The 56,550-nt window shown below is 71.6% G+C and carries 50 protein-coding genes and 1 pseudogene (2 of these 51 running past the window's edge); 26 read left to right on the top strand and 25 right to left on the bottom strand.

Annotated elements, in window-relative coordinates; genetic code table 11:
- Both trxA and K7C20_RS11790 read left to right on the top strand, forming a co-directional pair.
- Window positions 1-253 carry the 3' portion of a thioredoxin gene (gene trxA, locus K7C20_RS11795; RefSeq protein WP_030081319.1) on the top strand. 155 nt of this gene lie to the left of the window's left edge, so only the last 253 of its 408 coding nucleotides appear in the window; its start codon lies beyond the left edge, outside the window; it ends in the stop codon at window positions 251-253.
- Window positions 250-846: a histidine phosphatase family protein gene (locus K7C20_RS11790; protein WP_053210501.1), complete on the top strand. Its 597-nt coding sequence runs from the start codon at window positions 250-252 to the stop codon at window positions 844-846. The genes trxA and K7C20_RS11790 overlap by 4 nt, the downstream gene beginning before the upstream one ends.
- Window positions 847-915: 69 nt before the next feature.
- On the opposite strand, the gene K7C20_RS11785 is transcribed toward K7C20_RS11790, so the two are convergent.
- The 3 genes from K7C20_RS11785 to K7C20_RS11775 all read right to left on the bottom strand — a co-directional run bounded on the left by K7C20_RS11785 (window position 916) and on the right by K7C20_RS11775 (window position 3,750).
- Window positions 916-1,947, bottom strand: a complete 1,032-nt coding sequence (locus K7C20_RS11785; protein WP_053210502.1) for a rod shape-determining protein — start codon at window positions 1,945-1,947, stop codon at window positions 916-918.
- Window positions 1,948-2,086: 139 nt separating this feature from the next.
- Entirely contained in the window at window positions 2,087-2,746 is a 660-nt protein-coding gene (locus K7C20_RS11780) for a hypothetical protein (RefSeq protein WP_048829434.1), read from the bottom strand.
- A 59-nt stretch (window positions 2,747-2,805) separates the two neighbouring features.
- On the bottom strand, window positions 2,806-3,750 hold the full coding sequence (locus tag K7C20_RS11775; RefSeq protein ID WP_030081335.1) for a TetR/AcrR family transcriptional regulator C-terminal domain-containing protein: 945 nt from the start codon (window positions 3,748-3,750) through the stop codon (window positions 2,806-2,808).
- A gap of 170 nt (window positions 3,751-3,920) precedes the next feature.
- Here K7C20_RS11775 and K7C20_RS11770 point away from each other — a divergent pair, with 170 nt between their 5' ends.
- A complete protein-coding gene (locus K7C20_RS11770) occupies window positions 3,921-5,561 on the top strand; it encodes an MFS transporter (protein ID WP_078953637.1) in 1,641 nt (546 codons plus the stop codon).
- 120 nt (window positions 5,562-5,681) lie between these two features.
- Here the strand turns inward: K7C20_RS11770 and K7C20_RS11765 are convergent, their stop codons facing one another.
- Window positions 5,682-6,113: a MarR family winged helix-turn-helix transcriptional regulator gene (locus K7C20_RS11765; RefSeq protein ID WP_030081341.1), complete on the bottom strand. Its 432-nt coding sequence runs from the start codon at window positions 6,111-6,113 to the stop codon at window positions 5,682-5,684.
- 87 nt (window positions 6,114-6,200) lie between these two features.
- On the opposite strand from K7C20_RS11765, the gene K7C20_RS11760 reads away from it, so the two are divergent.
- The 6 genes and pseudogenes from K7C20_RS11760 to K7C20_RS11730 all read left to right on the top strand — a co-directional run bounded on the left by K7C20_RS11760 (window position 6,201) and on the right by K7C20_RS11730 (window position 14,115).
- Window positions 6,201-7,220, top strand: a complete 1,020-nt coding sequence (locus K7C20_RS11760; RefSeq protein WP_030081343.1) for an NADP-dependent oxidoreductase — start codon at window positions 6,201-6,203, stop codon at window positions 7,218-7,220.
- A 291-nt stretch (window positions 7,221-7,511) separates the two neighbouring features.
- Window positions 7,512-7,940, top strand: a complete 429-nt coding sequence (locus K7C20_RS11755) for an organic hydroperoxide resistance protein (RefSeq protein ID WP_030081345.1) — start codon at window positions 7,512-7,514, stop codon at window positions 7,938-7,940.
- A 443-nt stretch (window positions 7,941-8,383) separates the two neighbouring features.
- Complete coding sequence (locus K7C20_RS11750) at window positions 8,384-9,385, top strand: LacI family DNA-binding transcriptional regulator (protein ID WP_053210503.1); 1,002 nt, start codon at window positions 8,384-8,386, stop codon at window positions 9,383-9,385.
- Between the two features lie 177 nt (window positions 9,386-9,562).
- On the top strand, window positions 9,563-11,152 hold the full coding sequence (locus K7C20_RS11745; RefSeq protein ID WP_030081351.1) for a sugar ABC transporter ATP-binding protein: 1,590 nt from the start codon (window positions 9,563-9,565) through the stop codon (window positions 11,150-11,152).
- Window positions 11,142-13,129, top strand: a pseudogene (locus K7C20_RS39260) (ABC transporter permease/substrate-binding protein). Before K7C20_RS11745 ends, K7C20_RS39260 begins: the two are co-directional and overlap by 11 nt.
- Window positions 13,130-13,188: 59 nt before the next feature.
- Entirely contained in the window at window positions 13,189-14,115 is a 927-nt protein-coding gene (locus tag K7C20_RS11730; protein WP_030081358.1) for a ribokinase, read from the top strand.
- 71 nt (window positions 14,116-14,186) lie between these two features.
- Here K7C20_RS11730 and K7C20_RS39255 read toward each other — a convergent pair whose 3' ends face one another.
- Together K7C20_RS39255 and K7C20_RS11720 are read right to left on the bottom strand one after the other, a co-directional pair.
- A complete protein-coding gene (locus K7C20_RS39255) occupies window positions 14,187-15,629 on the bottom strand; it encodes a nitrilase-related carbon-nitrogen hydrolase (RefSeq protein WP_078953638.1) in 1,443 nt (480 codons plus the stop codon).
- Window positions 15,630-15,855: 226 nt separating this feature from the next.
- Window positions 15,856-17,148 (bottom strand): C15 family peptidase, encoded by a 1,293-nt coding sequence (locus K7C20_RS11720; protein WP_053208918.1) that lies wholly within the window; start codon window positions 17,146-17,148, stop codon window positions 15,856-15,858.
- A 163-nt stretch (window positions 17,149-17,311) separates the two neighbouring features.
- On the opposite strand from K7C20_RS11720, the gene K7C20_RS11715 reads away from it, so the two are divergent.
- Window positions 17,312-18,229, top strand: a complete 918-nt coding sequence (locus K7C20_RS11715; protein ID WP_030081362.1) for an LppU/SCO3897 family protein — start codon at window positions 17,312-17,314, stop codon at window positions 18,227-18,229.
- A 103-nt stretch (window positions 18,230-18,332) separates the two neighbouring features.
- On the opposite strand, the gene K7C20_RS11710 is transcribed toward K7C20_RS11715, so the two are convergent.
- Window positions 18,333-19,004, bottom strand: a complete 672-nt coding sequence (locus K7C20_RS11710) for a TetR/AcrR family transcriptional regulator (RefSeq protein ID WP_030081363.1) — start codon at window positions 19,002-19,004, stop codon at window positions 18,333-18,335.
- A gap of 141 nt (window positions 19,005-19,145) precedes the next feature.
- On the opposite strand from K7C20_RS11710, the gene K7C20_RS11705 reads away from it, so the two are divergent.
- On the top strand, window positions 19,146-21,746 hold the full coding sequence (locus K7C20_RS11705) for a beta-glucosidase family protein (protein WP_078953039.1): 2,601 nt from the start codon (window positions 19,146-19,148) through the stop codon (window positions 21,744-21,746).
- A 131-nt stretch (window positions 21,747-21,877) separates the two neighbouring features.
- Here K7C20_RS11705 and K7C20_RS11700 read toward each other — a convergent pair whose 3' ends face one another.
- The 3 genes from K7C20_RS11700 to K7C20_RS11690 form a co-directional block, all read right to left on the bottom strand.
- Complete coding sequence (locus tag K7C20_RS11700) at window positions 21,878-22,576, bottom strand: DUF4097 family beta strand repeat-containing protein (RefSeq protein WP_030081371.1); 699 nt, start codon at window positions 22,574-22,576, stop codon at window positions 21,878-21,880.
- Between the two features lie 121 nt (window positions 22,577-22,697).
- Window positions 22,698-23,741: an aldose epimerase family protein gene (locus K7C20_RS11695; RefSeq protein ID WP_053208878.1), complete on the bottom strand. Its 1,044-nt coding sequence runs from the start codon at window positions 23,739-23,741 to the stop codon at window positions 22,698-22,700.
- A 57-nt stretch (window positions 23,742-23,798) separates the two neighbouring features.
- Window positions 23,799-24,689 (bottom strand): SGNH/GDSL hydrolase family protein, encoded by an 891-nt coding sequence (locus K7C20_RS11690; RefSeq protein WP_030081374.1) that lies wholly within the window; start codon window positions 24,687-24,689, stop codon window positions 23,799-23,801.
- A gap of 322 nt (window positions 24,690-25,011) precedes the next feature.
- On the opposite strand from K7C20_RS11690, the gene K7C20_RS11685 reads away from it, so the two are divergent.
- Window positions 25,012-25,506 (top strand): DUF3145 domain-containing protein, encoded by a 495-nt coding sequence (locus K7C20_RS11685; RefSeq protein WP_030081375.1) that lies wholly within the window; start codon window positions 25,012-25,014, stop codon window positions 25,504-25,506.
- A 66-nt stretch (window positions 25,507-25,572) separates the two neighbouring features.
- The gene (locus K7C20_RS11680) at window positions 25,573-26,463 is read left to right on the top strand and encodes an NAD(P)-dependent oxidoreductase (protein ID WP_030081376.1); all 891 of its coding nucleotides are present in this window, start codon (window positions 25,573-25,575) and stop codon (window positions 26,461-26,463) included.
- Window positions 26,464-26,520: 57 nt separating this feature from the next.
- On the opposite strand, the gene K7C20_RS11675 is transcribed toward K7C20_RS11680, so the two are convergent.
- The 5 genes from K7C20_RS11675 to K7C20_RS11655 form a co-directional block, all read right to left on the bottom strand.
- Window positions 26,521-27,786: a beta-ketoacyl-[acyl-carrier-protein] synthase family protein gene (locus tag K7C20_RS11675; protein ID WP_030081377.1), complete on the bottom strand. Its 1,266-nt coding sequence runs from the start codon at window positions 27,784-27,786 to the stop codon at window positions 26,521-26,523.
- A 77-nt stretch (window positions 27,787-27,863) separates the two neighbouring features.
- Window positions 27,864-28,112 (bottom strand): acyl carrier protein, encoded by a 249-nt coding sequence (locus tag K7C20_RS11670; RefSeq protein WP_018088056.1) that lies wholly within the window; start codon window positions 28,110-28,112, stop codon window positions 27,864-27,866.
- Between the two features lie 105 nt (window positions 28,113-28,217).
- Window positions 28,218-29,264 carry a ketoacyl-ACP synthase III gene (locus K7C20_RS11665; protein ID WP_030081379.1) on the bottom strand — a complete coding sequence of 349 codons (1,047 nt, stop codon included), beginning with the start codon at window positions 29,262-29,264 and terminating at the stop codon, window positions 28,218-28,220.
- 13 nt (window positions 29,265-29,277) lie between these two features.
- On the bottom strand, window positions 29,278-30,219 hold the full coding sequence (locus K7C20_RS11660) for an ACP S-malonyltransferase (RefSeq protein WP_053208879.1): 942 nt from the start codon (window positions 30,217-30,219) through the stop codon (window positions 29,278-29,280).
- A gap of 89 nt (window positions 30,220-30,308) precedes the next feature.
- A complete protein-coding gene (locus K7C20_RS11655) occupies window positions 30,309-31,493 on the bottom strand; it encodes a PucR family transcriptional regulator (RefSeq protein WP_030081381.1) in 1,185 nt (394 codons plus the stop codon).
- A gap of 57 nt (window positions 31,494-31,550) precedes the next feature.
- On the opposite strand from K7C20_RS11655, the gene K7C20_RS11650 reads away from it, so the two are divergent.
- Complete coding sequence (locus tag K7C20_RS11650) at window positions 31,551-32,222, top strand: pirin family protein (RefSeq protein ID WP_030081383.1); 672 nt, start codon at window positions 31,551-31,553, stop codon at window positions 32,220-32,222.
- Between the two features lie 75 nt (window positions 32,223-32,297).
- On the opposite strand, the gene K7C20_RS11645 is transcribed toward K7C20_RS11650, so the two are convergent.
- Window positions 32,298-33,119 carry a serine hydrolase domain-containing protein gene (locus tag K7C20_RS11645; protein WP_030081390.1) on the bottom strand — a complete coding sequence of 274 codons (822 nt, stop codon included), beginning with the start codon at window positions 33,117-33,119 and terminating at the stop codon, window positions 32,298-32,300.
- Window positions 33,120-33,301: 182 nt separating this feature from the next.
- Here K7C20_RS11645 and K7C20_RS11640 point away from each other — a divergent pair, with 182 nt between their 5' ends.
- Together K7C20_RS11640 and K7C20_RS11635 are read left to right on the top strand one after the other, a co-directional pair.
- Window positions 33,302-33,787: a MerR family transcriptional regulator gene (locus tag K7C20_RS11640; RefSeq protein WP_030081392.1), complete on the top strand. Its 486-nt coding sequence runs from the start codon at window positions 33,302-33,304 to the stop codon at window positions 33,785-33,787.
- Between the two features lie 7 nt (window positions 33,788-33,794).
- Window positions 33,795-34,820, top strand: coding sequence for an aldo/keto reductase (locus tag K7C20_RS11635; protein ID WP_030081395.1), 1,026 nt, complete (start codon window positions 33,795-33,797; stop codon window positions 34,818-34,820).
- A gap of 134 nt (window positions 34,821-34,954) precedes the next feature.
- Here the strand turns inward: K7C20_RS11635 and K7C20_RS11630 are convergent, their stop codons facing one another.
- The 7 genes from K7C20_RS11630 to K7C20_RS11600 all read right to left on the bottom strand — a co-directional run bounded on the left by K7C20_RS11630 (window position 34,955) and on the right by K7C20_RS11600 (window position 43,129).
- Window positions 34,955-36,193, bottom strand: a complete 1,239-nt coding sequence (locus tag K7C20_RS11630; protein WP_053208880.1) for an acyltransferase family protein — start codon at window positions 36,191-36,193, stop codon at window positions 34,955-34,957.
- Window positions 36,194-36,309: 116 nt separating this feature from the next.
- Window positions 36,310-37,476 carry an alpha/beta hydrolase gene (locus tag K7C20_RS11625; RefSeq protein WP_053208881.1) on the bottom strand — a complete coding sequence of 389 codons (1,167 nt, stop codon included), beginning with the start codon at window positions 37,474-37,476 and terminating at the stop codon, window positions 36,310-36,312.
- A gap of 205 nt (window positions 37,477-37,681) precedes the next feature.
- Window positions 37,682-38,362 (bottom strand): response regulator, encoded by a 681-nt coding sequence (locus tag K7C20_RS11620; RefSeq protein ID WP_053208882.1) that lies wholly within the window; start codon window positions 38,360-38,362, stop codon window positions 37,682-37,684.
- Window positions 38,359-39,726 carry a sensor histidine kinase gene (locus tag K7C20_RS11615; protein ID WP_245171015.1) on the bottom strand — a complete coding sequence of 456 codons (1,368 nt, stop codon included), beginning with the start codon at window positions 39,724-39,726 and terminating at the stop codon, window positions 38,359-38,361. Before K7C20_RS11615 ends, K7C20_RS11620 begins: the two co-directional genes overlap by 4 nt.
- Window positions 39,727-39,918: 192 nt before the next feature.
- Window positions 39,919-40,797: a DUF4429 domain-containing protein gene (locus tag K7C20_RS11610; protein WP_030081412.1), complete on the bottom strand. Its 879-nt coding sequence runs from the start codon at window positions 40,795-40,797 to the stop codon at window positions 39,919-39,921.
- Window positions 40,798-41,004: 207 nt separating this feature from the next.
- Entirely contained in the window at window positions 41,005-42,219 is a 1,215-nt protein-coding gene (locus tag K7C20_RS11605; protein ID WP_053208884.1) for an alpha/beta hydrolase, read from the bottom strand.
- A 244-nt stretch (window positions 42,220-42,463) separates the two neighbouring features.
- Window positions 42,464-43,129 (bottom strand): TetR/AcrR family transcriptional regulator, encoded by a 666-nt coding sequence (locus K7C20_RS11600; RefSeq protein ID WP_030081416.1) that lies wholly within the window; start codon window positions 43,127-43,129, stop codon window positions 42,464-42,466.
- Window positions 43,130-43,244: 115 nt separating this feature from the next.
- Between K7C20_RS11600 and K7C20_RS11595 the strand changes: the two genes are divergently transcribed.
- On the top strand, window positions 43,245-44,846 hold the full coding sequence (locus tag K7C20_RS11595) for an MFS transporter (protein WP_030081418.1): 1,602 nt from the start codon (window positions 43,245-43,247) through the stop codon (window positions 44,844-44,846).
- Window positions 44,847-45,454: 608 nt separating this feature from the next.
- Window positions 45,455-45,874 (top strand): peptidase inhibitor family I36 protein, encoded by a 420-nt coding sequence (locus tag K7C20_RS11590; RefSeq protein ID WP_053208885.1) that lies wholly within the window; start codon window positions 45,455-45,457, stop codon window positions 45,872-45,874.
- A 128-nt stretch (window positions 45,875-46,002) separates the two neighbouring features.
- Here K7C20_RS11590 and aceE read toward each other — a convergent pair whose 3' ends face one another.
- Window positions 46,003-48,735, bottom strand: coding sequence for a pyruvate dehydrogenase (acetyl-transferring), homodimeric type (gene aceE, locus K7C20_RS11585; RefSeq protein WP_053208886.1), 2,733 nt, complete (start codon window positions 48,733-48,735; stop codon window positions 46,003-46,005).
- A 516-nt stretch (window positions 48,736-49,251) separates the two neighbouring features.
- On the opposite strand from aceE, the gene K7C20_RS11580 reads away from it, so the two are divergent.
- The 6 genes from K7C20_RS11580 (at window position 49,252) to K7C20_RS11555 (ending at window position 53,824) form a co-directional block, all read left to right on the top strand.
- Window positions 49,252-49,683: a DUF3052 domain-containing protein gene (locus K7C20_RS11580; RefSeq protein WP_030081424.1), complete on the top strand. Its 432-nt coding sequence runs from the start codon at window positions 49,252-49,254 to the stop codon at window positions 49,681-49,683.
- 149 nt (window positions 49,684-49,832) lie between these two features.
- On the top strand, window positions 49,833-50,291 hold the full coding sequence (locus K7C20_RS11575) for a peroxiredoxin (protein WP_030081426.1): 459 nt from the start codon (window positions 49,833-49,835) through the stop codon (window positions 50,289-50,291).
- Between the two features lie 171 nt (window positions 50,292-50,462).
- The gene (locus K7C20_RS11570; protein ID WP_030081428.1) at window positions 50,463-51,038 is read left to right on the top strand and encodes a TerD family protein; all 576 of its coding nucleotides are present in this window, start codon (window positions 50,463-50,465) and stop codon (window positions 51,036-51,038) included.
- Between the two features lie 186 nt (window positions 51,039-51,224).
- Window positions 51,225-51,800, top strand: a complete 576-nt coding sequence (locus K7C20_RS11565; RefSeq protein ID WP_030081429.1) for a TerD family protein — start codon at window positions 51,225-51,227, stop codon at window positions 51,798-51,800.
- Window positions 51,801-51,853: 53 nt separating this feature from the next.
- The gene (locus K7C20_RS11560) at window positions 51,854-52,981 is read left to right on the top strand and encodes a DUF475 domain-containing protein (RefSeq protein WP_030081431.1); all 1,128 of its coding nucleotides are present in this window, start codon (window positions 51,854-51,856) and stop codon (window positions 52,979-52,981) included.
- 99 nt (window positions 52,982-53,080) lie between these two features.
- On the top strand, window positions 53,081-53,824 hold the full coding sequence (locus K7C20_RS11555) for a TerD family protein (RefSeq protein WP_030081433.1): 744 nt from the start codon (window positions 53,081-53,083) through the stop codon (window positions 53,822-53,824).
- A gap of 111 nt (window positions 53,825-53,935) precedes the next feature.
- Here the strand turns inward: K7C20_RS11555 and K7C20_RS11550 are convergent, their stop codons facing one another.
- The gene (locus K7C20_RS11550) at window positions 53,936-55,069 is read right to left on the bottom strand and encodes a TerD family protein (RefSeq protein ID WP_053208887.1); all 1,134 of its coding nucleotides are present in this window, start codon (window positions 55,067-55,069) and stop codon (window positions 53,936-53,938) included.
- A gap of 218 nt (window positions 55,070-55,287) precedes the next feature.
- On the opposite strand from K7C20_RS11550, the gene K7C20_RS11545 reads away from it, so the two are divergent.
- A complete protein-coding gene (locus tag K7C20_RS11545) occupies window positions 55,288-56,460 on the top strand; it encodes an HpcH/HpaI aldolase/citrate lyase family protein (RefSeq protein ID WP_030081439.1) in 1,173 nt (390 codons plus the stop codon).
- A 15-nt stretch (window positions 56,461-56,475) separates the two neighbouring features.
- Window positions 56,476-56,550 carry the start of a phosphoribosyltransferase gene (locus K7C20_RS11540; protein ID WP_053208888.1) on the top strand. 2,601 nt of this gene lie beyond the right edge of the window, so only the first 75 of its 2,676 coding nucleotides appear in the window; its start codon is at window positions 56,476-56,478; its stop codon lies off the right edge, out of view.

Raw genomic sequence — 56,550 nt, 5'->3', positions numbered from 1 at the left:
CGCCAAGGTCGACACGGAGGCGCAGCCCGAGCTGGCGCAGGCCCTGCAGATCCAGTCCATCCCGACCGTGATGATCGTCCGCGAGAACATCGCGGTCTTCGCGCAGCCGGGCGCGCTCCCCGAGGAGGCCCTGGAGGACGTCATCGGCCAGGCCCGCGCGCTGGACATGGACGAGGTCCGCGCCTCGGTCACCGAGGCCGCGCAGGGCGAGCAGGCGCAGGCCGAGCAGGGGCAGCAGGCGCAGGGCTCGTGAGCGACCTCCTTCTGGTCCGGCACGGCGAGACCGAGTGGAGTCGGGACGGCAGGCACACCAGCTGGACCGACCTGCCGCTGACCGCCAAGGGTGAGGAGCAGGCCCGCGCACTGCGGCCGCTGCTGTCGGACCGGAAGATCGGGCAGGTGTACGCCAGCCCGATGGAGCGGGCACTTCGCACCGCCGAGCTGGCGGGCCTCGCCCGCCCGCAGATCGACCCCGACCTGCGCGAATGGGACTACGGCGGCTATGAGGGCATCGCCACCGCCGACATCCACCGCGGCAGGCCCGGCTGGTATCTGTTCTCCGACGGCGTCACCGAGGGGCCCGAGGGGCATCCCGGGGAGTCACCCGAGCAGGTCGGGGCACGCGCCGACCGGGTGCTGGCACGAATCGCGTCACAGCTCGCCGTCGACGAGGGCGATGTGGCGCTGGTGGCGCATGCGCACTTCCTGCGGGTGCTGGCCGCCCGGCGGCTCGGACTGCCCGCCTCGGCCGGCGGGCTGTTCACGTTCGAGACCGGCGCGGTCGGCGTCCTGGGGACCGAGCACGACCGCCCCGCGGTGGTCGCCTGGAACGCCCGGAGCCTGTAGCGCCCGAGCCCGTCACGCGCAGAGCCCGTGGCGTGCTCGGCCCGCTGCGGTACGAGGCGGCCGGGGCCGTTACGGAGCCATCGGATCGAGGTGCAGGGGCTGCACCTTGCCCTCGATCATGGCGCCGAGTCCCATGACGGCACAGGTGTCGGGGCGGTCCGCGGTGTGCACCGGCATGGTCGTGGCCTGATGGATCATCGGCTCCAGTCCGGGGATCAGCGCGCTGCCGCCCGCGAGCACGATGCCGCGCTCCCCGAGGTCGGCCACCAGGTCCGGCGGGCAGCGCCGCAGCACGGCCCCGATGGCGTCGAGGATCGAGGTCAGCGGGGTGGTGATGGCGTCCCGTACCCGCTCGGTGTCGACGTGGACGGAGCGCGCCATCCCGCTGACCACGTCCCGGCCGTGTACCTCGGTGGAGCCGGGGGAGAGGCCGTCGCCGCCGGAGAGAACCAACTGGAGCGGCCGTACCGCCTGGCCCGCCAGCATCAGCTCGTGATGCAGCCGCAGATGCTGGACCACCGCGTGGTCGATGGCGTTGCCGCCCACCGGCACGGTCTCCGCGGCCACGATCGAGCCGAGGGAGAGCACCGCGACCTGCGTGGTTCCCGCGCCGCACACCACGATCATGGTGGCCTCGGGCTGCTCCACCGGCAGCCCGGATCCCACCGCGGCGGCCACCAGGGTGTCGACCAGCTCCACCCGCCGTGCCCCCAGCCCCGTGAGCGTCTCCACGGCCGCCCGCTGCGCCAGCGGCTCGCTGCCGTACGGGAGACAGACCGCGGCCCGCATCGTCGGCCGGCGCCGCCAGGTCTTGCGCAGCCTTTCGCCGACCAGGGTGCGCAGCAGCCGCTGGGCCATGTCGATGTCGACGATCGTGCCGCCGGAGACCGGCCGCACCACGCGGATGTAGTCGGGGGTGCGGCCGTCCATCACCTCGGCCTGGGCGCCGACGGCCAGCAGCGCCCCGGTGCGGGTGTTGATGGCGGCGACGGTCGGTTCATCGACGACCAGCCCCTGGTTCTTCACGTACACCCTGGTCCGGGCCGCTCCGATGTCGACGGCGGCCGAGCACCGCCGCAATTGGGCGAGGCTGATGGTCATGGGTGATTCCTCCCCGTTGGCCGGTATGGACGGAGCGCTCGTGCGGCCTGTTCGCAGGGACCGCTCGTGCGCCATCCTCCGGTCGTGCACGGCGGGCCGCCTGCTGGGAAGGTCCGCTCGGGGGACGGGGAGGGGGCCGTTAGGGCAAAGGGGTGAGGCCGTCGTGATCTGCCGGTGCGGCGGGGGCCGGGCCGGTCAGCCGCTGGTACAGCCCCCAGGTGAATTCGGGGACGATCTGCTGGGGGGTGCCGTCGGGGCCGGGGGCGGTGCAGGACAGCCGCCAGCGGGTGGGGGCGCTGCCCTCCATCGGACGGGCCGGGGCGAAGGCGCGGGCGACCTCGTCGACCGTACAGGACCAGGGCCGCAGATCCTCGGTCGTCCGCAGGTCAGGGGCGGTGGCACCGGGTGCCCGGACGAGCCAGGCGTTCCAGACGGCGCCCCGGGTGCCGGTCAGGACCTCGAACCGCAGATCGGGCCAGAGCGGAACGGGCCAGGCCAGGGCCTCGCAGGTGAGGTCGCCGATCCGCCGGGCGGTGACGGACTCGGGGGTGCCGAGCAGCGCACGATACGGCTGGACGCCGCCGCGCGCCCGCGGGACGTGCATCCGTGCCTGCCAGCGGCGGTTGGCCTCGCGCAGGTCGGCGCGGGAGACCCGCAGGGTGCGCAGGGCGTCCTCGACCAGGCCGGGGTGGTGGTCGGCCATCCGGCGCAGCAGGACGAGCTGGAAGGCGACCGGTCCCGGCAGTCCGGAGGGGGTGCCGGAGCCTGCGGGCGGGTCGTGGTCAGCGGTGCCGTTCATGAGGGACATGGTCGTGGATGGCGCGGGTTCCGGGGGCGGGAGGGCCGCCGTCGGGGAGCTCAGCCGGCGCCTGCCGCCCGGCTCTCGACGAGCGTCTCCATGCCGTCCAGCAGGCGGGCCAGCCCGAACTCGAAGAGCGACTCCAGGTTGACCACGTCGTCCTCGATCCCCGAGACCCCCGCGTACATGGGATAGGAACCCGAGTCGAGGATGCCGTCGAACACCGGCTCCATCGTCGCCATCCACTGGTTCTGGTCCATGCCGGTCTCCTGCTCGGCCTCCAGATCGTCCTCGAACCCGGCGGCGGTGGACAGCACGAAACCCAGCAGCGTCAGCGCCATATGGATCAGCGTGACCGGGTCCATGCCCCGGACCCGCGCCATGGTCCACTCGATCAGCGCCATCGCCCGCGGCATCGGCTGCGGCCGGGTGAGCGACAGGTACTGCGCCAGCCACGGATGACGCCGGTAGAGCTCCCATTGCAGCCGCGCGCCCGCCTCCATCCGTTCGCGCCAGCCGTCCGGCGCCGGTTCGGGCAGCTCGATGTCGCGGAACGCGGCGTCCGCCATCAGCAGCACCAGCTCGTCCTTGCCCGCCACATGACGGTAGAGCGCCATCGAGGACACCCCGAACTCGGCGGCGACCCGGCGCATCGACAGCGCCCGCAGCCCCTCGGCATCGGCGACCTTGACCCCGGCCCGTACGACGCTCTCGCGGCTCAGCCCGCTGTCCGTCTCGCGCGGCCGCCGCTCCCGCGCCGCCCCGCTGCGGGCGGCCTGCTGCGGCTCGGCCACGACCGTGCCCACTCCCGGTACGGCCCGTACGAGGCCCTCCTGACGCAGCGTCGTCAGCACCTTGGTGGCGGTCGCCATCGCCACCCCCCACTCCTGGGTGATCCGCCGGGTCGAGGGCACCCGGTCGCCCGGCGTCAGCTCGCCGGCGTCGATACGGCGTCGGATCGTGTCGACGATCCGGCGGTAGGGCGGCGGGGCCGGCTGCTCCACGGGGGGACCTCCGTACTAGTGCACCAGGGGGTTTCAGCGGGCTGTGAGGGTAACAGGGCGTACTTCACCAGGGCATCGCACTAGGTAAGTGCACTAGTGTGACGCACCTCCAATTCCCTTGCCAGTTCTACTGTTTGCACCGTAAGCCCGCTCTGCTTACCGTGTCACTCATGTCGTTTACTGCGTACACATCCCCACCGCTGGCCGGACGCCGGGAGTGGGCCGCCCTGGGCGTCCTCCTGTTGCCGTGCCTGCTCGTCTCGATGGACGTCTCGGTGCTGTACTTCGCGGTGCCGTTCCTGACCGCGGAGCTGGAGCCCAGCAGCGTCCAGCAACTGTGGATCCTGGACGTCTACGGCTTCGTCCTGGCCGGCCTGCTGATCACCATGGGAGCGCTCGGCGACCGCATCGGCCGCCGCAAGCTGCTGCTGTCCGGCGCCCTCCTCTTCGGACTCGCCTCCGGGGCCGCCGCCTACGCGCAGAGCGCCGAAATGCTCATCGCCGCACGGGCGTTGCTCGGCATCGGCGGCGCGACCCTGATGCCGTCCACGCTCGCGCTGATCCGCAACCTCTTCCACGACGCCAAGCAGCGCGGCAAGGCGGTCGCGATCTGGTCAACGGCGGTGACCGGCGGCATCGCCATCGGTCCGGTGCTCAGCGGGGGGCTGCTGGAGCACTTCTGGTGGGGTTCGGTGTTCCTGGTCAACGCTCCGGCGATGGTGCTGCTGCTGGTCTGCGGGCCGCTGCTGCTGCCGGAGTTCAAGAACCCGGCGGCCGGACGCTTCGATCTGCCGGGCTCGCTGCTGTCCCTGCTCGCGATGCTGCCGGTGGTCTACGGGGTCAAGGAGATCGCCCGCGACGGCCTGGCGGCGTGGCCCGTCCTCGCCCTCGTGGGCGGCCTGCTGGCCGCCGCGGCCTTTGTGTACCGCCAGCGCACCGCCCGCCACCCGATGCTCGACCTGGAGCTGTTCCGGCACCGCGGGTTCAGCGTCTCGGTGCTGATGAACCTGCTGGCGATGTTCGCGATCGTCGGCTGTGCGGTGTTCTTCACCCAGTACCTCCAGTCCGTACGGGGCATGAGCCCCATGGAGGCGGCGCTGTGGAACCTGCTGCCGACCCTCGCGGTGGGCGGGATGGCGCCGGCGGCCACCGCGCTCGCCCAGCGGATGGACCGGGCGTATGTCATCGCCATGGGGTGCGTCACCGCGGCAGGCGGTTTCGTGTGGCTCTCCCGGCTGGAACCGGGCTCGGCCCTGTGGTTCGTCCTGGTGGGCTCGGCGGTCTACGCCTCGGGCCTGGTCATGGTGATGTCGCTCGGCAACGAACTGGCCATCGGTCTCGCGCCGCCCGAGCGGGCGGGCTCCGCCTCGGCCGTGCTGGAGTCCGGCACTGAACTGGGCGGCGCACTGGGCATGGCGATCCTGGGCAGCATCGGGAGCGCGATCTACCGCACGGACATCGGGGACGCCCTGCCCTTTGGCCTTCCGGCGGGCGCGGCCGCTGCGGCACGGGAGACGCTGGCGGGCGCCGCCGCCGTGGCCGGTGACCTCCCGGGCCGGGCGGGCGAGGCGCTGCTGACCGCGGCCCGCGCCGCGTTCACCGCGGGGATGCAGACGGCGGTGCTGGTCGCCGCGGGCGTCATGGCCTGTGCCGCGGTGGCGGCGCTGACGCTGCTGCGGGGGCTGCGGACCACGGGAGTCGAGGGGGAGGGGGACGCCACCGGGGCGGCCGGTGCGCAGCGGGGTGCCGCGCTACCGGCGGGGGCGGAGGCGGATGCCGGGGCGGAGGCGGCCGGTACGCCGACGGCCTAGGGGCGTGCCGCCCAACTGTGATTTCGGCTTCGAGGACGGCCTTGCGCTGGCTTGCGTGAACGCGAAGCCGGGCCCCTCGTGCCGGGCGCGCGGCGCGGCTCCTGGCGGCCGCCGCCCGGTTCACTCGGGTGCGACGCCCAGCATCCGTTGCAGCAGCTCCTTCAGCAGCGTCCGCTCGGCGACCGTCAGCCGGCCGAGGGGTTCGCGCGCGAAGTGGAGTGACGTACGCAGCGCCTCGGCCGTGCGCGCGCCCTCGTCGGTCGGGGCGGCGAGCTTGACGCGGCGGTCGGCCGGATCGGGGCGGCGCTCGACCAGGCCGCGGGTCTCCAGGCGGTCCACGATGCCGGTGATGTTCGACGGCTCGCACTTCAGGCGCTCGGCGACCTTGCGCATGGGCAGCGGCTCGGCGGAGAGCAGGCTGAGCACCCTGGCCTGGGCGCCGGTGAGGGAGTGCTCGGCCGCGGCGTGTTCGTACTCCTCGTAGTAGCGGGCGACGACAGTGCCGATGAGCTCGACGACCTCGACGGTCAAGGAGTCTGCGCGGGGGGTCATGCACACGAGGATACCCATTTACTTGACAACGTGAAATATCGAGGGGCATGGTTGTTTCAGCACCTGAAGCTTTAGGAGGATCGCGTTATGTCCGCACTGCCCACGACCGGCCGCGAATGGCACCTCGTCGCCCGCCCTCACGGCTGGCCCACCCCGGAGGACTTCGCGCTGCGCGAGGCCGCGGTGCCCGAGGTCGGAGAGGGTCAGATCCTCGTCCGTACGCAGCACTTCTCCGTCGACCCGTACATGCGCGGCCGGATGAACGACGTGAAGTCCTACGTCCCGCCCTTCCAGCTCGACCAGCCGATGGACGGCGGCGCGGTCGGCGAGGTCATCGCCTCGCGCGACGACTCCATCGCCGTCGGCGACCACGTCCTGCACGGCCTCGGCTGGCGTGAGTACGCGGTGCTGGACGCCAAGCGTGCCGCCAAGGTGGACCCGTCGCTGGCTCCGCTCACCGCCTACCTCGGTGTGCTGGGTATGCCGGGCCTGACCGCCTATGCGGGTCTGCTGGAGGTGGCGTCCTTCCAGGAGGGCGACGCCGTCTTCGTGTCCGGCGCGGCCGGCGCGGTGGGCAGCGAGGTCGGCCAGATCGCCAAGCTCAAGGGCGCCTCCCGGGTCATCGGCTCGGCCGGCTCGGACGACAAGGTCAAGCTGCTCGTCGAGGAGTACGGCTTCGACGCCGCCTTCAACTACAAGAACGGCGATGTCGCCAAGCAGCTGAAGGAGGCCGCGCCGGAGGGCATCGACGTCTACTTCGACAACGTCGGCGGCGACCACCTCGAAGCGGCCATCAGCTCCCTCAACGTCCATGGCCGCGCCGCCATCTGCGGCATGATCTCGATGTACAACGCGACGGAGCCGAGCCCCGCCCCGCGCAACCTCGCGATGGTGATCGGCAAGCGGCTGCGCCTCCAGGGCCTGCTGGTCAGCGACCACGCCGCACTCCAGCCGCAGTTCGTCGAGGAGGTCTCCGCCTGGATCCGCTCCGGCGAGCTGAAGTACAGCGAGACCAAGGTGGCCGGTATCGAGAACGGCGTCGAGGCGTTCCTGGGCCTGCTGCGCGGTGAGAACACCGGAAAGATGATCGTGAGCCTCACGGACTGACGGTGGCTCTGACTTGCCTGACGGTGACCTCTTGGCGGCGTTGGCGGCCTGGCGGTGGCTCTCCCTGTCCGACGCGGGCCTTGGCGGCCTGGCGATGAACCTGGCGGCCCGACGGTGGTCCTGGTGATCTGACGGTGGTCCTCGCGCGGCGCCGGGCCGTGCGGTCTGGCGCCGGCCCCTTCGGGGAGGGTGTGTGCCTCCCCGGCGGGCCTTGCGCCGGACCGTTAGGCTCGGCGGCAAGCCGTCGCGATCCGTGGGCGCGAGTCGCGGCGAACCACAGGAGGATTTCGTATGTCCATCCAGACCGTCGACGTCGTCTACACGGCCGTCGCCACCGCTGAGAACGGCCGTGACGGCCGCGTCGCCAGCGATGACGGCAAGCTCGACGTGATCGTCAACCCGCCCAAGGAGCAGGGCGGCAGCGGCGCCGGCACCAACCCCGAGCAGCTCTTCGCGGCCGGTTACAGCGCCTGCTTCCAGGGCGCGCTCAGCGTCGTCGCCCGCCGGGAGAACGCCGATGTCTCCGGCTCCCGGGTGACCGCCCGGGTCGGCATCGGCAAGACCCCGGACGGTGGCTTCGGCCTCACGGTCGAGATCACCGCCGCGATCCCCAACGTCGACGCGGCGACCGCCGAGGACCTCGTGGAGAAGGCGCACCAGGTGTGCCCGTACTCCCACGCGACCCGCGGCAACATCGAGGTCAAGCTGACCGTCGCCTGACGCACGGCCGCACCCGCACGCACACAGGGGCCGCATCCCGCGACGGGGTGCGGCCCTTGTGTGCGTCTGCGGGGCGGGGTGTGGTCCTGCGTCCCGTGGTGGGGGCGGTCCTTGGCGCGTCTGCGGTGGGGCGCGGTCTCCGCCGCTGTGGCGGGGGGCGATCGCTGGCGGGTCTGCAGCGGGGTTTGGCCCTTGCGTCTGTGGCGGGGTGCGGCCCCTACGTCCGTGGCGGCGCGCCGGGGCCGATCCGTGCCCGGCCCGGGTGCGCCCCCATGCACCCCGCCCCGTGTGACGCAGGCCACCTTCGCCGCATCTTGACGCACCCGCCGTGTAATCGATTTCGTAGCCCCCACGAACTGCTCAAGAAATCGATTACATGTTGATCATGCGCACCCGCTCTCCCGCACGGTGAGCGCGCGCACGGACAGAATGGCAACGGCGCCATGGCGAACATCAAAGATGTGGCAGAGCGGGCGGGGGTCTCCGTCGCCACGGTCTCCCGCGTCCTCAACGGCCACAGCCCGGTCGCGGAGACCCGCGAGCGGGTGCTCGCCGCCGTGCAGGAGCTGGGCTACCGCCCCAACAACGTCGCCCGCGCGCTGCGCACCGCCCGGACCGGCGCCCTCGGCCTGATCATCAGCGACCTCACCAACCCCTTCTTCACCGAGCTGGCCGACGCCGTCGAGGACGAGGCCCGCAGCCTCGGCTACAGCCTGGTCATCGGCAATGCCGGTGAGCGCCCCGCACAGCAGGACGACTACATCCGCACCCTGCTCGACCGCCGGATCGACGGTCTGCTGGTCAGCTCGGCCGGCACCGGCTCGGCGATGCTCCGCGAGGTCGTCGCCTCCGGCACCCCGCTGGTGCTGCTGGACCGCACCGTGCCCGGTATCGACGCCCCCTGCGTACGCGCCGATGGCCGCACCGCGCTCACCGAGCTCGCCGCGCACCTCGCCGCCCTCGGCCGCCGCCGGCCCGCGATCATCGTCGCCCCGGCCGGCACCCCGACCGGCGACGAGCGCCTCGCCCTCTTCCGTACGGCGCTGGCCGGATACGGCCTCACCCTGCCCGACGAGCGGGTCGGCGCCACCCCCGACCTCCAGCACACCGGGGGCCGGCGGGTGATGAGCGACTTCCTCGACCTCGCCGAGCCGCCGGACGCGGTGCTGGCCACCGACAACCTGATGGCGCTGGGCGCGATGGACGAACTCCGCGCCCGCGGGCTGCGGGTTCCCGACGATGTGGCGCTGGTGGTCTATGACGACGTGCCGTGGTTCACCCACACCGACCCGCCGCTGACCGCCATCGCCCAGCCCACCCGCGAACTGGGCCGGGCCGCCGTACACACCCTGCTGGAGCGGATCGAGGGCCGGCCCGCCCCCTCGGTGCTGCTGCCGGCCCGGCTGGTCACCCGCCGCTCCTGCGGCGAGCTGCCCACCCCCTGAGCAGGCCCGCCCGGCGCCCGGACCGGCACTCCGGTCCGGCTCCCCCGGCCGGGCGGGCCACCCGAGTCGGCCTTCACAGGCCACCCGAGTCGGCCTTCACAGGCCACCCGAGTCGGCCTTCACAGGCCACCCGAGTCAGTCACCACACAAGCCATCCGAGGAAGAGAGGGGCAGCGCATGACCGGCGTCAACGACGACGTACCGGGCGGCCGCGAACTGCTGCGCGTCGAGGGGGTGACGAAGGCGTTCCCGGGCGTCCGCGCGCTGGACGGCGTGGACCTGACCCTGCGCACCGGTGAGGTGCACGTCCTGCTCGGCGAGAACGGCGCGGGCAAGAGCACCCTCATCAAGATGCTCTCCGGCGCCCACCGCCCCGACGAGGGCCGCATCCTCGTGGACGGCGAGGAGGTCACCATCCGCTCGGCGCAGGACGCCGAACGGCACGGCATCGCCACCATCTACCAGGAGTTCAACCTCGTCCCCGGGCTGACCGTCGCCGAGAACATCTTCCTGGGCCGCCAGCCGCGCACCGCGCTCGGCCTCGTCGACCGGAAGACGATGCGGGCACGGGCCGCCGAACTGCTGCGGCGCGTACGCCTCGACGTCTCCCCGAACACCCCGGTCGCCGAACTGGGCATCGCCCGCCTCCAGATGGTCGAGATCGCCAAGGCGCTCAGCCTGGAAGCGCGCGTCCTGATCATGGACGAGCCGACCGCGGTCCTGACCTCCGAGGAGGTCGAGACCCTCTTCGGGATCGTCCGCGAGCTGCGGGACACCGGCGTCGGCATCATCTTCATCACCCACCACCTGGACGAGATCGGCGCGCTCGGCGACCGGGTCACCGTCCTGCGCGACGGCCGGTCCGTCGAGGAGGTGCCGGCCTCGACGGACGAGGACGAGCTGATCCGCCTCATGGTGGGCCGGGACATCGCCGAGCAGTACCCGAGGCAGCGCCCCGAGACGCCGGGCGCGCCCCTGCTGCGCGTCCGCGGCCTGACCCGCAACGGCTCGGTGGCCGGGCCGGTCTTCGAGGGCATCGACTTCGAGGTCCGGGCCGGTGAAGTCGTGGGTCTCGCCGGGCTGGTCGGCGCGGGCCGCACCGAGGTGGTCCGGGCGATCTTCGGCGTGGACCGCTATGACGCCGGTACGGTCGAGATCGACGGCAAGGAGCTGGCCCGCGGCGATGTCCGTGCCGCCATGCGTGCCGGGCTCGGCCTCGTACCGGAGGACCGCAAGGGCCAGGGCCTGGTCCTGGACGCCTCCCTCCAGGACAACCTCACCCTCGCCCGGCTCGACCGCGACACCCGCGGCGGGCTGGTGGACCGGGGCGCGCAGCGGCGCGAAGCGGCCACCGTCGCCGAGCAGTTGAAGGTCCGGATGAGCGGCCTGGGGCAGAGCGCCCGCACCCTCTCCGGCGGCAACCAGCAGAAGATCGTCATCGGCAAGTGGCTGCTGGCGGACACCAGGCTGCTGATCCTCGACGAGCCGACGCGCGGGATCGACGTCGGCGCCAAGGTCGAGATCTACCAGCTCATCAACGACCTGACGGCGTCCGGCCGCGCGGTGCTGATGATCTCCAGCGATCTGCCCGAGGTGCTCGGTATGAGCGACCGGGTGCTGGTGATGTCGCAGGGCCGGCTGGCCGGTGAGCTGTCGGCCGAACAGGCAACCCAGGACGCCGTGATGGAGCTGGCGCTCCAGTCCCCGCACGGCACGAGCACGAAGTACAACGACAAGAGCGCAATGGAGGGCTCCGATGTCCACTGAGGTGAAGACAGGAGCCGCCGCCGAGGCGGTGGGACGGGCACCGGACCGGGACGGCGCGGGAGCGTGGTTCTCCCGGGCGGTCCTCAGAAACGGCCCGCTCGGCGGACTGATCGCCCTGGTCGTGGTGATGGCGGTGCTGTCCAGGGACTTCCTCAACGGCCAGAACCTCCTCAACGTCGGCGTCCAGGCGTCGGTCACCGCGATCCTCGCCTTCGGCGTCACCTTCGTGATCGTCTCGGCCGGTATCGATCTGTCGGTCGGCTCGGTCGCCGCGCTCTCCGCCACCGTCGTCGCCTGGGCGGCCACCGGGGAGGGCCTGCCCGTCTGGATGGCGGTGCTGCTCGGCCTGGCCACCGGCGCGGCGGCCGGTCTGGTCTCCGGCGCCCTGGTCTCCTACGGCAAGCTGCCCGCCTTCATCGCCACGCTGGCGATGCTCTCGATCGGCCGCGGTCTGGCCCTGGTCATCTCCGGAGGCTCCCCGATCCCCTTCCCCACCTCGGTCGGCGCGCTCGGTGACACCCTCGGCGGCTGGCTGCCGGTGCCCGTCCTCGTCATGATCGCGATGGGGCTGATCGCCGCGCTGATCCTGGCCCGTACGTACTCCGGCCGGGCGATGTTCGCGATCGGCGGCAACGAGGAGGCGGCCCGGCTCTCCGGCATCAACGTCAAGCGCCGCAAGCTCGCCATCTATGCGCTGTCCGGGGTGTTCGCCGCGGTCGCCGGCATCGTGCTCGCCGCCCGGCTCACCTCCGCCCAGCCGCAGGCCGCCACCGGCTACGAACTGGACGCCATCGCCGCCGTCGTCATCGGCGGGGCCAGCCTCTCCGGCGGCTCCGGCAAGGCCTCCGGCACCCTCATCGGCGCGCTGATCCTCGCCGTCCTGCGCAACGGCCTCAACCTGCTGAGCGTCTCGGCGTTCTGGCAGCAGGTGGCCACCGGACTGGTCATCGCGCTGGCGGTGCTCCTGGACACGCTGCGCCGCCGGAGCGCGCGATGAAGGCCCGTAGGAACGCCCCGAGGAACGCCCCGAGGAACGCCCGGGGGAACGCTCGGGGGAACTCCCGGATCAAGGCGTCGCTGGCGGCCGGGCTGGCCGCGACCGTCGCCCTGGGGCTGGCCGGCTGCGACCGCGGCGGCAACACCGACCTGGGGCTCGCGCTGTCCACGATGAACAACCCGTTCTTCGTCGGCATCAAGAAGGGCGCCCAGGCCGAGGCGGACGCCCGCGGTCTGCACATCAACATCACCGACGCCCAGAACGACCCCACCCAGCAGATCAACCAGATGGAGACGTTCACCAGCCAGAACGTCAAGGCGGCCATCATCAACCCGGTCGACTCCGACGCCGCCGTACCGGCCGTCGGCGTCGCCAACCGGGCGAAGGTGCCGGTCATCTCCATCGACCGCGGTGTCAACGGCGGCAAGGTCGGCTCGACCATCGCCTCCGACAATGTCGCGGGCGGCCGGCTCGCCGCGAAGACGCTGGCCGAATCGCTCGGCGGCAAGGGCAAGGTGGCCTTCCTGGAGGGCCAGGCCGGCACCTCCGCCGCCCGCGAGCGCGGCAAGGGCTTCGAGGAAGGCATCAAGAAGTACCCCGGCATCGAGGTCGTCGCCCGGCAGCCCGCGGACTTCGACCGCACCAAGGGCATGGACGTGATGACCAACATGCTCCAGGCGCACCGCGGCATCGGCGGGGTGTTCGCGGCCAACGACGAGATGGCGCTGGGCGCGTCCAAGGCGCTGGGCGGCCGCTCCGGCAAGGACGTGAAGGTCGTGGCGTTCGACGGCACCCCGGACGGCGTCAAGGCGGTCCGCAACGGCACGCTGACCGCCACCGTCGCCCAGCAGCCGGAACTCCTCGGCAAGCAGGCGGTGGACTGGGCGCTGAAGGCCTCCCGTGGTGAGAAGCTGCCGCAGTCGGTCAGGGTGCCGGTGGTACTGGTGACGGCGAAGAATGCCGCGAAGTTCGACGGCTGAGCGTGCGGCCCCGGCGGGCCGCACGGCAACGACAGGTGAGAGAAGTGGGAGAGCGGTGCATGTATGACGTCCTGGTGGTCGGCTCGGCCAACGCGGATCTGACGGTACGGGTCGAGCGGCGCCCCGGCGCGGGCGAGACCGTGACCGGCACGGACCTGGTCGAATCGGCCGGCGGCAAGGGGGCCAACCAGGCGGCCGCCGCGGCCCGGATCGGCGGCCGCACCGCACTGCTGGCGCGGGTCGGCGGCGACGCATACGGCGAACTGCTGCTGCGCGCCCAGCACGACGCGGGCACCGATGTCTCACCGGTGATCGTGGACGACGCGGCCCGCACCGGCACCGCCATGATCATCGTCGACCCGGACGGCGACAACAGCATCGTGGTCTCGCCCGGCGCGAACGCCGCCCTCACCCCGCAGGACGTGGCCGCCGCGAAGGACACCATCGCCGCCGCCGCGGTGGTCTCCCTCCAGCTGGAGATCCCCATGGAGTCCGTACGGGCCGCCGCCTCGGCCGCCGAGCAGGCCGGCACCCGCGTCGTCCTCAACCCCTCCCCGGCGCCCGAGGCGGCCGCGCTGGCCCCCGAACTCCTCGCGGTGGCCGACCCGTTGGTCGTCAACGAGCACGAGGCGCGGCAGCTCTCCGGGCTCGTCGACGGCACGCCCGCCGAGTGGGCGCAGGCGCTGCGCGAGAGGGGCGCCCGCTCCGTCGTGGTCACCCTCGGCGGCGACGGCGCGCTGGTCCTGGACGCCTCGGGAGCCGCGGACGTCCCGGGCGTACGGGTCAAGGCCGTGGACACCACCGGCGCCGGCGACGCCTTCACCGGCGCCCTCGCCACCCGCCTGGCCCGCGGCGACGCACTGCCCGAGGCGGCGCGCTTCGCCGTACGGGTGGGCGCCGCCGCCGTCACCAAGCCGGGCGCCCAGCCGTCCTATCCGACCCGGGCGGAACTGGAGGCACTGGCGCCCGAGCTGCCGCAGGGCTGAGGCCGGGGACCTTCGCCGCGCACGGGCCCCCGTACCGCCGAGCGGTACGGGGCCGGGTGCGCGGCGGCACGTCACCGCCCGTCCCCCTCCGTCGGTCCGTCCCACTCCTTCGGCCCGTACAGCGCATGATCCGCGCCGGTCGCCAGGGCCCAGTAACGGTCGCCGTAGGACCAGTGCCACCACTCGGTCGGGTAGTTGACCAGCCCGGCGGAGTTCAGGGCGGCGTTCAGCACCCGCCGGTGGGCGCGGGCCGCGGGACTCAGATCCGGGGCACCCGTGTAGCAGGCGCCGTCGCTCTCCTCCGGGCCGGCATCGATCGGAGTCCCCATGTCGACGTCCTCGCCCTCCGTGGTGACGAGGGTGACGTCCACCGCGCCACCGGCACTGTGCGGGGCGATCCCGGGCGGCGACACATAGCGGCTGGCGGCCTCATGGAGACCCTCGGCATCCCGGTCGGGGTGCAGGGCCCGGAGTTCGTCCACGTACTCCTCGAAGTAGCGGCGTTGCAGTTCCAGTGGCCGGTAGCCCTCGACGATCTTCAGCCGCAGCCCGTCCGGCAGCGCCCGCTGCGCCGCCAGCAGCCGCTTCAGCACCTCCTCGCGCAGCTGCGCGTAGGCGCCCCGCTCGTCGTCCTGGAGGTCGGCCACCAGCAGCTCGGGCGCCGCGGTCCGCACGTCCACCAGCGGCTCACCGCACTCCTGGACGGGGATCGCGGCCACCGCCGGGTCGGCCATCAGCGTGATCAGGTCGCGGACATCGCTCAGCACCAGCTCCGCGCCGTCACCCGGCACCGGCCCGCTCCACTCGGCGGCCGCCGCCACCCGCTCGCCGGACGGCAGCCAGACGCCGCTGAGGCCGCACCCCGGACCGGAGTGCCCGGTCCCCGTGCCGTTGGCGAGCAGCACGTGCAGCCCGTGCTCGCGCGCCAGTTGCCCGTACTGCGCCACCCGCTGTGCCGAGTCGTGGAAGGAGCTGGCGAGATACACCCGGCAGCCGTCCGCCGCGGCCCGCGCCGGCACCTCGGGGAAGCTGTTGTCGAAGCAGGTGGCGAGGGCGAACCGGATGCCGCCCAGGGTGAAGCGGCCGTCGGCGGTGCCCGGCGCGAAGAGCGCGCTCTCGCTCTCCCCTGCACTCGCTCCTTCGCCCTCTCCCTTGAACAGATGGATCTTGTCGTAACGGGTGAGCAGCGTGCCGTCCGGTCCGAGGACGAACGAGGAGATCGCCGGACGGTCCCCGTCACCGCCGGTCCGCCCCGCCGCGTTCACGACCGCCGCGACCCCGGTCGCCCGGCAGGCCTCCCGTACGGGAGCCAGCCGGGCATCGTCCTCCGTCACCGTCATGCCCGCCACATCGGCGGCTATCAGGTGCCGGTCGTAGTGCGTCAGCGCGAGTTCGGAGAAGAGCACGAGGCCCGCGCCGCGCTCGGCGGCCTCGGTGATGAGCGCGGCCATCCGTGCGGCGTTGGCCTCGATGTCGCCCGGTACGGGGGTGAATTGTGCGGCGGCAATGATCATTCGCCCATGATGCCGGACGGGACGGGGCGGGACGGGACGGGGACGGGGACGGGACGGGGACGGAGACGGAGAGGGGGCGGGGCGGGGCGAGGCGGGGACGGAGAGGGGGCGGGGGCCGGGCGGGCCGGGCCCCGGGCGGCCTTTCGCCGTGCCCGTGCCCGCGCCCGCGCCTCGCGCCCGCGGCCCCAGCCGCGTCGGCGCCCGCCCGCCTCCGGGACGTCCGGCTCTATCCCCGTGCGCCCCGTGCCGCCGCGACCTGCGCCGCCGCCACCGTCACGATCGCCCGCACCTGCCCGGTGATCGCGACCCGGTTCTGCACGAAGACCGGATCGGTCACCTGGCCGTTCGCCGGGCCCGTGTTGCCGGGGCCGAACTCCAGCACGGGAGTGTGCAGATGCCCGCCCGGGAGCGCCGGGCGCACCGCATCCCTCAGCAGGGTCGCCCGGTAGGCGATCTCGTTGGACAGATAGTCCCCGCCGCCCCCGGCACGGGCCGTGGAGCCCGGCGTCGGGCCGTCCGGCCGCACGACCGGTCCGGTGCCGCCCGCCGGGATCTCGGTGACCTCGGTGTGGTCGGCCACCGGGAAGGGCCCGGTCCCGGCCGCCACGATCCGCGCGTACGGCAGGCTGGTGGTCGTCCACTGCGGCTGCGGCCGTACGGTCGGCACCCCCGCCGGAATCGGCACGGTCTCCGTACGGGAGTCCCGCGCATTGTCCGGATAGCCGCCCCGCCAGGCCCCGTTGGTCCGCTCGACGTCGAACCGGCCCGGCCGCCCCTGGCTGACCGTCGTGAACAGGTCGGCCTGCCGCGGCCCGCTCCGGAAGTGCGGCAGCAGCGTGCGCTCCACGGTGCCGTCGGCGAAGTCGGCCCACCGTACGGGGAAGACCGCGGTCTCGATCCGGGCCGGCTGCCCCGAGGCGGTACGCACCGTCGTCCCGTCCAGTGCGAGCGCCGCGGCCCCCGACGGGTTGCTGCGCCGCGCGTCGGCGTCCAGCTGGAACGGGTCGAACCCGGTCACCACGATCCGCAGGATGTGCTTGCCGGCGGGCAGTTCGATCGAGTCCTGGCCGCGCGAACCCCGCTCCAGCGACCCGAGGAGGGCGCGGCGCGCGGACTCGGTCAGTGCGAAGTCAGGCTTCCACTGCCGTAGTTGCTTCGTCATCCCCAGCCGGGCCCAGTACAGCGGCCGGTCGTCGTCCCGGCTCAGGTCGCCGCCGTCGGGCCCGCGCCCCTGCGCCCGGTCCACGGCCCGCCGCCACAGCGCCCGCCCCTCGTCCGCGACATAGCGCCGGGCCTGCTCGTACGTGGTCACCCGTGCCAGCCCGCGCCCGAACTCCCGATCCACCGCGCCGAATCCACTGCGCCGCAGGATCTCCTGCGGCGCGGCCTGCGTCAGCCGGCCCTCCTCCACCGTGACATCCGCCGGGGCGGCCGCGGCGGCCGGTGCCGTCAGGGACAGTGGGACGGTGGCCAGCAGCGCGACACCGAGCGCGCCGATCCTGGTACGTATGCGTCTCATGGGGCGAGTAAAGCGGTGCGCGCCGCGGGGCGGTAGGGGTCCTGGCCTTTGCGCCAACGCCCTGAACCGCACCCGCCGGCCGGCCGTGGATAGGGTTCCTGATTCAGTCCGGCCCGGTCCGCCACCGCGTCCGGCGCTCTCCACGAGACTCAGGGGGATCTCTGTGGCCACCCCGCCACCACCGCACGGCCCGTACCCGCACGCCCAGCCGCCCGCGGGGCCCTACCCGCAACAGCCGGCGGGGTCCTACCCACAACAGCCGGCGGGGTCCTACCCGCAACAGCCCGCCGGTGCCGCCCCGCACCAGCCGCCGGGTGCCGCCCCGCACCAGCCGCCGGGTGCCTACCCGCACCAGCCTGCCGGCCCGTATGCGCCGCAGCCGGGACACCCGGCCCAGGCCCCGTACCCGTACGCCCAGCAGCACCCGCACCCGCACCCGCAGGCGTACGCCGCCGCCCCGGGGTGCCAACTCTGCGGTGCTCAGCCCGCCGTGCAGGCCACCGTGCGCGGGCATCAGGGCCTCCTCTTCCTGATGCGGTTCCTCAGCCGCCGCGGCATGTTCTGCCGCTCCTGCGGGCTGGCCACCTACCGCGAGATGTCCGCGAAGACGCTGTGGCAGGGCTGGTGGAGCCCGTTGTCCGTGGCCATCACCCCGCTCACCCTGCTGATGAACCTCGGTCCCCGGAGCCGCTTCCGCAAACTGGCCGCCCCCGTAGGCGGCTTCGGGCCCTCGCTCGACCCGGGCAAGTCGCTGCTGCGCCGGCCGGAAGCGCTGCTGTTCCTGGTGCCGATGGCCCTCGTGGTCCTGGCGATCCCGACCTTGTTCGTCCTCGGCGCGTTCGTCCAGGGGGCCGGCATCGGGAAGGTGCCCACCCTCGCCGTCGGTGACTGCGTACGCAACGAAGGCGACTGGAAGGACCAGGACCTGGAGGTCGTGGACTGCGGTTCGGCCGACGCGGAGTACAAGGTGACCCGCAGGCTCGACGCACCCAAGGACGAGTGCGCCGACGGTGAGCTGCTCGCCGACCTCGAATACAGCCCGGACAAGATGACGGTTTCCTGCCTCGCCCCCGCCCGCTAGGTACCGCGGCACAGAGGCACAGAGGCACAGAGGCGCCGCGGCACAGAGGTACCGCAGCACCGCGGCACAGAGGTACCGCGGCACCGGGCATACGGGTACGGGGTCAGCCCCCGCCCGGCTCCTCGCCGGATCCGTCGCCGTCGTCCTCCCCGCGCCCGAGCAGCGCCAGGAAGTCCCGGAACGCCGCCGGCATGTCCACCTCGTCCGGGTCCAGCAGCCATTGCAGTTGCAGCCCGTCCATCACGGCGGTCAGCAGCGGCGCCGCCCGCTCCGGGGTCAGGCCGCCGGGCAGGGTGTCGCCGTACTCGGCCCGCAGCACCTCGGCCATCGAGGCCCGTACGGCGCGGAAACGGGATTCGAAGAAGGCGCGGGCGGGGTGGTCCTCAGTGACGCTGTCGGCGGACAGCACCGTGTAGGTCCGGACGATGCCGGGGCGGGTGGCGTTGTAGTCGACGAGCTGGGCGAGGGCGTCGGTGCGCAAGGTGTCGGACGCCGCGGCGGCCGAGGCCAGGTCCCAGCGGTCGCGCGCCTCCAGCACGCCGACCAGCAGCAGTTCCTTCGTCGGGAAGTGGTGCAGCAGCCCCTGCTGGGTCAGTCCGGCGCGCTCGGCGACGGCGGCGAGCGAGGTGCGGCGGTAGCCGCGTTCGGCGATGAGCTCCATGGCGGCCTCCAGGAGGGCCTCGCGCCGCTCCGCGCGCTGGGCCTCCCGCCCGCCACCGCCCTGTCGGGCACCCGCCCCGCCGCGGCGGGGTCCGTCCTGGTCTCGTGCAGTCACCGGCCGAGCGTAACTCTCGCGTGGAGATCCCGTACGGCTGGTGTAACGGAAAAGTAACGACACCTACCGGCCGGAATGTGGGGCGGCAACAATCCGGGACAGGGGGCCTGCCCGTCCACTGAGGAAGCACCGGAGAGCCGCATGACCGACGCCCAGCCCCACGATCCCACTGATCCCACTGAACCCACTGGTCCTACTCCTCCCGCCGATGCCGACGCCCGCCGCCCTGCCCGTGGCCGCGCGCAGGACCACACCGCAGCGGTGGAGCGGGCGCTCGCCGCGCTCGACCTCGACACCAAGGCCGCACTGCTGTCCGGCCAGGACATGTGGACCCTGCCGGCCGTGCCCGCGATCGGGCTGCGGTCGCTGGTGATGTCGGACGGCCCCGTCGGGGTACGGGGCCAGGAGTGGAACGCCGAGGACCCCTCGGTCGCCCTGCCCAGCCCCACCGCGCTGGCCGCCACCTGGGACCCCGGGCTCGCCCGCCGGGCCGGCCACCTCCTCGCCCAGGAAGCCCGCCGCAAGGGCGTGCACGTACTCCTCGCGCCGACGGTCAACCTCCACCGCTCACCGCTGGGCGGCCGCCACTTCGAGTGCTATGCGGAAGACCCGCTGCTCACCGGCGCGATCGGCGCCGGGTATGTGCGCGGTGTGCAGGAAGGTGGTGTGGGCACGACGGTCAAGCACTTCGTCGGCAATGACGCGGAGACCGACCGGTTCACGGTCGACAACCGCATCGCCCCGCGCCCGCTGCGCGAGCTCTATCTCGCACCCTTCGAGCACATCGTCGAACACGCCCGGCCCTGGGGCGTCATGACCGCCTACAACCAGGTCAACGGCGCGACGATGACCGAACACCGCGCGCTCGTGCAGGACGTCCTCCGCGGCGAATGGGGCTTCGACGGCGTCAATGTCTCCGACTGGACGGCCGCCCGCGACACCGTGCGCGCCCTGCGCGGCGGCCTGGACGTGGCGATGCCGGGGCCCCGTACGGTCTACGGGGCGCCGCTCGCCGAGGCCGTCCGTGCGGGTGAGGTGGCCGAGTCGGAGGTGGACGACGCGGTGCGCCGGGTGCTGCTGCTCGCCGCCCGTACCGGATGTCTGGAGGGGGTGCCGGCGGCGGTCGAACCGGCCGAGGTGCCCCAGGGGATCGACGGCCGGGCGGTGGCCCGCGAGATCGCCCGGCGGGGGTGCGTACTGCTGCGCAACGAGCCGGTGGGCGCGGAGCGGCGGGCGCTGCCGGTCGACGCCACGGCCGTCCGCAGGGTCGCCGTCATCGGGGCGGCCGCGCGCGACGCCCGGGTGCTCGGCGGTGGTTCGGCGACCGTCTTCCCCGACGCGGTCCTCTCCCCGCTGGAGGGGCTGCGCGCCGCACTCCCCGACGACGTCGAGGTCACCTTCGCGCTCGGCGCGGAGCCGCGCACCCGGGTCCCGTACGCACGTGAAGGTTTCACGCTGCGCGCCCGCTACCTGGCCGCCGATGGCCAACTGCTCGCCGAGATTTCCCGGTCCGACGGCCAGGTGCGGGTGATGGGCCGCCTGCCCGAGGGCGTCACCCGGCAGAACCTGGGCGCCGTCGAGCTGACCGGCAGCTTCACCCCGCGGAGCACCGGCAGCCACACCCTCGCCGTCTCCGGCACCGGCGGGCTGCGGCTGACCGTCGGCGGTGCGGTCCTCTTCGACGGCCGCTGCGCGCCGGACGGCAATGACCCGTTCGAGGCCTTCATGCACCCCGTCGAGCGGCGGCTGACGGCGGAGCTGACGGCGGGTGAGAGCGTCGGGATCACCCTGCGGTTCGTGCCCGGCGGCCCGGACCTCGGCGAGGGCCTGGACGGGCTGAACTTCGCCCTCGGCCACAGTGCACCGCAGCTCGATGACGACGCGGAGATCGCCGAGGCCGTCCGCGCCGCGGCCGGGGCCGATGTCGCGATCGTGGTCGTCGCCACCACCGACGAGGTCGAGTCCGAGGGCTTCGACCGCCGAGATCTTCGGCTGCCCGGCCGCCAGGACGAGCTGGTCACCCGGGTCGCCGCCGCCAACCCGCACACCATCGTGGTCGTCAACTCCGGCTCTCCGGTGGAGCTTCCGTGGCGCGAGCAGGTCCCTGCCGTGCTGCTGAGCTGGTTCCCCGGCCAGGAGGCCGGTGCGGCGCTGGCCGACGTCCTGCTCGGCGCCCACGAGCCGGGCGGCCGGCTCCCCACCACCTGGCCGGCCCGTCTCGCCGACGCCCCGGTCAGCGCCGTCACCCCGGCCGACGGCCAACTCACGTACTCCGAAGGGGTGTATATCGGCTACCGCGCCTGGCAGCGGTCCGCTCCCGCTCCCGCCTACCCCTTCGGCCACGGACTCGGCTACACCGACTGGGAGTACGAGTCGCTGGACACCACCCCCGACTCGGTGCGGGTGCGGGTGCGCAACACGGGCGACAGGACCGGACGCGAGGTCGTCCAGATCTATCTGGCGCCCACCGCGGACGCCGCCCCTGACGCTCCGGAGCGCCCGGCCCGCTGGCTGGCCGGCTTCGCCGTCGTCGAGGCAGGTCCCGGCGAGAGCGCGGAGGCCGAGATCCCGCTGCCGGACCGGGCCTTCGCGGTCTGGGACGAGGGCGACGGCGGCGGAGAAGCGGGGGACGTCGGGACGGCGGGGGACGGCGGCTGGCGCCGGGTCAAGGGCGTCTACCTCGTCGAGGCGGCGCACAGCGTCGACGACCGCAGGCTGACGGCCGAGGTCACGGTCGGCTGACGGGGCGGGGGCGAGGACCAGGGGCGGGGGCGGGGCCAGGGACGGGGCCGGGACCAAGGCCAGAGACGGGGGCACTCCTCCCCAGGAACGTCCCCTGCGTCCCCCGAGCCCCCCGCGTCCCCCGCGCTCCCTCATGAGGTCACCACCGACACATCACCGCCGCTCGTCCGGGCCGTCACCTTGTGTGCGGAGCCCTCGTCCGTCGGGACGGAGACCTTGCGGGTGCCGCCGCTGGTCGTGGCATTCACCGCATACGAACCCTTCGGGAGGCGGATGGTGACATTGCCTCCGCTGGTCCGGCCCGACACCTCGTCGGGCGCCGCGGACAGCGCGAGGTCGACATCTCCGCCGCTGGTCTTCGCCTTCGCCGTGCGGGCCGTGGAGTCCGCGACGGTGATGTCCCCGCCGCTGGTCTCCGCGGCGATCCCGCCCGCGGCGCCGTGGACGGTGATGTCCCCACCGCTGGTGCGCAGGTCGACCGAGGCGTTGCGCGGCAGCAGCACCCGGTAGTTCACCTCGCACCTGCGCCCCATGCCGCAGTCCGCGGCCTTGAGCGTCAGCCGTCCGCCCTTGACCCCGTGGTCGGGGTTCGGCTTCTGGTCGTTGTACACATACTTCTCCGTCACCTTGACCGACCCGCCGGCGTCGATCGGCACGACCTCGATGTTCCCGCCGTGCGTCGTCGCCGACAGCGCGGTGACCGTGCCGCGCACGGTGTACGTCCGCTCCGCGTCCTTCGTCGGGCCGTAACCCGACAGCGAGCAGCCGGTCGTCAGCACGGTCAACGCCGCACAGGACAGCACGAGATGGGGAACGCGGAGGCGGGCCATGGTGAGAGGTCTCCCGGAGCAGGCAACGGACACGGAGACCGGAGATCCGGTCACTGCTCATCGTTCCTTCTGCGCCGCCCCGCGTCGTCGCCGCACAGTATGACCTTGTGCGCCCCCGCCCTTAGGGGTCCCCCGCACCCTGCGGCCGCACCGAGAACGCGTACACCGTCTCCGAGCGATAGCTCTCGCCGGGCAGCAGCGCCGTGCTGGGGAAGTCCGGACGGTTCGGGGAGTCCGGGAAGTGCTGGGTCTCCAGGGCGAGACCGGCCGCCGGGCCGTAGGGGACGCCCGACGTTCCGGTCAGGGTGCCGTCGAGGTGATCTGCGGTGTAGAGCTGGAGTCCGGGCTCGGTGGTGGCCAGCTCCAGAGCGCGGCCCGAGCGCGGGTCGTACAGCTCCGCGACCGTGCGCGGGGCCTCGCGGACCCCGCCGTCCAGCGCGAAGTTGTGGTCGTACGCGCCTGCCACCGCGCGCGCCGCCCGGAAGTCGAAGCGGGTGCCGGTGACGTCGGCGGGCGCGCCGGGCACCGGAATGCCGGTGCCGTCGACCGGCGTGTACCGGGAGGCCGCCAGCCGCAGCTCATGACCGGCGGCGCTGCCGCTGCCGTCCCCACCCAGATTGAGGTACGTGTGGTTGGTGAGGTTGACGACGGTCGGCGCGTCGGTCGTCGCGCGCGAGACGATACGCAGCGCGCCGGGGGAGAGGGTGTACGTCACGCGCACGTCCAGGGCGCCGGGGAAGCCCTCCTCGCCGTCCGGGCTGACCCGGTGCAGCTGCACACCACCGTCGACCTCCCGGGCGTCCCACACCACCCGGGAGAAGCCGCCCGGCCCGCCGTGCAGGCTGTGGCGCCCGTTGTTCGGCGTCAGCGCGCAGGTCCTGCCGTCGAGGACGAAGGACGCCCCGGCGATCCGGTTCGCGTACCGCCCGACCAGCGCACCGAAGTGCGACCCGCCGTGCGCGGCATACGACGCGAGGTCGGCGAAGCCCAGCGCCAGCTGCCCCCGCACCCCGTCCCGGTCCGGCGCCTCCACCGTCTGGACGATCCCGCCGTAGGTGAGGATGCGGACCCGTAGCCCTGCGGGGCCCGACTCCAGGGTCCAGCGGTCGACGCGGGCGCCGTCGTCCAGCGTGCCGAAGGGTTCCCTGCTGACCTGCGTCCTCATGCGCGTGAGCCTATGCCGACGGCCGGGCGGGCAGCGCCCGGGGACCGCGCGCAGGCGCTACGGCCGTGCCCGGGTGATCGTGCGGAACGCCATTGCGGCCAGCTGCTTCTGACCGTTGGTGCCCGGGTGGAACCAGTCCCAGGTGCTCAACTGGCGCCCCGTGAAGCGGTAGTCGAAGACCGACTGGTCGAAGCGGCACAGCGGATCCTTGCCGCACACCTCGGCGAGTGCGGAGTTGTAGGCCCTCACCTGCTCCTGCACCTTCGCCCGGCGGCCCTGCGCCGCCTTCGACAGATCGTCCGGATCGCGCAGCATGGACCCGCAGATGCCCAGCTTCCACACCTGTTTGCCGAGCGGGTTCTTGCGCCCCTCGGACCACAGCCGCAGCAGATCAGGGACCGCCGCGACATACACCTGGGTGTGCGGCAGCGCGCGCCGCAGATACCTCATGGACCGCGCGAAGTCGGCCCGGAAGGCGGCCTTCGGGGTCATCGCCGCGACATCGCGCCGGCAGGCGTCATTGGCGCCGATGAGGACCGTGACCAGCTCGGGCCTGTGGTCGACGGCCTTGGTGAACTGGTCCGGCAGATCGCTCATCAGCGCACCGGTCCTGGCGAAGTTCCAGCTGTGTGTGGCGGGGTGTTTGACCAGCCGTCGGGTGAGGCTGCCGACCTTGGGATCGGTGCCGGTGGCCCAGGAGACCCGGGGGCAGTCGGAGAGCAACGTACAGGCGTCGAAGCCGACGGTGATCGAGTCGCCGAGTGCCGCGATCGAGTGGGGGTCGGTGCGCCAGACGGGCGCCGGCTTGGCGTGCCGCTTGCCCGGGTGCCCGCCGGAGCTACAGGAGGTGAGCGCGATCACCAGCGCGGACGCGACGGCGACGGTGCGTGAGGATCGGAGGCGGAAGCGGCGGTGCCGGGGGCGAAAGGGCCGATCGATCTGCGCCATCCCCTGTCCCCTCCGGCGTGCGAGTGATATCTCTTCGGGTACCGACGGTACGTCACCCCCTCGACCGGCACCGCGCGGTAGCTTTGCCCCGTGCCTGCCGGGCGGTGACCCAAAGTGGCCAGTGCAGTCGGCACAGACAAATTACATCACGTCATTTCCTGTCCCTTTTGCGGCAAATTCCGCCCAATGGTGTTTACTGTAGGTCACCAGCATGCTGGTGCCGAAGTGACCACTGGGGCAGAATGACAACTGTCCCGGCCGCAACCGGAACGGGCACGAGGCCGCTGGGGAAGGCGAACCTCGAACCGCACTGGAGGTCCCGGTGACGACACGTGGAGTTCTGTACGTCCACTCCGCTCCGCGCGCGCTGTGCCCGCATGTCGAATGGGCCGTGGCGGGCGTCCTCGGTGTGCGCGTCAATCTCGACTGGATCCGCCAGCCGGCGTCCCCGGGCACCTGGAGAGCAGAGTTCTCGTGGCAGGGGGAGGCCGGGACGGCCTCCAAGCTGGCCTCCGCACTGCGCGGCTGGCATCTGCTGCGCTTCGAAGTGACCGCGGAACCCTGCTCCACCGCCGAGGGCGAGCGCTACAGCTCCACCCCCGAACTGGGCATCTTCCACGCCGTCACGGGCATCCACGGCGACATCCTCATCCCCGAGGACCGGCTGCGCGCCGCGGTCGCCCGCTCGGCGCGCGGCGAGACCGAGCTGGCCGCCGAGGTCGACAAGCTCCTCGGCAAGCCCTGGGACGACGAGCTGGAGCCGTTCCGGTACGCGGGCGAGGGCGCCCCGGTCCGCTGGCTCCACCAGGTCGTCTAGGCCCCCGGGGCCCCGACACGCGGCAGTGGCTGCCCTGGAGTCCGCTCCACCGCCTAGCGTGCCGTCATGGCCGACAACCACTCTTCCGACGCCCTTTCCGTAGCGGTGCTCGGCACCGGAATCATGGGGGCCGCGATGGCCCGCAACCTCGCCGGGGCGGGCCTCGACGTGCGTGCCTGGAACCGCACGCGTGCCAAGGCCGAGCCGCTGGCCGCCGACGGGATCCGCGTCACCGGCACTCCCGCCGAGGCGGTGGAAGGCGCCGATGTGGTCCTCACGATGCTGCTCGACGGCGAGGCCGTCCGCCAGGCGATCGGGCAGGCCGCCACCGCGCTGCCGGCCGGTGCCCTGTGGCTCCAGACGAGCACGGTGGGGACCGAAGCGCTGCCGTCGCTCGCCCGGTTCGCCGACGAGCACCACCTGCGGTTCGTGGACGCCCCCGTGCTCGGCACCAAGGCGCCCGCGGAGAAGGGGGAGTTGACGGTCCTGGCAGCGGGCCCGCAGGACGTACGGGAGCGCGCCGGGCGGGTTTTCGACTGCGTCGGTAGCCGGACCCTGTGGATCGGTGAGGACGCCGCGAGCGGGGCGGCCAGCCGTCTCAAGCTCGTCGTCAACAACTGGGTGCTGACGGTCATCAGCGGTACGGGTGAGTCCGTCGCGCTCGCCGAGGCGCTCGGTGTGGACCCCCGCGACTTCCTCGACGCGGTTGCCGGCGGGGCGCTCGACCTGCCGTATCTCCGGCTGAAAACCGAGCTGATCCTGTCCGAGAACTACCCCGCGAGCTTCACGGTGTCCGCGGCCCGCAAGGACGCCCGGCTCATCCTGGAGGCCGCCCGGGACACCGGAGTGCGGATGGATCTGGCGACGGCGGCCGCGGAACGCCTCCGCCGGGCCGAGCAGCAGGGCCACGGCCAAGAGGACGCGACCGCCGCGTACTTCGCCAGCTTCGACGGCTGAGACATGCACAGGACCCGCCCCGGTGACTATCACCGGGGCGGGCCCTGACGGTGCGTGTCAGACCGTCCGGAAGGCCAGCACCACGTTGTGGCCGCCGAAGCCGAACGAGTCGTTCAGGGCCGCGATGCGGCCCTCGGCGGGCAGCTTGCGGGGCTCGCCGCGGACGATGTCCGCATCGACCTCCGGGTCGAGCTCGTCGACGTTGATCGTCGGCGGTGCCACCCGGTGGTACAGCGCCAGGATCGCGGCGACCGTCTCGACACCGCCGGCGCCGCCCAGGAGGTGGCCCGTCATCGACTTCGTGGCGGAGACCGCCATGTGGTCGGTGTCGTCGCCGAAGACCTTGCGCAGTGCCTTCAGTTCGGCCAGGTCGCCCTGCGGCGTGGAGGTGGCGTGCGCGTTCACGTGCACGATCTCCGCCGGGTCGAGGTCGTTGGAGTCCAGGAGGTTCTGGAGTGCGTGTGCAATGCCGTTGCCGGACGGCTCGGGCTGCACGATGTCGTGGCTGTCGGCGGAGATGCCCTGGCCGACGGCCTCGGCGTAGACCCGGGCGCCGCGCTTGGCGGCGTGCTCGGCCGACTCCAGGACGATCACGCCGGCGCCCTCACCCATGACGAAACCGTTGCGCGCGGTGTCGAAGGGACGGGAGGCGCCCTCGGGGTCGTCGTTGGACTTCGACATCGCCATCATGTTGCCGAAGGCGGCGATCGGCAGCGGGTGGATGGCCGCCTCCGTACCGCCCGCGATGACGATGTCGGCGCGGCCCGTACGGATCATCTCGATGGCGTAGCCGATCGCCTCGGAGCCGGACGCACAGGCGCTGACCGGGGTGTGCACACCGGCGCGGGCGTTCACATCCAGGCCGACGTTGGCGGACGGGCCGTTGGGCATCAGCATCGGCACGGTGTGCGGGGAGACGCGGCGGACGCCCTTCTCCTTGAGCACGTCGTACTGGCCGAGCAGGGTGGTCACGCCGCCGATGCCGGAGGCAATGACGGCGCCGAGCCGGTCGGGGTCCACCGAGGTGTCCTCACCGGCCTTGGCGGTGAAACCGGCGTCCGCCCAGGCCTCGCGGGCCGCGATCAGCGCGAGCTGCGCCGAGCGGTCCAGCTTGCGGGCCTGCGCCCGGGGGAGGACCTCCGCCGGGTCCACGGCCGCCTGTGCGGCGATCCGGACGGGAAGCTCGGCCGCCCAGTCCTGGTCGAGCGTGCCGACACCGGAACGTCCGGCGAGCATTGCCTCCCAGGACGAAGCGCTGTCGCCACCCAGCGGTGTGGTTGCGCCGATACCGGTGACGACCACGGTGCGATTGGTCGCGTTCACGGGAATTCTTACTCCACGGGTAGAGGGGTCTGAATCGACGGCGCCACCGCGGGGTGGCGACATGCGCAAGGGCTGGATCAGCCCTGGTGCTTCAGGATGTACTCGGTCGCGTCGCCGACCGTCTTGAGGTTCTTGACGTCGTCGTCCGGGATCTTCACGTCGAAGCGCTCTTCGGCGGCGACGACGACCTCGACCATGGACAGCGAGTCAACGTCCAGGTCGTCGGTGAAGGACTTGTCCACCTGGACGTCCTCGGTGGGGATCCCGGCGATCTCGTTCACGATCTCGGCGAGACCGGCGACGATCTCTTCCTGAGTGGCGGCCATGATGGCGCTCCTTCGGTCATTTTATGGGGAAACTGCGTTACTTGCGGTGAAGATCCGTGCGACGGCCGACACATCCGAGGACGTACGGCGCTGCGCAGATCTTGCCTAGGGGAGGGTAACGACCGTCGCGGCGTAGACGAGACCCGCCCCGAAGCCGATGACCAGCGCGGTGTCGCCGCTCTTGGCCTGTCCGGTCGCCAACAGTCGCTCCATGGCGAGCGGAATGGAGGCGGCCGAGGTGTTGCCGGTGGTCTCCACGTCGCGGGCGACCGTCACGCTCTCCGGCAGCTTCAGAGTCTTCACCATCGAGTCGATGATCCGCATGTTGGCCTGGTGCGGGATGAAGACGTCCAGGTCGTCCGGGCTGACTCCGGCCGCGTCCAGCGCCTGCTGGGCGACCTTCGCCATCTCGAACACCGCCCACCGGAAGACCGCCTGGCCCTCCTGCGTGATGGCGGGGTAACGGATCTCCTCCGGAGCGGGGCGGCCCTCAGGGGCATCCCCTCCGGGGAGCGGGTGGGAGCGGTAGACGTCCCAGCCGAGGGTCTGTTTGATCGTCTCGGACTTGTCGCCCTCCGAGCCCCAGACGGTCGGGCCGATCTCGGGCTCCGTGGCGGGTCCGACGATGACCGCGCCGGCACCGTCACCGAAGAGGAAGGCCGTCGCGCGGTCCTCCAGGTCGGTCAGGTCCGAGAGTCGCTCGACGCCCAGGACCAGCACATACTCCGCCGAGCCCTCGGTCACCAGGCCCTTGGCCAGGGTCAGGCCGTAGCCGAAGCCCGCGCAGCCCGCCGAGATGTCGAACGCGGCCGGCTTGCCGGCACCGATGCGGTGCGCGATCTCGGTCGCGATCGCCGGGGTCTGCTTGAAGTGCGAAACGGTGGAGACGATCACGGCGCCGATCTGCTCGGGCGTGATCCCGGCGTCGGCGATGGCCTTGCCGGACGCCTCGACCGACATGGTCGCGACGGTCTCCTCGGGGCCCGCCCAGTGGCGGGTCGCGATACCGGACCGCGAGCGGATCCACTCGTCGGACGAGTCGATGTGCTTGAGGATCTCCTCGTTGGGCACGACCCGGGTCGGGCGGTAGCCGCCGACGCCCATGATCCGCGCGTACGGGGCGCCCTTCGAGGGCTTGATCTTCGAGGTCATGCGCTTCGGACTCCTATTCGGCCGGTGCAGATTGCTCGGCGATCAGCGTGCGGGCCGCGTCGAGGTCGTCGGGCGTCTTGAGGGCGAGGGTCCGCACGCCGGGCAGCGCGCGCTTGGCCAGGCCGGTGAGCGTGCCACCGGGAGCCGCCTCGATGAGCGCGGTGACCCCGAGCTCCTTGAAGGTCTCCATGCACAGGTCCCAGCGCACGGGGTTGGCCACTTGGCCCACCAGCCGCTGCACCAGTTCCCGGCCGTCGGAGACCAGCTGCCCGTCCTTGTTGGAGACGTAGCGGGTGTGCGGATCGGCGACCGACAGCTCGGTGGTCGCGGATTCCAGGGCGGAGACGGCGGGGGCCATGTGGTGAGTATGGAACGCGCCGGCCACCTTCAGCGGTACGACCCGGCGAGTGCCCTCCGGCTTGTTCTCGACCAGCGCGGCGATCTGCCCGGCGGTGCCCGCGGCGACGATCTGGCCGGCGCCGTTCACATTCGCCGGGGTCAGGCCCAGCTGCTCCAGATGCGGGATGACGACGGCCTCGTCGCCGCCCAGCAGCGCGGCCATACCGGTCTCGGTGACGGCGGCCGCCTCGGCCATCGCCTGGCCGCGCCGGCGCACCAGCCGCATCGCGGCTTCGTCGGAGACCGTGCCGGTCAGCGCGGCGGCGGCCAGCTCACCGACGCTGTGGCCGGCGGCCGCGCCGACCTGCGCGGCAACGTCGTCGGCCGTCGCGAACAGCTGCCGGGCGGAGATCAGGGCGGAGGCCACCAGCAGCGGCTGCGCCACCGCGGTGTCGCGGATCTCCTCCTCGTTCGCCTTGGTGCCGTAGTGGACCAGGTCCAGGTCGATGGCGTCCGACCAGGCACGGAGCTGGTCCTCGACACCGGGGAGGTCGAGCCAGGGAGTCAGGAAGCCGGGCGTCTGAGCGCCTTGGCCGGGAGCGACGAGTACGAGCACCCTCACACTCTCTCTTGTGGGTGGTTCCGCCCGCCCGTGGGGACAGGGACGAAGAACCATCGGGGGAATTGTTGGTGTCCGACAAAAGTCTAGGGTTGCGCCTCACCGTCAGCCAGACGCCCCAGAATCAAAGCGATACGGAGGGTGAACGCCGAGCGCACATCGGAGGGTGACCAGCCGGTGACGTCCGTCACACGTCGCAGCCGATAGCGCACGGTGTTGGGGTGCACGAACAGCATCCGGGCGGCGCCCTCCAGACTGCTCGCCTGTTCCAGGTAAACGCTCAGCGTCTCCAGAAGTGCCGACCCGGCTTCCTCCAGCGGTCTGTAGATCTCCTCCACCAGCTGCTCGCGGGCGACCGGGTCAGAGGCCATCGCGCGCTCCGGAAGCAGGTCGTCCGCGAGCACCGGCCGCGGGGCGTCCGGCCAGGCGGCACACGCCCGCAGCCCGGCGGCCGCGGCCTGGGCCGAGCGGGTCGCGGCCAGCAGATCGGAGACCACCGGGCCGGCCACCACGGCACCGGCGGCATACGGGCCGATCAGCGCCTTGGCGGCCTTCAGCGGATTGTCCGAGCCGCCCGCGATCACCACCAGGCGGGATCCCAGCACACCGGTCAGCACCTGGAGCTTGGCGTGCCGGGCGGCCCGCCGGATCGCCTCCACGGTCAGTTCGCTGTCCCCGTCCGGGGCGGTGCCCAGCACCACACACACATGCTCGGGGGAGTTCCATCCCAGCGCCGCCGCACGGGAGACCGCGCCCTCGTCGGCCTCGCCCGACAGCACCGCGTTGACCACCAGCGACTCCAGCCGGGCGTCCCACGCGCCGCGGGCCTCGGCGGCCTGGGCGTAGACCTGGGCGGTGGCGAAGGCGATCTCCCGGGCGTAGACCAGCAGCGCCTCGCGCAGCACGGACTCGTCGCCCGGGGCCGCGACCTCGTCGATCGCGGACTCCATGACCTCGATGGTCGTGCGGACCATCTCCACGGTCTGCCGCAGCGTGATCGCCCGGGTCAGCTCGCGCGGCGCCGTGCCGAAGACATCGGTACTGATCGCCTGCGGGGTCTCCGGGTGCCGGAACCATTCGGTGAAGGCGGCGATACCGGCCTGGGCCACCAGGCCGATCCAGGAGCGGTTCTCCGGGGGCATCGCGCGGTACCACGGCAGCGTGGCGTCCATGCGGGCGATGGCCGCGGCCGCCAGTTTGCCGGAGGAATTCTCCAGGCGCCGGAGGGTGGCGGAGTGCGGGTGCGCGTCGCGCGATGCGGGTTCAGACACGGGACAAGCCTGCACTATCGGGGCGGGGAGGTGAGGGGGCGGGGCTACGGTGGCCCCATGATTCAGGTGCGTAGGGGCCATGAACGGTATCCGGGCGGGGACGCGGAGGCCGGGATCGAGTCGCTGCACGCGTTTTCCTTCGGGCCTCATTTCGAGCCGGAAAATCTGCGCTTCGGCGCGCTGATCGCCTGCAACGAGGAGCGGCTGACGGCCGGCGCCGGCTTCGACGAGCATCCGCACCGCGACACGGAGATCGTGACCTGGGTGGTCGAGGGTGAGCTGACCCACCGCGACTCGGCCGGCCACGAGACCACCGTACGCCCCGGTGATCTCCAGCGGCTCAGCTCGGCCGGTGGCGTACGGCACGTGGAGCGCAACGACGGGGCGCAGCCGCTGCGCTTCGTCCAGATGTGGCTGGCGCCGCTCGAATACGGCGGGGAGCCGTCGTACGAGGTGGTGCGCGGTATCGCCGACGGCACCCCGTATGCGGTCGCACGGGCCGGCGCCCTGCTGCATCTGCGCCGCCTCGCCGAGGACGAGCGCACCGCGGTCCCGGATGCCGCACGGGCATATGTGCACGTGGTGCGCGGCGCCGTACGGATCGGTGCGGAGCGCCTGGAGGCCGGTGACGCGGCGCGGATCACCGACGGGGTGGGGCTGGAGCTGAAGGGGCTGACGGCGGCGGAGTGCCTGGTGTGGGAGATGGGGGCGGAGTCGGCGTACGTGTGAGAGCAGGGCCGAGGGACGGGTGAGAAGGGCCGCGGGCCCGGAGCCGCCGGTACCGTTCCGGGCCGTACGGCGTCGTCAGGCGCGCTGTGCCAGCTCGGCCAGCACCGCGTCGGTCAGCTGCGGCCAGGCCTCGACGGCCCACGGCCCGAAGGCCCGGTCGGCCAGCGCCACACACGCCGCGCGCGCGTCCGGGTCCACCCACAGGAACGTTCCGGACTGGCCGAAATGCCCGAACGTACGGGGCGAGGACGCGCTGCCCGTCCAGTGTGGAGACTTGCCGTCGCGGATCTCGAAGCCCAGCCCCCAGTCGTTGGGCTTCTGGTGGCCGTAGCCGGGCAGCACACCCGTCAGGCCGGGGAAGGCCACCTCGGTCGCCGCCGCGAGCGTCTGCGGCGCGAGCAGCCGCGGCGCCTGGAGCTCCGCGGCGAAACGGGCCAGGTCGGCGACGGTGGAGATGCCGTCCTTGGCGGGGGAGCCGGGAAGTTCCGTCGCGGTCATCCCGAGCGGTGCGAGCACCGCCTCGTGCAGATACTGCGGGAAGGGGATGTCGGTGGCCTTGGCTATGTGATCGCCCAGCGCCTCGAAACCGGTGTTGGAGTAGAGCCTGCGGGTGCCCGGCTCGGCCATCGTGCGCTGCTCGTCGAAGGCCAGCCCCGAGGTGTGGGCGAGGAGATGACGGACCGTGGACCCCTCGGGTCCGGCCGGCTCGTCCAGCTCGATGGCGCCCTCCTCGACGGCCAGCAGGGCGGCGTACGCGGCCAGCGGCTTGGTCACGGACGCCAGCGGGAAACGGTGCTCCAGGGGGCCGTAGAATCCGGCCACCGACCCATCGGCTCGTACGACGGCGGCCGCAGCGGTGGGCACCGGCCAGTTCTCGATCATCCGCAGGCTCTGCATGCCCACGAGCCTAAAGGCTGTCCGGCCCCGGCCCACGGACAGGCCCGCGCTCCCCAATTTCCGGTCAAGTCTGCCCGTGATCCGCACTTGCCTGGAGTGCACTCGAAGTCTCTAGCGTTGAGGACGTCGAGAGGCATCCGGCGAAAGCCGGGAGACATCCGGCGATACAGGGGAGACGGGGCATGACGGTAACGCAGAGCGAACGGGTCACGAGCGGGGCCGCGGCCGGGAGGCTGCCGGCGAGGCCGCGCGACTGCGGCCCCACGCTCGGGCACCCGCGGCCCGCCGGCCGGGACCAGTACACGATCAGCGAGGTGGCGGACCACACCGGGCTCAGCGCACACACCCTGCGCTGGTACGAGCGCATCGGCCTGATGCCGCACGTGGACCGCACCCACACCGGCCAGCGGCGCTTCACCAACCGCGATCTGGACTGGCTGGGCCTGGTGACCAAGCTGCGGCTGACCGGCATGCCGGTCGCGGACATGGTCCGCTACGCCGAGCTGGTGCGGGCCGGGGAGTGCACCTTCGCCGAGCGGGAGCAGCTGCTGACCGCGCATCGCGAGGACGTACGGCAGCGGATAGCCGAGCTCCGGAGCACGCTGGACGTACTCGACTACAAGATCGACATCTATGCCGACGCCCGTAGGGCGTCCGAGAGGTTCTGAGATCTCCATGGGTAGCAACAAGATCGAGACGGTCGAGCTGGGCACCGGCGGACCGCGGGTCGGGGTGCAGGGCCTCGGCTGCATGGGCATGAGCTTCGCCTACGGCCCGACGGACGCCGACGAGGCGCGGGCCACGCTGGAGCGGGCCCTGGAGCTGGGCGTGACGCTCTTCGACACCGCCGACATGTACGGAAGGGGGGAGAACGAGAAGTTCATCGCCCCGTTCATCCAGGCGCACCGCGACGAGGTCGTGGTGGCCACCAAGTTCGCGATATCCCCCGACCCGGACCACCCGGACGACCCGTACAAGCGCGTCATCCGCAATGACCGGCCGTACATCCGCCAGGCCGTCGAGGGCAGCCTGAAGCGCCTGGGCGTCGACGAGATCGACCTGTACTACATGCACCGGCGTGAGGTGAATGTCCCCCTGGAGGAATCGGTCGGCGCCATGGCCGAGCTGGTGGCCGAGGGCAAGGTCAAGCACCTGGGGCTGAGCGAGGTGACCGGCTCCGAGCTGCGCGCGGCGCAGGCCGTGCACCCGATCGCGGCGCTCCAGTCCGAGTGGTCGCTGTTCAGCCGGGACATCGAGGACGGCGTGGTGCAGACCGCGGCCGAGCTCGGCGTCGGCCTCGTCCCGTATTCGCCGCTCGGCCGGGGCTTTTTGACCGGTGCGTTCGTGAGCGCCGACAAGGAGCTGACGAAGGATGACTTCCGGCGGACCCAGCCCCGCTTCACCGGCGACAACGCGACCGCCAACGCCGCGCTGCTGGAGCCCGTCCGCACGGTCGCCGACGCCCATGGCGCGACCCTCGGCCAGATCGCGCTGGCCTGGTTGCAGCACCAGGCCGGGGCCCGCGGCCTGGCCGTCGTACCGATCCCCGGCACCCGTAAGCGCAGCCGCGTCGAGGAGAACACCGGGGCGGGCCGGATCGCGCTGACCGAGCAGGACCTGGCGCTGCTGGAGCCGATCGCCGGCCAGGTCGCGGGGGCGCGGTACGCGGACATGACGCTCACCTCGGCGGGACGGGAGTAACACCTCGCGTACGGGGCGGGGCAGGGTTTCCGCCCCGCCCCGCCCCGCTTCTCCGTGGCCCGCCCGGCCGCCTCGGGGGATTCCGCGGTGGGCGGCCGTGCCGCACGGCCGCCCACCGCGGTCCCGTCGGGTACTCACGCCAGCCTCAGCGCGAAGACCGCGAACCCGGCGGCCAGGAGCGCCGCGGCAGCCCGGCGGGCCCCGGTGACACCGGTCCAGGGGGTCTCGAAGCGGCGGGTGGTGCGGCCGATGAGGAGCAGTGCCGCGGCGAAGACCGGCAGCCAGGCGAGCCGGGCGAGGAGCCAGCCGAGGCCGGCGGGCGGCGCGGTCAGTCCGGGGACCTCGCCCAGGAAGGACGCGGGCACGGCCGCCGAGAGCATCGCCGTCTGGTGCCAGCACAGGACCGTCATCGCGGAGAGGTTGACGACCGTGACCGGTGCCCACAGGGCGGGCCGCCGCAGCAGTCGGCCGAGGCGGTCACGGAGCAGGACGGCGGCGCCGGACTGGGCGGCGGCCAGCGCCAGGACCAGCAGCGACGGTGGGTGGGAGTTCGTCCGGTCCTGTCCGGGGACACCGACCATGCTCGCCGGGTAGTGGAAGAACAGCAGCAGCGCGGCGAACAGCGCGGCACCGCCGAGCAGCAGTGACCAGGCCGCGCGCCTGCCGAGCCGCCGCTCGCCCCAGGAGGCCCCGAGCTGATACGCGAACAGCCAGCCGGGCAGGAGGTTGAGCAGACTCAGCCAGGACGGCACGGCGTCGGCGAACGGCCCGTAGCGCAGGAAGTCCACGACGGCCACGGCTGCCGCCAGCGGTGCCGCGGCCCAGGCGCCCGTCCGCCGGGCGGCACGCACGCAGTACGGCGTCAGCGCGGTGACCGCCGCGTACACACCGACGAACCACAGCGGCTGGATCACCAGCGTCGCCCCGGTCCGCAGCGTCGCCTCCGGCACCCCCAGGCCGTACAGGACCGGGAGCAGCACCGCCCAGACGGCCGTCACCCCGAGCACCGGGCGGCCCAGCCGGACGATCCGGCCGCGCAGCCAGGTCCCGGTGGGCTCACCCCGCTCGGTGGCGCGCCGCAGGGACAGCACCGACGCATGGCCGCCGACCAGGAAGAAGATGCCCAGCATCTGCAACACCCAACTGGCGGGCGAGAGAGCGCCGAAGGCCGTCAGCAGGCTGGTGTTGTGCAGCCCGCCGTCGGCGTGGCGGGTGAAGCCCTCGATCAGCCAGTGGCCGACGGGCACGGCGAGCAGCGCCAGCGCGCGCAGGCCGTCGAGGGCGCGGTCGCGGTCCGCGGGCGTGCGGTCCTCGATCGTGCGGACCGTCGTGTGGACGGCGCCTCTGAGGCGCGCGAGGAAAGCGGTGTCCATGAGGCGTCCTTGAGTCCTTGGACCGGTGGGGTGAGGTGCGGTGCAGGGGCCGGAAAAGGAGCGGTCTCCCGGGGCGGCCGGGGTGCGTCGGCGGCCGGCGCAGGGGCGCGTCGGTGTCAGTGCACGGCGCCGTAACGGCCCAGCACGATGGCGCTGAAGTTGCGGAGGGAGTCCGTACCGGGGGCGAGATAGCCGGTGTGGCCCACGGCCTGCTCGGCGGGGACCCGGCTGGCGCCGAAGGCGGGGTCGGTGGGATCCGCGCCGTGGCCCAGGCCCAGCAGTTCGACGTTCGGGATGTCGCCGATCCAGTCGGAGGCGTCCCGTGCCGCCCAGACCCGGGCCGACGTGTGCAGCTCCGCCACGTTGTCCCGGCGGATACCGGGGGAGCCGAAGACGACCAGGTCGGCGAGGGCGCCGTCGTCCAGCTGCGGTACGGCCAGCCCGCAGACCACCGAGCCGTAGCTGTGGCACAGCACGGCCGGTGCGGGCGCGCCGACGGCGGCCAGGCCGGACAGGAAGCGGGCCAGCCGCGGCGCTCCGGCGTCGGCGAGCCGGCCGGTGGTGGCGTCCGGACCGAGGCCGACCGGCGTGGTGTATCCCGCCCAGGCGATGACCGCGGTACGGGCCCGGGGCGCGTCGGTGCCCAGCCGGGTCCGCAGCGACCTGGCCATGCCGGCCGGAGTGCCGTAGGGGTCCCTGGCACGGTCGAAGGAGGAGAGGTCGATGTCCGAGCCCGGCACGATCACGGCGGTGCGTTCGGCGGCGGCCAAGTCGCCGTACACCTCGGCCACTTGGCCGCGGCCGCGGGGGTCGAAGGCGAGGATCCGGCGGCCGGGTGAGAGCAGGGAGGCGCAGCGGGCGGCCGCCTCCCTGGCCCGCCGGTGGTCCTGGAGAGTGCCGGCCGGATCGGTGGCGCGGGCGAGCCGGCGGTCCCGTTCCGCCTTCAGCGCACGGGAGTTTGCCGCGTACCGCAGAGCGGGGGGCGCACCGTCGAGATTGCCGACGGTGAGCGGGTGCCGGGCCACCAGCGCCTGGCGCTGCCCGTCCGTCAGCGCGGCGAAGAAGCGGGCGACATCGGCGGGCCGGGCGCTCGCCGGGTCCGGCAGCCGGACGCCGAGGGAACGGTCGGCGCGCCAGGCGGCGGCACCGGGCGCCGGGCCCGTGACGGCACTCTGCGCGGTGCCGACCGCCCAGCCGCCGGTGGCGGCGACCACGGCCGCCGCGAGCGCGGCGCCGATGAATGTACGCCGACCGCGTCGAGCGGCGGTTCGCAGCCTGGACATGGTGGGGTTCCCCTCCCGTTGGTGTGGCGGAGGGAAACGTAGGAAGAGGGCGTATGACGCGACGTCACACCGGGGAGCCAACTGCCGGGTGATACCGGGGTACGGGGGGAGCGGCCTCCCTCGTCCTCAAGGAGGAGCGGTGCGCAGGGGGCCGTCAGGGGCGCCACCGCGCGCGTTACCGCTCCTGCCGCGCCCGTTGCCGCTCCTACCGCTCCCCGGGCGACACCAGCCCCGACTCGTACGCGAAGATCACGGCCTGCGCACGGTCCCGCAGCGCCAACTTGGCGAGCATCCGGCTGACATGGGTCTTCACGGTCTGCTCGGCGACGATCAGCGCATCGGCGATCTCCTGGTTGGACAGACCGCGGGCGATCAGCTCCAGGACCTCCGTCTCGCGCGGGGTGAGCCCCTTCAGCCGGAGCGCGTCCCGGCCCTTGCGGGGCGCCGGCCGCCGGCGGGCGAAGTCGGCTATCAGCCGCCGCGTCACGGACGGCGCGAGCAGCGCCTCCCCGGCCGCCACGACCCGGACCGCGGAGATCAGATCGCCCGGCGGTGCATCCTTGAGCAGGAACCCGGACGCCCCCGCGCGCAGCGCCTCGTAGACGTAGTCGTCCACATCGAAGGTGGTCAGCATCAGCACCTTCGGACGGTGCAGCACACCGGGAGGCGGGTCGAGCAGCCGCCGGGCCGCCTCCAGGCCGTCCATCTCCGGCATCCGGACATCCATCAGCACCACATCGGGGTGCGTCCGACGGCTCAGCTCCACACCCTGCACACCGTCCGGCGCATCGCCCACCACCTCGAAATCGCTCTGGGCGGCGAGGAGTGCGGCGAAGCCCGCGCGCACCATGGCCTGGTCGTCGACGATGATCACGCGCGTGGTCATACGGAGCCGGAGTCCTTCGGTGAAAGGGAAGCCGCCGGGGCGGGCGGCGGGGAGAGGGGGAGCTGCGCGGCGACCCGGAAGCCGCCGTCGGGGAGCGGCCCGGTGTCGAGCGACCCGTCCACCAGCCGCACCCGCTCGCGCATACCGATGAGGCCATGGCCGGTGCCGGTGGTCTCCAGCGGCGCGGACGGTGCGGGCGGCGGCGAGTTGACGACCAGCACGGTCAGCCGTGCGCCGTCCGCCGCCGTCGTCACCGACACCCGGGTCCGGGCGCCCGGGGCATGCCGCACGACATTGGCCAGCGCCTCCTGCACGATGCGGTACGCCGACAGATCCACCGCAGGTTCGAGCGGTACGCGGTCCTCGGGCAGCGACAACTCCACCGGTACACCCGCCCGTACGGTCCCCTCGACCAGCTTCGGCAGCATGCCGATACCGGGCTGCGGCGCCTTCTCCGGGCCGCCGTGCCGCTCCGTCTCCTCGCTGCGCAGCACCCCGAGCAGCCGGCGCATCTCCGCCAGCGACTCGCGGGCGGTCGCCGCGAGCGACCCGAACTCCTCCTCGGCCTCCCGGGGGAGCCCGCTGAGGCGGTACGGGGCGCTGTCCGCCTGGACCGTGATCACCGACATGTGGTGGGCGACGACATCGTGCAGCTCACGGGCGATGCGGGTGCGCTCCTCCAGCAGCGTGCGACGGGCCCGCTCGGCCTCGCTGATGGTCTCCTGCTCGATCAACTTCCGCTGGGCGTCGCCCCGTTCCCGCAGCGTGGCGCCCATCATCAGCACCACACCGGTGAGGACGAACAGCAGCACCCAGGTGCCGTTGCTCCGGTCCGGTGCCCTCGGTTCGAAGAGGATGCCCGCCACGCCGGTCGTCAGCCAGACGGCGATCAGGGTGCGGCTGCGCTCGCGCAGCGACAGCGCCACCATCAGCGCGAGATAACCGACGATCACCATGGGCGGCCAGGGCCAGGCGCGGCCCGCGACGCCGTCCGCGCCGGTGAGCGCCAGGGCACAGAGGATGTCCGCCGTGAAGATCACCCACCAGGCCTGGAGCGGCCGGGTCACCGCGAGCAGCAGCGGCGCGGTCTGCGCCGTGGCCAGCGCACCGGCGAGTCCGCCGTCCAAGCCGTAGTCGTGGCTGAGGATGGTGATCGTCGTCGGCAGCAGGGACACCGCGAACCCGAACGCGACGACATACGGCAGCCGGCGCAGCCAGGGATTCTGGACGCTGCCGAACAGCGGGGTGCCGGGCTCGGTCGGGGTGCCGAGTTCGACGACGAGGACGTGCAGTGCCTGCCGTGCGGCGCGCAGCACCCGCTGACGGGTCGGCTCGTGCGCTGGGGTGGGAGAGGGTCCGCTCATCGCGCCCTCCATCTAAGCGGAGCCCGGCGGCCACGGCGTCATACCAGGGTCCGGGCTTCCACCCCCTACCACGGTATGAGTCCCCCGTCCGGTCCCCGGCTCCGGCACGGCCCCGCAACGCTTCCCCGGAAACTCCGGGAACCGAGCCGCCATGCTCCGTGAGGTGCCCTAGGGGTGTTGTCCGGACAGGCCCTAGAGCTCCGCCAGCAGCTCGGCCTTCTTCGTGCTGAACTCGTCGTCGGTCAGCAGGCCGGCCCCGTGCAGCTCACCGAGGTGCCGTATCCGGTCCGCGATATCGGCGGGATCCCGGCGCGCGTCCCCGGTCCGGCGGCGCGGCTCGCCCTCCGGCGTGTCCTGTTCCGCTTCGGCGGCACGTACGGCCTGGAGCACCGCGGCCGCGAACGGCAGCGACTCATGTACGAGGCCGTAGCCCAGGCCGAAGACTACCGCGGCCGGATCCTGGTCCGGCTCACCCGTTCCCGGCTCGTGGGCGCCGCGCTCCAGCAGGCGCAGATAGCCGTTGAGGATCTCCGGCGACCGCCACTCGACCCCGGCCAGTTCGCCGACCGTGAAGCTCTGGTCGCCGCACTTCCACTTCGCCGAGGACGCACCCGTCCAGAACCACCGGAAGGCGACCGAACGCCCGTCGAAGGACGCCTTGCCGTCGTACGCCTTGAAGTGCAGCGGGGGCTCCGGCGCGGCCACCAGATGGCGGTCGGCGGGCTCCTTCGCGTCGGGGCCGAGGACCGTGCGCAGCTCATCGGCGTAGTACTCGGCCAGCGTCTCGCGCTCGGCCGGCAGCACCAGCCGGTACGGGTCGGAGTCCTCCTTGAGCTGCCCGTTCGCCGCTTCCATCAAAGGATCGGCGCCGTGCCGGGGCACGGCGTGCAGCACCACCGTGCCGCGTCTGCCCCCGGTCACCTCGACGGAGCTCAGCGCCTCGTACGGAATGCGTCGCTCGCCGAGCGCCTGGAACAGCTTCGGCTTACGGATCCCCCGTTCGAAGCGGATGAGTACGGAGTCCGTGTCGAACTCCCAGACGGCATGAAAACCGGCCAGCACATCACCCATGCGGCTCATCGTATGCGGGCGGTTGCCCGCCCGTCCCCCTTCCGGAAAGCTCGGGGTCGTCTGCCGGAGCCGCGCGCCTCGCACCGGCCACCCGCCTCGTCCCTTGCCTCGTGGACGTCCCGGATGCCGGGGACGGTTCCCGCGGGCACGGCCCGTCCCCGGGCGCCGGGCCGTGCCCGCGGCCGCCGGTCGTCGGGCCTTGCGGCCTCAGAGCAGGTCCGAGCTGCAGCGCGGGTCGGCGGAGGCGCAGGCGACCGTGCCGGTCGCGCCGACCCCGAGCAGGGCGAAGTTGCGCAGGCTGCCGGTGCCCGGCGCGAAGTAGCCGGCGTGCCCGACGGCGCCGTCGGCCGACAGGATCCGGGAGCCGAAGGACGGGTCGACCGGGTCGGCGCCGTGGCCGAGACCGCCGACCTCCAGGTAGGGCACGTCCTGGATCCAGTCGTCGGAGTCCCGCATGGCCCAGATGCGGGCGTGGGTGCCCAGTCCGGCGCGGCTCCCGGCCCGCATGCCGGGGCTGCCGGCCACCGCGATGTCCTCGACGTTGGACGGCAGGTCACGGGCCGCGACGCCGCACACCACGGACCCGTAGCTGTGGCAGAACAGCGAGACGGTGTCGGAGGAGGGCAGCGAGTCCACCAGGGCGCGCAGCCGGACCGCCCCGGCCTCGGCGAGCTGCCCGGTGGCGGCCTCGACGCCCATACCGGCCGGTGAGGTGTAGTCGGCCCAGGCGATCACCGCGGTACGGGTGCCGGGCCGGGCCTCGCGCTCGGCGCCGTAGAGGGACTGCGCCATGCCGACGGGGGCGGTGTTCGCCCGCGCGGTGCGCTCGAAGGTGGAGAGATTGGTGTCCACACCGGGCACCACGACCGAGACCCGGTCCGCCGCCGGGAGATTGCCGAAGACCTCGGCGGCCCGGCCGCCGCCGGCCGGATCAAAGGCCAGGATCTGCCGGCCGGAACTCATCATCGACTCGAAACGGTGCATCAGCCGGCCCGCTTCCTGACGACCGACGGGAGTGAGCCGGTGGTCGCCCGTCCGCTGTTTCTCGATGCGGCGGGCGTCGTCGATCGCCATCCGGTTGGCGCGGTAGCGCAGCTTCACGGGGGCGCCGTTCATATTGCCCACGACCAGCGGATAGCGGTCGGCGAGCTGCCGCTTCTCGGCCCGGCCGAGCGTGCCGAAGAAGGCCCGCAGCGCGGCCGGCGAACCGTTGGCGTCGGGCAGCGGGCGGCCGTGGAAGGTGGCGTGCTGCCAGGCGGTCTTGGCGGTGGCCAGCGGGTTGGCGTCTCCCTTGGTACCTCTCACGGCAGTCCAGCCGGTCGTGGCAAGCATCACGAACACCACCGCCAGGGCGAGCGCGGCCCGCCAGGGGGAGGACTGGAGGAAGCTGGAGGAAGGGCCGAGGGCCGGGAAGGAAGTCACCGCGAGCCACCCTAGGAGACGCGGCAGGCTGCTCGCTGTGACCGTGAGTGAGATCACGTTCCACAGTGGGTATTTCGACCAAACCGGACACTTGTCGGTCGTTTCCGGTGCTCAGCCGTGCATAGGTGGCCTCATGGGGCAACGGAAATGATCGCGTAGCGGTGGATTTCCGTTACGGAGAGTGGGGGTCGTCGGCACGGCCCGGCTCTCGGGCGGGCCGGCCGGCTGGCCGCCCACCGGGCCGTCAGCGGTGTCCTCGCCCCGTCCGCCAGTCGTCGTCCATCGCCGGCCCGAGGTGGTCCAGATAGGACTGGGTGAGCTCGCGGATGGACGCCACGCTGCAGTCCTGCCCCTCGCCCCACACCTTGCCCGCCACCCGCATCACCCCGCTGAACGCGGCGACCAGCACCCGCGGCCGCGGATCGGCATCCACGTCCAGCCCCTCGCGCCCGGCGATCAGCCGCGCTATCTGCTCCTCCAGCTCGGAGGAGCGCCGCAGATGTGCGGCGACCAGCGCGGGCGTCGACTCGATCATCTGGAACGAGCGCATGTGCAGCTCCACCGGGATCACCGACTCGATCGCGCTGCCGATGTCGTCCCAGGCCACCATCACGGCGCTGCGCAGAGCGGTGAGCGGTGCCTCCGCCGCGGGCCGCGCGCGCAGCTCGTCGAGGAAGCGGGCCTCGACCATTTCCTGGACGGCGAAGGCGACGTCCTCCTTGTTGGCGAAGTAGCGGAAGTACGTCCGCTGGGAGACATCCACCGTCTCCGCGATCTCGTCGATCGTCGTCGCCTCGTAGCCCTGCTCCGTGAACAGTTCGAGCGCCGCGCGGATCAGCGCGTCGCGGGTGCGCTGCTTCTTGCGTTCTCGCAGGCCCGTCGGTGCCGTATGCGGCGTCGGGGTCGCCATCCTGAGCCGCCTCTCCGTGGTGTTCTCGCTGCTCAGGTTACCTGTGAGCGAGATGACAGTTACCGACTCATGAATTGCTTTGTCAACTGTCAGTGGCTGACATTAGCCTCGTCGTATGAGTTCTCAGACCCCGGTTGCCGTCGCTGCGCCGGACCTTCCCGCACCGGAGCCCCCGAAGGGGCTGCGCGGCCATCCGTGGCTGACCCTGTTCTCCGTCGCCATCGGCGTCATGATGGTCGCCCTGGACGGCACGATCGTCGCCATCGCCAACCCCGCCATCAAGGAAGATCTCGGCGCCTCGCTCGCCGACGTGCAGTGGATCACCAACGGCTACATGCTCGCGCTGGCCGTCTCCCTGATCACGGCGGGCAAGCTCGGTGACCGCTTCGGCCACCGCCAGACCTTTCTCATCGGCATCCTCGGCTTCGCCGCCGCGTCCGGCGCGATCGGGTTCTCCCACGAGGTCTCGCTGGTCATCGCCTTCCGCGTGCTGCAAGGCCTGTTCGGCGCGCTGCTGATGCCCGCCGCGCTGGGCCTGCTGCGCGCCACCTTCCCGGCCGAGAAGCTCAACATGGCCATCGGCATCTGGGGCATGGTCATCGGCGCCTCCACCGCCGGCGGCCCGATAGTCGGCGGACTGCTGGTCGAGCGGGTCAACTGGCAGTCCGTGTTCTTCATCAACGTCCCGGTCGGCGTGCTGGCCCTGGTCCTCGGCCTGGTGATCCTCAAGGACCACCGCGCGGAGAACGCCCCGCGCTCGTTCGACATCCCGGGCATCGTGCTGCTCTCCGGAGCGATGTTCTGCCTCATCTGGCCGCTGATCAAGGCGTCGGAATGGGGCTGGGGCGACATGAAGACCTGGGGCTTCCTGATCGGCGCGGTGGTCCTCTTCGCGCTGTTCGCCGTACTGGAGAGCAAGGTCCGCGAACCGCTCATCCCGCTACGGATGTTCCGCTCCCTGCCGCTGACCGCCGGCACGGTCCTGATGGTGCTGATGGCCTTCGCCTTCATGGGTGGCCTGTTCTTCGTGACGTTCTACCTCCAGAACGTCCACGGGATGACCCCCGTCGACAGCGGTCTGCACCTCCTTCCGCTCACCGGCATGATGATCGTCGGCTCGCCGCTGGCCGGCGCCCTGATCACCAAGTTCGGCCCGCGCATCCCGCTGGTCGGCGGCATGGTCCTCACCGCCGTCGCCATGTACGGCATGTCGGGCCTCGACACCCACAGCAGCACCGGCCCGATGTCCCTCTGGTTCGCGCTGCTCGGCCTCGGCCTCGCGCCCGTCATGGTCGGCGCCACCGAGGTCATCGTCGGCAACGCCCCGCTGGAGCTCTCCGGCGTCGCCGGCGGTCTCCAGCAGGCCGCGATGCAGGTCGGCGGCAGCCTCGGTACGGCCGTGCTCGGCGCGGTGATGGCCTCCCGTGTCGACAACGACCTCCCGGGCAACTGGAAGTCGGCCGGCCTCCCGCCGGTCCCGCCCGCGAAGATGTCCCAGGCGGCCGACGCCGTCTCGGCCGGTATCGCGCCGGTTCCGAAGGGCACCCCGCCGGAGTTCGCCCAGAAGATCACGTCCGTCGCCCACGACACCTTCGTGTCCGGCATGGGCCTGGCCTTCACGGTCGCCTGCGGCGTGGCGGTCGTCGCCGCCGTCGTCGCCGTCTTCACCAAGCGTGGCGCGAACGCCGAGGCGGGCGCCGGCGTCGGCCATATCTGACCGGCGTCGGCCACATCCGGCCGGCGATCCGGCCGTACGGCAGCACATGAACCGCGGCGGGTACCCGCCGCGGGGCGTGGCACGGCCCGCGGCGCGAGGCACGACCGGCAGGCCCCACTGAGCGGCGCCCGGAGCCCGGCGCGCGGCAGGCACGAGGCCTTTTCCTCGTCCGGCCGCGCGCCGTCGCGTGCTGCCGTCAGCACCGGACGTCAACCGGCCGTCCCGGACCGCTCCCGGCCCCTCCCGCCGTGCGCCCCGCGGCAGTTGGCCGCCGCCGGAGCGCCGCATCCCTCATCCGGATGAGCCCTCGCGGGAACCTGACCGGGCACCGGCCACTCCAGGGGCGGCGCGCACCCTCCCGAACCCCGGCAGGCCAGGGGATGAACGGTTTCCGCAGCCGTCCCGTCGCGCCGTCACCCCGTCAACGCCGTGCACCGGCGTCCCGCTCCGAGCCGTTGCGCGTATCCACATACCTGATCCGGGTGGCAGCCCCGCCACGGCCTTGGCAACCGCGCCGCGCCCTCGCGAAGCTCGATACGCAGCACCCGCCGCGGGCAGACCGCCCGCCGCGGGACGCCATCGTCGTACTTCACGGGGGAGAGATTCCTATGCGTCTGCGTCTGCGTACGTCCCACACCACCGCGCTCCTCACCGGCCTCGCCGCGCTCACCGCGGCCCTCGCCGTCCCGCCCGCCCTCGGCACCCCCGCCGCACACGCGGCCGGCGGCGGCCGCACCGCCGCCGCCTCGGGCGACTGCGCGGCAGGACAGCTGTGCCTCTGGCCGAAGGCCGACTTCGGCGGCGAGCGACGCACCTACGAGCTGTCCGACACCGACATCGAGAGCTGTGTGCCGCTGCCCGGGAACACCAGCGCCGCCGCGCTCGCCAACCGCACGGGCCGCCCGGTCACCACCTACCAGAGCGCGGAATGCGCCGAGACCGCCGAGTTCGACACCTACCCGGGCGGCGGCAGCTGGGTGCCCCGGTCGCCCTATCAGGTACGGGCGTTCAAGGTGTGGGAGCGCTGAGCCGGCTGCCCGCCGGCCGCCCGGTACGCACCCTCCGGTCCCACCGCACACCGCCGCGCCCCCCGACCGGCGAAGAACGCTGGTCGGGGGGCGCGGCGGAAGGGGTGCGGCGGACGGCCGCGGAGAGATCAGGCGTCGCCGCCGGCCTCTCCGGCTTCGGCGGCCGAGACGTCCAGGAGCTGGTAGCGGTCGATCGCCTGCTTCAGCAGCGACCGGTCGACCTTGCCCTCCTTGGCGAGCTCGGTGAGCACGCTCAGGACGATGGACTGCGTGTCGATGTGGAAGAACCGACGGGCCGCACCACGGGTGTCCGCGAAGCCGAAGCCGTCGGCGCCCAGCGACTGGTACGTGCCGGGAACCCAGCGCGCGATCTGGTCCGGCACGGACCGCATCCAGTCCGAGACCGCGACCTTCGGGCCCTCGGCGTCCTGGAGCTTCTGCGTCACATACGGGACGCGCTGCTCCTCCTCCGGGTGCAGAAGGTTGTGCTCCTCGACCTCCACCGCGTCGCGGCGCAGCTCGTTCCAGGACGTCGCCGACCAGACATCGGCCTTGACGTTCCACTCGTCCGCGAGGATCTGCTGGGCCTCGACGGCCCACGGCACCGCGACACCGGAGGCGAGGATCTGGGCCGCGTGCTCGCCCTTCTCACCGGTCTTGATGCGGTGCAGACCCTTGAGGATGCCCTCGACATCGGCGTCCGCCGGCTCCGCCGGGTGCTGGATCGGCTCGTTGTAGACGGTCAGGTAGTAGAAGATGTCCTCGGCGTTCTCGCCGTACATCCGCCGCAGACCGTCCTTGACGATGTGCGCGATCTCGTAGCCGTAGGCCGGGTCGTAGGCGACACAGGCCGGGTTGGTCGAGGCCAGCAGCTGGGAGTGGCCGTCGGCGTGCTGGAGACCCTCACCGGTCAGCGTCGTACGGCCGGCGGTCGCGCCGAGCACGAAGCCGCGCGCGAGCTGGTCGGCCATCTGCCAGAACTGGTCACCGGTGCGCTGGAACCCGAACATCGAGTAGAAGACATAGACCGGGATCAGCGGCTCGCCGTGCGTCGCATAGGCCGAGCCCGCCGCGATCAGCGAAGCGGTGCAGCCCGCCTCGGTGATGCCGTCGTGCAGCATCTGGCCGGTCGGCGACTCCTTGTACGCCAGGAGCAGTTCGCGGTCGACCGACTCGTACTGCTGGCCCAGCGGGTTGTAGATCTTGGCCGACGGGAAGAAGGCGTCCATACCGAAGGTGCGGTACTCGTCGGGCGCGATCGGCACGAAGCGCTTGCCGATCTCCTTGTCCCGCATGAGGTCCTTCAGGACACGGACGAACGCCATGGTCGTGGCGATCTTCTGCTGCCCCGAGCCCTTCTTGGCACCCGCGTACGCCTTGTCGTCCGGCAGCTGGAGCGGCTTGGCGCGCACGACACGGGTGGGCACATAGCCCCCCAGTCCCTTGCGGCGGTCGTGCATGTACTGGATCTCTTCGGAGTCGCGGCCCGGGTGGTAGTACGGCGGCAGGCCGTCCTCCAGGTCCTTGTCCGGGATCGGCAGGTGCAGCCGGTCACGGAAGCCCTTGAGGTCCGCGACCGTCAGCTTCTTCATCTGGTGGGTCGCGTTGCGGCCCTCGAAGTTCGGGCCGAGCGTCCAGCCCTTGACGGTCTGCGCGAGGATCACCGTCGGCTGGCCCTTGTGGGCCTTGGCCGCCGCATACGCCGCGTAGATCTTCTTGTGGTCGTGACCGCCACGGCCCAGGTGCAGGATCTGGTCGTCGGTCATGTTCTCGACCATCGCGCGCAGCCGCTGGTCGTCGCCGAAGAAGTGGTCACGGATGTACGCACCGGTCTCGGTGGCGTACGTCTGGAACTGACCGTCGGGCGTGCTGTTGAGCTTGTTGACCAGGATGCCGTCGCGGTCCTGCGCGAGCAGCGGGTCCCAGCTGCGGTCCCACACCAGCTTGATGACGTTCCAGCCGGCGCCGCGGAACTGCGACTCCAGCTCCTGCATGATCTTGCCGTTGCCGCGGACCGGGCCGTCCAGACGCTGGAGGTTGCAGTTCACGACGAAGGTCAGGTTGTCCAGGCCCTCACGGGCGGCGATGGACAGCTGGCCGAGCGACTCGGGCTCGTCCATCTCGCCGTCGCCGAGATAGGCCCATACGTGCGACTTGGAGGTGTCGGCGATCCCGCGCGCCTCCATGTAGCGGTTCATCCGCGCCTGGTAGATCGCGCCGAGCGGGCCGAGGCCCATCGAGACGGTCGGGAACTCCCAGAAGTCCGGCATCAGCCGCGGGTGCGGGTAGCTGGACAGTCCGTTGGGAGCCTTGGACTTCTCCTGGCGGAAGGCGTCGAGCTGCGGCTCGGTCAGCCGGTCCAGGAGGAACGCGCGGGCGTAGACACCGGGCGAGGCATGGCCCTGGAAGAAGATCTGGTCGCCGCCGTCACCCTCGTCCTTGCCCCGGAAGAAGTGGTTGAAGCCCACGTCGTAGAGGGAGGCGGAGGAGGCGAAGGTGGCGATGTGGCCGCCGACGCCGATGCCCGGACGCTGGGCGCGCGAGACCATCACGGCGGCGTTCCAGCGGGTCGCGTTCAGGACCTTGCGCTCGATCTCCTCGTTGCCCGGGAAGAACGGCTCGTCCTTGGTCGCGATGGTGTTGACGTAGTCCGTGCTGCGCATCTCGGGCACGGCCACACGCTTCTCGCGCGCACGCTCGATCAGGCGGAGCATGAGGTAGCGGGCACGTTCCCGGCCCCGCTCGTCGACGGCTGCGTCGAGCGAGTCGAGCCATTCCTGGGTCTCTTCGGGATCGAAGTCCGGGACCTGGCTGGGAAGGCCGCCAATGATGATCGGGTTTCGATCGGATCCGGAAGCCACGCTGTTCCTTCGTGTTCGGTTCGTGTCGTGCTTCGCAAACTATTGATGCTGCACACGGGACGAATGCTGTCGCTGCCTTGGTGTCGCGCCGTCTTCCATCGTGTACCGAGCCACAGGGATACGTCACCTCTACTGATGGGTAACCCATCCGTAGAGAGATGGCGCTGAAAAGGCCGATTTCTCGGGTCGGCCAAATCGCAACCATACGCCCATGTCGAAAGTGCTTCGCGTACGGACGTGCGGCACCCGAAATGAGGTCCGGAACCGGCCGCCGCCCCCCGAAGGGACCAGTCCGGCGCGAGTACCCGATAAACTTCACAGAAAGCTGTGGTGTGAATCACTTCAGCCTGGCCTGCTGGGGTCGTGCTTGCGGCGAGACGCCTCCAAACGTCACCGTTTCGGCGGTCTGAACCGCCGGGTACTTGCGCGATCCGCCCGGCCCGTGTGGACTACGCCCAATGCTCCGCGCACGCGCGGGGTCCCCGAGCATTTCCGAAACATGACAGGAGGCAATCCGTGAGCGCGACCGCGGACCACGCGGAGGAGCGGACCAACCCTGCCGCCAGGCTGGGGTTCGAGCCCGGACAGGTGGTCCAGGAGATCGGATACGACGACGACGTCGATCAGGATCTCCGCGAAGGCATTGAGACCGTGATCGGCCAGGATCTCGTCGACGAGGACTACGACGACGTGTGTGACGTCGTTCTGCTGTGGTTCCGCGACGAGGACGGCGACCTCACGGACGCGCTGGTGGACGCCATCGGGCTGATCGACGAGGGCGGGCAGATCTGGCTGCTGACCCCGAAGACCGGCCGCGACGGCTACGTCGAGCCGAGCGACATCAATGAGGCCGCGCAGACCGCGGGTCTGTCCCAGACCAAGAGCATCAACGCGGGCAAGGACTGGGCCGGCAGCCGACTGGTCACCCCAAAGGCCGGCAAGCGCTGAGCCGTACCGTCCCCAACTTTCGCCACCGAGCCCCCTCCGCCCTGTTCCGGAGGGGGCTCGGCCCTGTTCAGGACAGGTTCCCCGGACGTGCAGCCCGGCGCGTAGGGTTGGTCGCGTCCTGTTGCGAGTGAGCGGAAGGGAAGCACCCCATGGCGATCGAGGTCGGCACGAAGGCTCCGGATTTCGAGCTGAAGAACCAGCACGGCGAGCTGGTCAAGCTCTCCGACTTCCGCGGCGAGAAGGCCGTCGTCCTCCTCTTCTACCCCTTCGCCTTCACCGGTGTCTGCACCGGCGAGCTCTGCGCGCTCCGTGACGAGCTGCCGAAGTTCGTCAACGACGACGTCCAGCTGCTGGCCGTCTCCAACGACTCCCCGTTCTCGCTGCGCGTCTTCGCCGAGCAGGAGGGCCTGGAGTACCCGCTGCTGTCGGACTTCTGGCCGCACGGCGAGGCCTCGCGGGCGTACGGCGTCTTCGACGAGGAGAAGGGCTGCGCGGTGCGCGGCACGTTCATCATCGACAAGGAGGGCGTGGTGCGCTGGACGGTCGTCAACGGCCTGCCCGACGCCCGCGACCTGAACGAGTACGCCAAGGCGCTCGACACCCTCTGACACGGCCGCGCCCCCAGGCACCACCGCGCCCCCCTGGCCGACATCCGCACCGATCCAGGTGCGATACCTGCGATCGGCGGGAACCGGTCACTAGGATCAATTCGTTGATCCGATGCCATGCACGATGGGGGCGCAAATCTTTACGTACCCCTCGAATCTATGGGAGGACTCGTGGGAGTCAGCCTCAGCAAGGGCGGCAACGTCTCGCTGACGAAGGAAGCCCCCAATCTGACCGCCGTCATCGTCGGTCTGGGCTGGGATGCGCGTACGACCACCGGTACGGACTTCGACCTGGACGCCAGCGCCCTGCTGGCGAACGACCAGGGCAAGGTGGCCAACGACCAGAACTTCGTGTTCTTCAACAACCTGAAGAGCCCGGACGGTTCGGTCGAGCACACCGGTGACAACATCACCGGTGAGGGTGAAGGCGACGACGAGCAGATCAAGGTGAATCTGGCCGCGGTTCCGGCCGATGTCTCCAAGATCGTTTTCCCGGTGTCGATCTACGACGCCGAGACCCGCCAGCAGAGCTTCGGCCAGGTCCGTAACGCCTTCATCCGCGTGGTCAACCAGGCCGACAACAACGAGCTGGCCCGCTACGACCTGAGCGAGGACGCCTCGACCGAGACCGCCATGGTCTTCGGCGAGCTGTACCGCAACGGCGCCGAGTGGAAGTTCCGGGCCATCGGCCAGGGCTATGCCTCGGGCCTGCGCGGCATCGCGCAGGACTTCGGCGTCAACGTCTGACCGACGGATTCGCCATCTGATCGTCGACGTCCGGACCGGGCAGCGATGCCGCAGCCGCTGCCCGGCCAAGAGTGACCGCGTCCGGCGCCGTACGCCCCTGCCCGGGGAGTGCGGCGCCGGACGCGCTCGAAGGGTTACGGGCCACGCCGGGCACGGCCCGCACCGACACCGGGGAGGAAGCGAACGATGAGTGTCACGCTTGCCAAGGGGGGCAATGTCTCCCTTTCCAAGGCCGCTCCGAATCTCACACAGATCATGGTCGGCCTCGGCTGGGACGCGCGGTCCACGACCGGCGCACCGTTCGATCTCGACGCCAGCGCGCTGCTGTGCCAGTCGGGGCGGGTGCTGGGGGACGAGTACTTCGTCTTCTACAACAACCTCAAGAGCCCCGAGGGCTCCGTCGAGCACACCGGGGACAATCTCACGGGTGAGGGCGAGGGCGACGACGAGTCGGTCCTGGTGGATCTCTCGCAGGTGCCCGAGCAGGTCGACAAGATCGTCTTTCCGGTCTCGATCCATGAGGCCGATGCGCGCGGCCAGAGCTTCGGCCAGGTCAGCAATGCCTTTATCCGCATCGTCAATCAGGCCGACGGCTGTGAACTCGCCCGCTACGACCTCAGCGAGGACGCCTCCGGCGAAACCGCGATGATCTTCGGCGAGGTGTACCGCTACAACGGCGAATGGAAGTTCCGGGCAGTAGGACAGGGGTACGCGTCAGGCCTGCGGGGCATCGCTCTAGACTTCGGGGTCAACGTTTCGTAAAGCGCCGCGCGCTGTGCGCGGAGGACCCCATACAGCGAGGGATTGGGTAGGCAGTGCTCCTGAAAACCTTTGGCTGGTCGTTCGCCATCACGGTGGCCGGCCTCGCCTTGGCGGGCGTGCTCTGGGGGTGGCAAGGGCTCGCGATTGTCGGGATCCTGTCCATCCTGGAGGTCTCGCTCTCGTTCGACAACGCCGTCATCAACGCAGGCATCCTGCGCAAGATGAACGCCTTCTGGCAGAAGATCTTCCTCACCGTCGGCATCCTCATCGCGGTGTTCGGCATGCGGGTAGTGTTCCCGGTCGTCATTGTCGCGATCACCGCGAAGCTGGGGCCGATCGAGGCGGTCAACCTCGCCATCCACGACAAGGCGCAGTACGAGGAACTCGTCACCAGCGCCCACCCCGCCATCGCGGCCTTCGGCGGGGTCTTCCTGCTGATGATCTTCCTCGACTTCATATTCGAGGAGCGCGACTACAAGTGGCTGTCGTGGATCGAGAAGCCCATGGCCAAGTTGGGCAAGCTCGACACGCTGTCGGTGATCATCACGCTGGTCGTCCTGCTGGTGAGCGCGATGACGGTGGCCACCGACGCCGCGCACGGCGCCGGTGACAAGAGCGCCACGGTCCTGCTGTCCGGGGTCGCGGGCCTCATCACGTACCTCGTCGTCGCCGGCGTCTCCGGCTACTTCGAGGACAAGCTTGAGGACGAGGACGAGGAGAGCGAGGAGCCCGCGGCGGCTCCCGCGAAGAAGGGCAACGGCGCGGTCGTGGGCCTGGCCGGCAGGGCCGCGTTCTTCATGTTCCTCTACCTCGAGGTCATCGACGCGTCCTTCTCCTTCGACGGCGTCATCAGTGCCTTCGCCATCACCAACGACATCTTCGAGATGGCGCTGGGTCTGGGCATCGGCGCGATGTACATCCGTTCGCTGACGGTCTTCCTGGTCCGCAAGGGGACCCTGGACGACTACGTCTACCTCGAGCACGGCGCGCACTACGCGATCGGCGCGCTGGCCGTCATCCTGCTCGTCACGATCAAGTACGAGATCCCCGAGGTCGTCACCGGCCTGGTGGGCGTCGCGCTGATCGGCCTCTCCTTCGCTTCGTCGGTGATCCGGAACCGGCGCGAGGGCAAGCCGGGAGATTCCTCGGGAGCGCAGTCGGAAGTCGCCAGCGGAGTGTGACGCGACGCTGATTGAGGAACGCTCTCTGCGGGGCGGCTCTGAGGTGCAGACCTCGGGCCGCCCCGCAGTGATGTGGGGTCTAGCAATGGGGTGGGCAACGTGTCGTTCCTGGGGAACCTGTGGCGTGGTGGTACGTCGAAGTTCGACTTCGACAGCGGCGGGGCGTCATATGTCGTCGAGCTGACGAAGCGGAATCCGGCGGTCTCGCTGACCAAGCAGGGGGCGGCGACCGGACATCTGCGGGTCAATCTGCACTGGCAGATGCGGACGTCGGACCTGCATGAGCGGAGCGGGCCGGGCAGGGGCGGTCTGCTGCGGCATCCGAGCAAGCTGTTCAAACCCGAGGTGGTGCAGGCGCAGGGTCCTGCCGTGGTCAACGTCGACCTGGACCTGGCCTGTCTGTACGAGCTCAAGGACGGCACCAGGGGCGTGGTGCAGCCGCTGGGCAACTTTCTGGGCGACCTCAACGGGCCGCCCTTCGTCAAGCTCAGCGGTGATGACCGCTTCGGTTCGGGCTCCGGCGAGACGCTCTACATCAACCTGGACCACCGCGATGAGATCAAGCGGCTGCTGATCTTCGTCTACATCTACGACGGCACGCCGGCGTTCGACCGTACGCATGCGGTCGTGACGCTCTATCCGAGCAGCGGACCACGGGTGGAGCTCAAGCTGAACGAGCGGGCGCCGCAGGCCCGCTCCTGCGCCGTCTTCATGCTCGAGAACGTCAAGGGCGAGCTGATGGTGCGCCGCGAGGTGAAGTACGTCTACGGCTTCCAGGCGGAGCTCGACCGGCTGTACGGATGGGGGCTCCAGTGGGGACGGGGCTACAAGACCACCGCGTGAGCGGCGCGTGCGGCGGTCCGCCGGTGCCGCGGACCGCTTCTGCCGCGTCCCGCCCGTACCGCGTTCCGCCCGCCCTGTGCCCGCGCCGTGGGGGAACCCGGCCGGGTACCCCTAACGGCGCTGGAACTGCGGACCCTGGGGCGGCAGGACGAAGGACGGGTCCGGCACGAAGGGCTGCTGCAACGGGTAGCCGTACGTCGAGGCCGGGTGCGGCTGCTGTTGCTGCGGCGGAACGCCGTACGGGGCCTGCGGCGGCTGCTGGGGCTGGTACTGGGGCGGCGGCCCCGGGTAGCCGTAGGCGGGCTGGGCCGGGGGCTGGGCGGGCGGTGGCGGAACGTTCTGCGGGTAGCCGTAGCCGCCGCCCGTGGGCGCCGGCGCCGCCGGGGACGCCGTGGTGGACGACGGCAGCGGGGCGGACGAGAACGGCTCCGGCATGGCATCCGGCACATGCTGGGTGACCGCTTCCGGATCCGACGCCAGAGGTGTCTGCGGGTCCGCCGCGGACGGGGGGCTCGATGCCTCTTCGGGCCAGGTGCTGGGCGGCGGGGTGGCGGCGGACGCGGGCGGGCTGCTCGCCTCCGCCGGGGCGGCGGAAGGGCCTGGTTCGTTCCGGGGAGCCGGGTCGACGGGCGCCGCGGGCTCCGAGCCGGGGGGCGCCGACACCGGTGCCTCCGAGGACGGCGGACCGTCGGCGGCCGCTTCGTTCTCGTCCACCGAGATCCCGAACTCGGTCGCCAGACCGACCAGGCCGCTCTCGTACCCCTGCCCCAGGGCGCGGAACTTCCAGCCCTCGGCGCGACGGTACAACTCACCGCAGATCAGGGCCGTCTCATCGCCCGTCTCGGGCACCACGTCGAAGACCGCGAGCGGCTCGCCGTCGCTCGCCGCCGCGTCGTACAGCAGGACCCGCAGATCCGTGACGCCCGCGAACGCGCCACCGTCCGACGACGCGGCCAGCACCACCCGGTCCACCGACGCGTCCAGCGCCGTCAGATCCGCCTCGATGGTGTCGGCCAGACTGTCCGCGACCCGGGTCTTGGGCAGATGCCGCACCATTCCGCTGGGGTGCCTCGGTTGGTTGTAGAAGACGAAGTCCTCATCGGATCGCACGCGTCCCTCCGGCCCCACCAGCAGAGCCGAGGCGTCGACATCAGGGACACCGGCGCCGGGCGTCCAGCGCAGGACGGCCCGAACAGCCGTGGCGTCGAGGGGTACGTTCGACCCTTTCAGCATCGCGTGCGTCATGCGGCAATCCTGCCTTCCCTGAGGTCGCAGCGACAACGCGGGGGGCCACGAGCCGTGCCGGGGGCGCGAGGGCGGATACCTGGGTGCCTCGTGGGGGTTACGTGATTTTCACTCACGCGGGAACTAACCACGCCCCCACGCACGTACGATTACCGGCTGGATCCAGACAGCGAGACGCAGCGGGGGTGCCCGGGTCCCGCATGTAGACGGGGAGTTATATGCGTCATTTTGGGCATCTTCCGCCCGACATCCGGAAGGCACTGTTCCACCAGGAGCCGGTGGAGTTCACCGCCGACTCCCCGGCCCGCACGCTCGCGGTCGCCCTGGGTGCCACGCTCTACAGCCCTGCCACCCGCCCGCGACTCGCCGCCGATGTCCTCAAGCAGGCCGGGCTTGGCGTGAAGTCCATGGTGCTGTGTCTGGAAGACTCCATAAGCGACGGGGACGTGGAGGCCGGCGAGGAGAACCTCGTGCGGCAGCTCGGCCTTCTCGACGAGGCGGCCACCGCGGGCACGGACCTTCCGCTGCTGTTCATCCGCGTCCGCACGCCCGGTCAAATACCGGATCTGGTGCGCCGGATGGGCGCTGCCGTCCACAGACTGTCCGGATTTGTACTTCCGAAATTCACCGAGGAGCGTGGCGGCCCCTTCCTGGAGGCACTGACCACGGCCGAGTCCGACTGCGCCCGACGGCTGTATGCGATGCCGGTGCTGGAGTCCCCGCAGCTGCTGCATCTGGAGAGCCGGGCCGAGACCCTCCGGGGCATCGCCGCGACCGTGGACAAGTACCGGGACCGGGTGCTGGCACTGAGGCTCGGCGTCACGGACTTCTGCTCCGCCTACGGACTGCGCCGAGCCCCCGACATGACGGCGTACGACGTCCAGATCGTCGCCTCGGTGATCTCCGACGTGGTGAATGTGCTGGGGCGGGCGGACGGCACGGGCTTCACGGTCACCGGACCGGTGTGGGAGTACTTCCGGCTGCAAGAGCGGATGTTCAAGCCGCAGCTGCGACGCAGCCCGTTCCTCGGACGCGCCGAGGAGCTGCGTACGGCGCTGATCGAGCACGACATGGACGGTCTGCTGCGCGAGATCGAACTCGACCGTGCGAACGGTCTCCAGGGCAAGACCTGCATCCATCCCTCGCATGTCGCGCCGGTGCATGCCCTCTCCGTCGTCAGCCATGAGGAGTTCAGCGACGCGGTCGACATCCTGCGGCCCGAACGTGGCGACGGCGGGGTTCTGCGCTCCGCCTATACGAACAAGATGAACGAGGTGAAGCCGCACCGGGCCTGGGCCGAGCGGACCTTGCTGCGCGCCGAGGCGTTCGGGGTCGCCCGGGAGGGCATCGGGTTCGTGGAGCTGCTGACGGCGAGCCTGCCGCAGACGTGAAATGCGGTGAATGACATGAACGCTACGACGGAGGAGACGGAACGCGTGGTCTGGACGGGAGAATGGGTCGCCGGTCGGCTCGGAGTCTCG

This window comes from Streptomyces decoyicus, assembly GCF_019880305.1.
Classification (GTDB): domain Bacteria; phylum Actinomycetota; class Actinomycetes; order Streptomycetales; family Streptomycetaceae; genus Streptomyces; species Streptomyces decoyicus.
Note: the sequence above shows the minus strand (reverse complement) of the source record. Positions and strands in the feature narration are given on the sequence as shown.

Excerpts from the sequence above, each read along its gene's own strand:
- K7C20_RS11785 (WP_053210502.1), bottom strand. The coding sequence starts at position 1,947 with ATGACCATCAGCCTCGCCCAATTGCGGCGGTGCTCGGCCGCCGTCGAC.
- K7C20_RS11780 (WP_048829434.1), bottom strand. The coding sequence starts at position 2,746 with ATGAACGGCACCGCTGACCACGACCCGCCCGCAGGCTCCGGCACCCCC.
- K7C20_RS11770 (WP_078953637.1), top strand. The coding sequence starts at position 3,921 with ATGTCGTTTACTGCGTACACATCCCCACCGCTGGCCGGACGCCGGGAG.
- K7C20_RS11765 (WP_030081341.1), bottom strand. The coding sequence starts at position 6,113 with ATGACCCCCCGCGCAGACTCCTTGACCGTCGAGGTCGTCGAGCTCATC.
- K7C20_RS11760 (WP_030081343.1), top strand. The coding sequence starts at position 6,201 with ATGTCCGCACTGCCCACGACCGGCCGCGAATGGCACCTCGTCGCCCGC.
- K7C20_RS11755 (WP_030081345.1), top strand. The coding sequence starts at position 7,512 with ATGTCCATCCAGACCGTCGACGTCGTCTACACGGCCGTCGCCACCGCT.
- K7C20_RS11750 (WP_053210503.1), top strand. The coding sequence starts at position 8,384 with ATGGCGAACATCAAAGATGTGGCAGAGCGGGCGGGGGTCTCCGTCGCC.
- K7C20_RS11745 (WP_030081351.1), top strand. The coding sequence starts at position 9,563 with ATGACCGGCGTCAACGACGACGTACCGGGCGGCCGCGAACTGCTGCGC.
- K7C20_RS11730 (WP_030081358.1), top strand. The coding sequence starts at position 13,189 with ATGTATGACGTCCTGGTGGTCGGCTCGGCCAACGCGGATCTGACGGTA.
- K7C20_RS39255 (WP_078953638.1), bottom strand. The coding sequence starts at position 15,629 with ATGATCATTGCCGCCGCACAATTCACCCCCGTACCGGGCGACATCGAG.
- K7C20_RS11720 (WP_053208918.1), bottom strand. The coding sequence starts at position 17,148 with ATGAGACGCATACGTACCAGGATCGGCGCGCTCGGTGTCGCGCTGCTG.
- K7C20_RS11705 (WP_078953039.1), top strand. The coding sequence starts at position 19,146 with ATGACCGACGCCCAGCCCCACGATCCCACTGATCCCACTGAACCCACT.
- K7C20_RS11700 (WP_030081371.1), bottom strand. The coding sequence starts at position 22,576 with ATGGCCCGCCTCCGCGTTCCCCATCTCGTGCTGTCCTGTGCGGCGTTG.
- K7C20_RS11695 (WP_053208878.1), bottom strand. The coding sequence starts at position 23,741 with ATGAGGACGCAGGTCAGCAGGGAACCCTTCGGCACGCTGGACGACGGC.
- K7C20_RS11690 (WP_030081374.1), bottom strand. The coding sequence starts at position 24,689 with ATGGCGCAGATCGATCGGCCCTTTCGCCCCCGGCACCGCCGCTTCCGC.
- K7C20_RS11680 (WP_030081376.1), top strand. The coding sequence starts at position 25,573 with ATGGCCGACAACCACTCTTCCGACGCCCTTTCCGTAGCGGTGCTCGGC.
- K7C20_RS11670 (WP_018088056.1), bottom strand. The coding sequence starts at position 28,112 with ATGGCCGCCACTCAGGAAGAGATCGTCGCCGGTCTCGCCGAGATCGTG.
- K7C20_RS11665 (WP_030081379.1), bottom strand. The coding sequence starts at position 29,264 with ATGACCTCGAAGATCAAGCCCTCGAAGGGCGCCCCGTACGCGCGGATC.
- K7C20_RS11650 (WP_030081383.1), top strand. The coding sequence starts at position 31,551 with ATGATTCAGGTGCGTAGGGGCCATGAACGGTATCCGGGCGGGGACGCG.
- K7C20_RS11645 (WP_030081390.1), bottom strand. The coding sequence starts at position 33,119 with ATGCAGAGCCTGCGGATGATCGAGAACTGGCCGGTGCCCACCGCTGCG.
- K7C20_RS11640 (WP_030081392.1), top strand. The coding sequence starts at position 33,302 with ATGACGGTAACGCAGAGCGAACGGGTCACGAGCGGGGCCGCGGCCGGG.
- K7C20_RS11635 (WP_030081395.1), top strand. The coding sequence starts at position 33,795 with ATGGGTAGCAACAAGATCGAGACGGTCGAGCTGGGCACCGGCGGACCG.
- K7C20_RS11630 (WP_053208880.1), bottom strand. The coding sequence starts at position 36,193 with ATGGACACCGCTTTCCTCGCGCGCCTCAGAGGCGCCGTCCACACGACG.
- K7C20_RS11625 (WP_053208881.1), bottom strand. The coding sequence starts at position 37,476 with ATGTCCAGGCTGCGAACCGCCGCTCGACGCGGTCGGCGTACATTCATC.
- K7C20_RS11620 (WP_053208882.1), bottom strand. The coding sequence starts at position 38,362 with ATGACCACGCGCGTGATCATCGTCGACGACCAGGCCATGGTGCGCGCG.
- K7C20_RS11615 (WP_245171015.1), bottom strand. The coding sequence starts at position 39,726 with ATGAGCGGACCCTCTCCCACCCCAGCGCACGAGCCGACCCGTCAGCGG.
- K7C20_RS11610 (WP_030081412.1), bottom strand. The coding sequence starts at position 40,797 with ATGGGTGATGTGCTGGCCGGTTTTCATGCCGTCTGGGAGTTCGACACG.
- K7C20_RS11600 (WP_030081416.1), bottom strand. The coding sequence starts at position 43,129 with ATGGCGACCCCGACGCCGCATACGGCACCGACGGGCCTGCGAGAACGC.
- K7C20_RS11595 (WP_030081418.1), top strand. The coding sequence starts at position 43,245 with ATGAGTTCTCAGACCCCGGTTGCCGTCGCTGCGCCGGACCTTCCCGCA.
- K7C20_RS11590 (WP_053208885.1), top strand. The coding sequence starts at position 45,455 with ATGCGTCTGCGTCTGCGTACGTCCCACACCACCGCGCTCCTCACCGGC.
- K7C20_RS11575 (WP_030081426.1), top strand. The coding sequence starts at position 49,833 with ATGGCGATCGAGGTCGGCACGAAGGCTCCGGATTTCGAGCTGAAGAAC.
- K7C20_RS11565 (WP_030081429.1), top strand. The coding sequence starts at position 51,225 with ATGAGTGTCACGCTTGCCAAGGGGGGCAATGTCTCCCTTTCCAAGGCC.
- K7C20_RS11550 (WP_053208887.1), bottom strand. The coding sequence starts at position 55,069 with ATGACGCACGCGATGCTGAAAGGGTCGAACGTACCCCTCGACGCCACG.
- K7C20_RS11545 (WP_030081439.1), top strand. The coding sequence starts at position 55,288 with ATGCGTCATTTTGGGCATCTTCCGCCCGACATCCGGAAGGCACTGTTC.